The sequence below is a fragment of the Thermanaerosceptrum fracticalcis genome, assembly GCF_000746025.2.
GTDB lineage: Bacteria > Bacillota > Peptococcia > DRI-13 > DRI-13 > Thermanaerosceptrum > Thermanaerosceptrum fracticalcis.
In genome coordinates this window covers 3,070,515-3,127,947 of record NZ_CP045798.1, presented here as the reverse complement: position 1 = coordinate 3,127,947, position 57,433 = coordinate 3,070,515, and the positions used below count along the sequence as shown (strand labels likewise).

At 45.7% G+C, this 57,433-nt stretch carries 59 protein-coding genes and 3 pseudogenes (2 of these 62 only partly in view); 15 read left to right on the top strand and 47 right to left on the bottom strand.

What is annotated here, in order from left to right:
• The 5 genes from BR63_RS15930 to BR63_RS15910 all read right to left on the bottom strand — a co-directional run.
• Positions 1–787, bottom strand: partial view of an SLC13 family permease gene (locus BR63_RS15930; RefSeq protein ID WP_034421825.1) — the 5' portion only. It extends 620 nt beyond the left edge of the window; only the first 787 of its 1,407 coding nucleotides appear in the window; its start codon is at positions 785–787; its stop codon lies off the left edge, out of view.
• 206 nt (positions 788–993) lie between these two features.
• Positions 994–2,409, bottom strand: coding sequence for an MmgE/PrpD family protein (locus tag BR63_RS15925; protein ID WP_051965675.1), 1,416 nt, complete (start codon positions 2,407–2,409; stop codon positions 994–996).
• Complete coding sequence (locus BR63_RS15920; protein WP_034421826.1) at positions 2,378–3,697, bottom strand: MmgE/PrpD family protein; 1,320 nt, start codon at positions 3,695–3,697, stop codon at positions 2,378–2,380. Before BR63_RS15920 ends, BR63_RS15925 begins: the two co-directional genes overlap by 32 nt.
• A 173-nt stretch (positions 3,698–3,870) precedes the next feature.
• A complete protein-coding gene (locus tag BR63_RS15915; protein WP_034421827.1) occupies positions 3,871–4,863 on the bottom strand; it encodes an ornithine cyclodeaminase family protein in 993 nt (330 codons plus the stop codon).
• 13 nt (positions 4,864–4,876) lie between these two features.
• A complete protein-coding gene (locus BR63_RS15910; protein ID WP_034421828.1) occupies positions 4,877–5,986 on the bottom strand; it encodes a D-TA family PLP-dependent enzyme in 1,110 nt (369 codons plus the stop codon).
• A gap of 90 nt (positions 5,987–6,076) precedes the next feature.
• Between BR63_RS15910 and BR63_RS15905 the strand changes: the two genes are divergently transcribed.
• The 3 genes from BR63_RS15905 (at position 6,077) to BR63_RS15895 (ending at position 8,206) form a co-directional block, all read left to right on the top strand.
• Positions 6,077–6,937: an SLC13 family permease gene (locus BR63_RS15905; RefSeq protein ID WP_034421829.1), complete on the top strand. Its 861-nt coding sequence runs from the start codon at positions 6,077–6,079 to the stop codon at positions 6,935–6,937.
• A gap of 94 nt (positions 6,938–7,031) precedes the next feature.
• The gene (locus BR63_RS15900) at positions 7,032–7,916 is read left to right on the top strand and encodes a M20/M25/M40 family metallo-hydrolase (RefSeq protein WP_034421830.1); all 885 of its coding nucleotides are present in this window, start codon (positions 7,032–7,034) and stop codon (positions 7,914–7,916) included.
• Positions 7,877–8,206, top strand: a complete 330-nt coding sequence (locus BR63_RS15895; protein ID WP_161781872.1) for a M20/M25/M40 family metallo-hydrolase — start codon at positions 7,877–7,879, stop codon at positions 8,204–8,206. Before BR63_RS15900 ends, BR63_RS15895 begins: the two co-directional genes overlap by 40 nt.
• Here the strand turns inward: BR63_RS15895 and BR63_RS20030 are convergent.
• Entirely contained in the window at positions 8,181–8,261 is an 81-nt protein-coding gene (locus tag BR63_RS20030; protein ID WP_420825506.1) for a hypothetical protein, read from the bottom strand. The genes BR63_RS15895 and BR63_RS20030 overlap by 26 nt on opposite strands.
• Here BR63_RS20030 and BR63_RS15890 point away from each other — a divergent pair.
• Together BR63_RS15890 and BR63_RS20025 are read left to right on the top strand one after the other, a co-directional pair.
• A complete protein-coding gene (locus tag BR63_RS15890; RefSeq protein ID WP_051965677.1) occupies positions 8,227–9,072 on the top strand; it encodes a carbon-nitrogen hydrolase family protein in 846 nt (281 codons plus the stop codon). The two genes, BR63_RS20030 and BR63_RS15890, sit on opposite strands and share 35 nt — an antisense overlap.
• 3 nt (positions 9,073–9,075) lie before the next feature.
• Positions 9,076–9,525, top strand: coding sequence for an LUD domain-containing protein (locus BR63_RS20025; RefSeq protein ID WP_081908124.1), 450 nt, complete (start codon positions 9,076–9,078; stop codon positions 9,523–9,525).
• A gap of 80 nt (positions 9,526–9,605) precedes the next feature.
• On the opposite strand, the gene BR63_RS15880 is transcribed toward BR63_RS20025, so the two are convergent.
• From BR63_RS15880 to BR63_RS15850, 7 genes are all read right to left on the bottom strand, one after another.
• Positions 9,606–9,893: a DUF503 domain-containing protein gene (locus BR63_RS15880; RefSeq protein WP_034421833.1), complete on the bottom strand. Its 288-nt coding sequence runs from the start codon at positions 9,891–9,893 to the stop codon at positions 9,606–9,608.
• Between the two features lie 7 nt (positions 9,894–9,900).
• Positions 9,901–10,995, bottom strand: coding sequence for a 6-phosphofructokinase (locus BR63_RS15875; protein ID WP_034421835.1), 1,095 nt, complete (start codon positions 10,993–10,995; stop codon positions 9,901–9,903).
• 19 nt (positions 10,996–11,014) lie between these two features.
• Positions 11,015–12,133: an MGDG synthase family glycosyltransferase gene (locus tag BR63_RS15870; RefSeq protein ID WP_034421836.1), complete on the bottom strand. Its 1,119-nt coding sequence runs from the start codon at positions 12,131–12,133 to the stop codon at positions 11,015–11,017.
• A gap of 2 nt (positions 12,134–12,135) precedes the next feature.
• Positions 12,136–12,798: an endonuclease III gene (gene nth / locus BR63_RS15865; protein WP_034421838.1), complete on the bottom strand. Its 663-nt coding sequence runs from the start codon at positions 12,796–12,798 to the stop codon at positions 12,136–12,138.
• Positions 12,776–13,357 (bottom strand): nucleotidyltransferase family protein, encoded by a 582-nt coding sequence (locus BR63_RS15860; protein ID WP_034421839.1) that lies wholly within the window; start codon positions 13,355–13,357, stop codon positions 12,776–12,778. The genes nth and BR63_RS15860 overlap by 23 nt, the downstream gene beginning before the upstream one ends.
• A gap of 123 nt (positions 13,358–13,480) precedes the next feature.
• Positions 13,481–14,089 carry an adaptor protein MecA gene (locus BR63_RS15855; protein WP_034421841.1) on the bottom strand — a complete coding sequence of 203 codons (609 nt, stop codon included), beginning with the start codon at positions 14,087–14,089 and terminating at the stop codon, positions 13,481–13,483.
• Positions 14,090–14,223: 134 nt separating this feature from the next.
• Positions 14,224–14,742, bottom strand: coding sequence for a transcription repressor NadR (locus BR63_RS15850; RefSeq protein WP_034421843.1), 519 nt, complete (start codon positions 14,740–14,742; stop codon positions 14,224–14,226).
• A gap of 572 nt (positions 14,743–15,314) precedes the next feature.
• Here BR63_RS15850 and BR63_RS15845 point away from each other — a divergent pair.
• The 4 genes from BR63_RS15845 to BR63_RS15830 all read left to right on the top strand — a co-directional run bounded on the left by BR63_RS15845 (position 15,315) and on the right by BR63_RS15830 (position 19,875).
• Entirely contained in the window at positions 15,315–17,216 is a 1,902-nt protein-coding gene (locus BR63_RS15845; RefSeq protein ID WP_034421845.1) for a sigma 54-interacting transcriptional regulator, read from the top strand.
• A gap of 156 nt (positions 17,217–17,372) precedes the next feature.
• On the top strand, positions 17,373–17,663 hold the full coding sequence (locus tag BR63_RS15840) for a UxaA family hydrolase (protein WP_034421847.1): 291 nt from the start codon (positions 17,373–17,375) through the stop codon (positions 17,661–17,663).
• 42 nt (positions 17,664–17,705) lie between these two features.
• Positions 17,706–18,863 carry a UxaA family hydrolase gene (locus BR63_RS15835; RefSeq protein ID WP_034421849.1) on the top strand — a complete coding sequence of 386 codons (1,158 nt, stop codon included), beginning with the start codon at positions 17,706–17,708 and terminating at the stop codon, positions 18,861–18,863.
• A gap of 55 nt (positions 18,864–18,918) precedes the next feature.
• Positions 18,919–19,875 carry a 2-keto-3-deoxygluconate permease gene (locus BR63_RS15830; RefSeq protein WP_034421851.1) on the top strand — a complete coding sequence of 319 codons (957 nt, stop codon included), beginning with the start codon at positions 18,919–18,921 and terminating at the stop codon, positions 19,873–19,875.
• 72 nt (positions 19,876–19,947) lie between these two features.
• On the opposite strand, the gene BR63_RS15825 is transcribed toward BR63_RS15830, so the two are convergent.
• The 7 genes from BR63_RS15825 to BR63_RS15795 all read right to left on the bottom strand — a co-directional run bounded on the left by BR63_RS15825 (position 19,948) and on the right by BR63_RS15795 (position 30,157).
• Complete coding sequence (locus tag BR63_RS15825) at positions 19,948–20,136, bottom strand: ferredoxin (protein ID WP_034421915.1); 189 nt, start codon at positions 20,134–20,136, stop codon at positions 19,948–19,950.
• A 91-nt stretch (positions 20,137–20,227) separates the two neighbouring features.
• Positions 20,228–21,634, bottom strand: coding sequence for an RtcB family protein (locus BR63_RS15820; protein ID WP_187142713.1), 1,407 nt, complete (start codon positions 21,632–21,634; stop codon positions 20,228–20,230).
• 13 nt (positions 21,635–21,647) lie between these two features.
• On the bottom strand, positions 21,648–22,910 hold the full coding sequence (locus BR63_RS15815; RefSeq protein ID WP_034421853.1) for a Wadjet anti-phage system protein JetD domain-containing protein: 1,263 nt from the start codon (positions 22,908–22,910) through the stop codon (positions 21,648–21,650).
• 3 nt (positions 22,911–22,913) lie between these two features.
• Positions 22,914–26,267 carry an ATP-binding protein gene (locus tag BR63_RS15810; RefSeq protein ID WP_034421855.1) on the bottom strand — a complete coding sequence of 1,118 codons (3,354 nt, stop codon included), beginning with the start codon at positions 26,265–26,267 and terminating at the stop codon, positions 22,914–22,916.
• Complete coding sequence (locus BR63_RS15805) at positions 26,236–26,892, bottom strand: DUF4194 domain-containing protein (protein WP_034421857.1); 657 nt, start codon at positions 26,890–26,892, stop codon at positions 26,236–26,238. The genes BR63_RS15810 and BR63_RS15805 overlap by 32 nt, the downstream gene beginning before the upstream one ends.
• Positions 26,879–28,303, bottom strand: a complete 1,425-nt coding sequence (locus BR63_RS15800; RefSeq protein ID WP_034421859.1) for a Wadjet anti-phage system protein JetA family protein — start codon at positions 28,301–28,303, stop codon at positions 26,879–26,881. The genes BR63_RS15805 and BR63_RS15800 overlap by 14 nt, the downstream gene beginning before the upstream one ends.
• Before the next feature lie 174 nt (positions 28,304–28,477).
• On the bottom strand, positions 28,478–30,157 hold the full coding sequence (locus tag BR63_RS15795) for a glycosyl hydrolase family 18 protein (protein WP_051965681.1): 1,680 nt from the start codon (positions 30,155–30,157) through the stop codon (positions 28,478–28,480).
• 169 nt (positions 30,158–30,326) lie between these two features.
• Between BR63_RS15795 and BR63_RS15790 the strand changes: the two genes are divergently transcribed.
• Positions 30,327–30,569 carry a CPF_0552 family protein gene (locus BR63_RS15790; protein ID WP_034421861.1) on the top strand — a complete coding sequence of 81 codons (243 nt, stop codon included), beginning with the start codon at positions 30,327–30,329 and terminating at the stop codon, positions 30,567–30,569.
• A gap of 60 nt (positions 30,570–30,629) precedes the next feature.
• Here BR63_RS15790 and BR63_RS19810 read toward each other — a convergent pair.
• A pseudogene (locus BR63_RS19810) lies at positions 30,630–30,848 on the bottom strand (redoxin domain-containing protein); the annotation flags it as partial.
• A 135-nt stretch (positions 30,849–30,983) separates the two neighbouring features.
• Here BR63_RS19810 and BR63_RS15780 point away from each other — a divergent pair.
• Positions 30,984–31,472, top strand: coding sequence for a rubrerythrin family protein (locus BR63_RS15780; RefSeq protein ID WP_034421862.1), 489 nt, complete (start codon positions 30,984–30,986; stop codon positions 31,470–31,472).
• Between the two features lie 123 nt (positions 31,473–31,595).
• Here BR63_RS15780 and BR63_RS15775 read toward each other — a convergent pair whose 3' ends face one another.
• Positions 31,596–32,087 (bottom strand): hypothetical protein, encoded by a 492-nt coding sequence (locus BR63_RS15775; protein ID WP_034421864.1) that lies wholly within the window; start codon positions 32,085–32,087, stop codon positions 31,596–31,598.
• Between the two features lie 357 nt (positions 32,088–32,444).
• On the opposite strand from BR63_RS15775, the gene BR63_RS15770 reads away from it, so the two are divergent.
• A complete protein-coding gene (locus BR63_RS15770; RefSeq protein WP_034421866.1) occupies positions 32,445–33,449 on the top strand; it encodes a sodium:calcium antiporter in 1,005 nt (334 codons plus the stop codon).
• Positions 33,450–33,608: 159 nt separating this feature from the next.
• Here BR63_RS15770 and BR63_RS15765 read toward each other — a convergent pair whose 3' ends face one another.
• The 4 genes from BR63_RS15765 to BR63_RS15750 all read right to left on the bottom strand — a co-directional run bounded on the left by BR63_RS15765 (position 33,609) and on the right by BR63_RS15750 (position 37,996).
• Entirely contained in the window at positions 33,609–35,075 is a 1,467-nt protein-coding gene (locus BR63_RS15765) for a PLP-dependent transferase (protein WP_034421867.1), read from the bottom strand.
• A 77-nt stretch (positions 35,076–35,152) separates the two neighbouring features.
• Positions 35,153–36,967: a cobalamin B12-binding domain-containing protein gene (locus BR63_RS15760; RefSeq protein ID WP_034421868.1), complete on the bottom strand. Its 1,815-nt coding sequence runs from the start codon at positions 36,965–36,967 to the stop codon at positions 35,153–35,155.
• Positions 36,960–37,199 (bottom strand): hypothetical protein, encoded by a 240-nt coding sequence (locus BR63_RS15755; RefSeq protein WP_034421870.1) that lies wholly within the window; start codon positions 37,197–37,199, stop codon positions 36,960–36,962. Before BR63_RS15755 ends, BR63_RS15760 begins: the two co-directional genes overlap by 8 nt.
• A 65-nt stretch (positions 37,200–37,264) precedes the next feature.
• On the bottom strand, positions 37,265–37,996 hold the full coding sequence (locus BR63_RS15750) for an FCD domain-containing protein (protein ID WP_034421872.1): 732 nt from the start codon (positions 37,994–37,996) through the stop codon (positions 37,265–37,267).
• A gap of 407 nt (positions 37,997–38,403) precedes the next feature.
• Here BR63_RS15750 and BR63_RS15745 point away from each other — a divergent pair, with 407 nt between their 5' ends.
• Positions 38,404–40,587: a hypothetical protein gene (locus tag BR63_RS15745; protein WP_034421874.1), complete on the top strand. Its 2,184-nt coding sequence runs from the start codon at positions 38,404–38,406 to the stop codon at positions 40,585–40,587.
• A 4-nt stretch (positions 40,588–40,591) separates the two neighbouring features.
• A complete protein-coding gene (locus tag BR63_RS15740) occupies positions 40,592–40,918 on the top strand; it encodes a hypothetical protein (protein WP_034421876.1) in 327 nt (108 codons plus the stop codon).
• On the opposite strand, the gene rodA is transcribed toward BR63_RS15740, so the two are convergent.
• The 19 genes and pseudogenes from rodA to BR63_RS20020 all read right to left on the bottom strand — a co-directional run.
• Positions 40,915–42,045 carry a rod shape-determining protein RodA gene (gene rodA, locus BR63_RS15735; protein ID WP_034421878.1) on the bottom strand — a complete coding sequence of 377 codons (1,131 nt, stop codon included), beginning with the start codon at positions 42,043–42,045 and terminating at the stop codon, positions 40,915–40,917. The genes BR63_RS15740 and rodA overlap by 4 nt on opposite strands.
• 106 nt (positions 42,046–42,151) lie before the next feature.
• Complete coding sequence (gene minE / locus BR63_RS15730; protein ID WP_034421881.1) at positions 42,152–42,436, bottom strand: cell division topological specificity factor MinE; 285 nt, start codon at positions 42,434–42,436, stop codon at positions 42,152–42,154.
• Between the two features lie 14 nt (positions 42,437–42,450).
• Positions 42,451–43,248 (bottom strand): septum site-determining protein MinD, encoded by a 798-nt coding sequence (gene minD / locus BR63_RS15725; RefSeq protein WP_034421883.1) that lies wholly within the window; start codon positions 43,246–43,248, stop codon positions 42,451–42,453.
• Between the two features lie 19 nt (positions 43,249–43,267).
• Positions 43,268–43,942, bottom strand: a complete 675-nt coding sequence (minC, locus tag BR63_RS15720; protein ID WP_034421885.1) for a septum site-determining protein MinC — start codon at positions 43,940–43,942, stop codon at positions 43,268–43,270.
• 152 nt (positions 43,943–44,094) lie between these two features.
• Positions 44,095–46,278 carry a penicillin-binding transpeptidase domain-containing protein gene (locus BR63_RS15715; RefSeq protein WP_051965683.1) on the bottom strand — a complete coding sequence of 728 codons (2,184 nt, stop codon included), beginning with the start codon at positions 46,276–46,278 and terminating at the stop codon, positions 44,095–44,097.
• Positions 46,279–46,296: 18 nt separating this feature from the next.
• Positions 46,297–46,791, bottom strand: coding sequence for a rod shape-determining protein MreD (mreD, locus tag BR63_RS15710; RefSeq protein WP_034421887.1), 495 nt, complete (start codon positions 46,789–46,791; stop codon positions 46,297–46,299).
• Complete coding sequence (gene mreC / locus BR63_RS15705) at positions 46,791–47,675, bottom strand: rod shape-determining protein MreC (protein ID WP_034421889.1); 885 nt, start codon at positions 47,673–47,675, stop codon at positions 46,791–46,793. The genes mreD and mreC overlap by 1 nt, the downstream gene beginning before the upstream one ends.
• Before the next feature lie 10 nt (positions 47,676–47,685).
• Positions 47,686–48,711 carry a rod shape-determining protein gene (locus BR63_RS15700; protein WP_034421891.1) on the bottom strand — a complete coding sequence of 342 codons (1,026 nt, stop codon included), beginning with the start codon at positions 48,709–48,711 and terminating at the stop codon, positions 47,686–47,688.
• A 47-nt stretch (positions 48,712–48,758) separates the two neighbouring features.
• Entirely contained in the window at positions 48,759–49,457 is a 699-nt protein-coding gene (radC, locus tag BR63_RS15695) for a RadC family protein (protein WP_034421893.1), read from the bottom strand.
• Complete coding sequence (locus BR63_RS15690) at positions 49,408–50,034, bottom strand: Maf family protein (protein WP_051965685.1); 627 nt, start codon at positions 50,032–50,034, stop codon at positions 49,408–49,410. The genes radC and BR63_RS15690 overlap by 50 nt, the downstream gene beginning before the upstream one ends.
• Before the next feature lie 24 nt (positions 50,035–50,058).
• Positions 50,059–50,316 (bottom strand): DUF4321 domain-containing protein, encoded by a 258-nt coding sequence (locus tag BR63_RS15685; protein ID WP_051965686.1) that lies wholly within the window; start codon positions 50,314–50,316, stop codon positions 50,059–50,061.
• A gap of 89 nt (positions 50,317–50,405) precedes the next feature.
• Positions 50,406–50,951: an ATP-binding protein gene (locus BR63_RS15680; RefSeq protein ID WP_034421896.1), complete on the bottom strand. Its 546-nt coding sequence runs from the start codon at positions 50,949–50,951 to the stop codon at positions 50,406–50,408.
• 8 nt (positions 50,952–50,959) lie between these two features.
• A complete protein-coding gene (locus tag BR63_RS15675; RefSeq protein ID WP_034421897.1) occupies positions 50,960–51,703 on the bottom strand; it encodes a PHP domain-containing protein in 744 nt (247 codons plus the stop codon).
• A 5-nt stretch (positions 51,704–51,708) separates the two neighbouring features.
• Positions 51,709–52,050, bottom strand: a complete 342-nt coding sequence (locus tag BR63_RS15670; RefSeq protein ID WP_034421899.1) for a hypothetical protein — start codon at positions 52,048–52,050, stop codon at positions 51,709–51,711.
• A 9-nt stretch (positions 52,051–52,059) separates the two neighbouring features.
• Complete coding sequence (locus tag BR63_RS19805) at positions 52,060–52,920, bottom strand: CBS domain-containing protein (RefSeq protein WP_034421901.1); 861 nt, start codon at positions 52,918–52,920, stop codon at positions 52,060–52,062.
• Positions 52,913–53,263 (bottom strand): DRTGG domain-containing protein, encoded by a 351-nt coding sequence (locus tag BR63_RS15660; RefSeq protein ID WP_034421903.1) that lies wholly within the window; start codon positions 53,261–53,263, stop codon positions 52,913–52,915. Before BR63_RS15660 ends, BR63_RS19805 begins: the two co-directional genes overlap by 8 nt.
• A 212-nt stretch (positions 53,264–53,475) precedes the next feature.
• A complete protein-coding gene (locus BR63_RS15655; RefSeq protein WP_034421905.1) occupies positions 53,476–53,772 on the bottom strand; it encodes a hypothetical protein in 297 nt (98 codons plus the stop codon).
• Positions 53,765–54,094: a type II toxin-antitoxin system Phd/YefM family antitoxin gene (locus BR63_RS15650; RefSeq protein WP_081908128.1), complete on the bottom strand. Its 330-nt coding sequence runs from the start codon at positions 54,092–54,094 to the stop codon at positions 53,765–53,767. The genes BR63_RS15655 and BR63_RS15650 overlap by 8 nt, the downstream gene beginning before the upstream one ends.
• A gap of 22 nt (positions 54,095–54,116) precedes the next feature.
• Positions 54,117–54,308: pseudogene (locus BR63_RS20020) on the bottom strand (TIGR03943 family putative permease subunit); the annotation flags it as partial.
• Positions 54,309–55,029: 721 nt separating this feature from the next.
• On the opposite strand from BR63_RS20020, the pseudogene BR63_RS15640 reads away from it, so the two are divergent.
• Positions 55,030–56,267: pseudogene (locus tag BR63_RS15640) on the top strand (IS110 family RNA-guided transposase).
• 200 nt (positions 56,268–56,467) lie between these two features.
• Here BR63_RS15640 and BR63_RS15635 read toward each other — a convergent pair.
• A complete protein-coding gene (locus tag BR63_RS15635) occupies positions 56,468–57,100 on the bottom strand; it encodes a redox-sensing transcriptional repressor Rex (RefSeq protein WP_034425327.1) in 633 nt (210 codons plus the stop codon).
• Positions 57,101–57,177: 77 nt separating this feature from the next.
• Positions 57,178–57,433, bottom strand: partial view of an SPOR domain-containing protein gene (locus BR63_RS15630; RefSeq protein WP_034425325.1) — the end only. Its footprint extends 563 nt past the window's final position; the window shows 256 of its 819 coding nt (coding positions 564–819); its start codon lies off the right edge, out of view; the stop codon is at positions 57,178–57,180.

Genomic DNA, 57,433 nt, shown 5'->3' with positions numbered 1-57,433 from the left:
TCTGCTCCCTGTCAAGAGGGCCAGTATTACATGGTTCCGTTTCCCTTATCTCAACTTTTTCCGACTCAGGACTGTTTGAAAGAAACAGCTTTTTAAGGATTATCCACAAAAAGAGAGTATTCAGGATGGCAATTGGCGCAAAAGTGATCAACCAGTGAAGATAATCCCAGTGGTAATCCAGTACCGATGCGAACAAACCAACTGCGAAAACGACTGAGAGGGAACCTGTCATAGTGATACTACTGGCAATTAAAGTTTCGTACGCCACCCCAATATAGACCGCTTTGTTAAAACCCCCTTTATCATTTACTTTGAGCGCCCGCACCAGCCCGTTACAGATAGGTACAATGAGGGCCGACCTTCCTGCGGCAGAAGGTATAATCAAGACAAAAACAAGAGCAGTTAATATTGTGGTGAGCAAAAGGTATTTCGCCCTCTTCCCTCCTAACCTGATTAAAAACAAAGCCAGTCTTTTATCCAGGCCTGTTGAGGCTAAAGCTTCAGAGATAACGAAAGTAGAAGTCAAAAGCCAAGTTGTAGAACTGGCAAAACTCTGAAAAGCTCGGTCAAAGGGGATAATTTTCATCAGCGGAAGCAAAGTTAAAGTGATAATGGAAGTAAACATCTGATGTTGTGGAAATATATTCCAGATAATAATAGCGAAAACAAGTATTCCCAAGGTCATTACGCCCTTGTGGCTTAAACCTGGCACTTCTATTACTAAACCTATGAATAGGAACAAAACAGGAATAATCCCTTTTTTCAGACTTGTGCCACTACTTACCATTTTTCACCAACCCTATTTGTTCTCACAGCCATTCCAGTCCAAGACTGCCTGTCGCACATAAAGGGCATACCTTTAGCAGGTATGCCCTTTGAATTGCTAGCATCATGAACATGAAATTGTAGTAATAAAAATTTGCATAAACAGAGCAAAAATGGATCGAAATCTAGTAGAATAGCTGAATGGAATATCATTCAAAGAGCTGCCAATTATATAATTATTTGGATTAGCTCCCTAACATTCTCCATTTCTTCAAGATTCTCTACCACTTTTAATAATTTGGGAACATCAATTCTTGTGTTCTTCAACAGATTGTGGAATTTTGCGTAATGCTGTTCTTTAGAAAGTGGGTTCATGGGATCACCCTTGGCGGCATCAGTATAACCGAAATATTGTCTGCCATCTTTTGCCGTTACTTCCATTCTGCATTTCCATTTGGCCGGGTAATCCTTTTCAATTTCCTCATCTAAAAGAACCTTAACTTTTTCTGCAAGGGCTAAAATCTTTTCATCCCTGTAATACCGCTCTTCAAAATGCTGCATCCCAATGGGCCCTTCAAACAAGGCAGCGGCTACTATAAAAGGAAGGTTAAACTGCGCTATCATTCCATTCTGGGGAGGAAGAGGCAAGTCATTTTGTACTTTTGCCACTTTGTAGGTATATACCTTAATCTCCTCTATATCATCGGGATTAAGACCCTGTTCTCTGACCTGCAGGGCTGCATCAATAGAAGGATGAATCGTCCTACAGCAAGGGTAAGGTTTATAACTAACATCCGTGATCTGGAAGGTACTCCCTAAATCCTTAGTCACCCGCTCATAATTATACTCATCAGAAACTGCCCTGAAGAGACCACCATCTTCAGCTTCAATAATTTGCGAGGGTCCCGTAAAATCCTTTTTGGCCAGAAGAGCTGACGTTAATCCGCTCTGAGCTGCTTTACCGGCATGTAATTTTTTACTGGATGACCCATCGGCAGAAAAGGCCCATAAACCTGAAGACTGGGTTCCCGCATTACCAAATGCATAAATGAACTGCTGCGGGGTTAATCCTAAAAGTTTGCCGGCGACAGCAGCAGCACCAAAAGTACCACACGTACCAGTATTATGCCAGCCCTTTAAGCGATGGGAAGAGGATCCAATTCCTATAGCTATCCGGAGCATAACCTCATAGGCACCTACAACAGCAGTAATAAGCTGTTTTCCTGTAATTGGTATTATTTCCGCTAAAGCCAGAGCAACAGGTATTATGACCGCACCCGCATGGACTTTCCCCATTTTATGGGCATCATCAAAATCAAAAGTATGAACCATACTGCTATTGATAAACACAGCTGTTCCCAAGGAAGTCTTTTTGTTCATTCCCCAAACTGAACTGTTAGAGGCATTATCATAATTAAGTAAGGCTTCAGCCATTTTCTTAATATCCGGGTGCTCCACTGCTCCCAGGCCACACCCCAGAGCATCTAATAAACAATACTTTGTCTGAGCTGTTACCTTCTCCGGCAAGTCTTCAAACTGTAGTTTATCCAAATATTCTGCTAATTTTCCAGTAACTGTAGTCATAAATTCATCACCATCCTTGATTCTGCAGTTATGTACTACTACACAAGGCAGTAATCTCATTTACCTTTGCTACTTCCTCAAACTTAAACATTAGCTGTATTAACTTGTGAATATTCTCCTCGGGAAGTATGCCCTTGGTTAAATCATAGAATTTTTCCTGCAAATCCCCGTCAGTCATGGGATTTATCATACTTCCTACCGCATGCTCCACATGTTCCGTAAGAATCGTGCCGTTGTTTAACTTTATGTTTATAATGGCTTCATCCTTATTTATTTCCGGTTTGACGATCAAGCGGACTTTTTTTCTCAAAGCCACAGCATCTTCAGCTTGAGCCCGCTCATCAGAAAACTGCTCCTCTCCAGCCTTACCATCCAAAAGAGCCACAGCAGCGCAATGATATGTACTAAATTTTGTTTCTAAGCCAGTCCTGGGATTTTCCTTACCCATTAAAATGGGAACCAGTCTGTTCACATATGCTTCAATTTCCACGACTTCCTCTACCCTAATCTGATGCTGCTTCCTTAATTTTATTACAGCATCTATAGTTGGATGAGCCACAATACCACAGGCAAAAGGTTTATAGCTATTTTTCAGCAGCTCCCAGTGTTCTCCGAGCTTCCCCGTAATTTGGGTATAATCCTGTTTCGTTGATAGCACATTAGCAAAGCCAGTTTTAGCTTCGATACCCTGCTCAGAACTGGTAAAGCCTTTCGCTGCCAGCATCGCTGCCATTATACCATTCATGGCGGCTTTACCGGGGTGATAAGGCTTGGTCATGGTACCAAACATCTCTTTTAATCCCGATGCTTGGCTGGCAGCAATTCCAAAAGCATAGGTCATCTGCTTAATATCGAGACCTAAAATTTTACCTGCCGCAGCCGCTGCCCCAAAATTTCCAGCTGTACTGGTGATATGCCAGCCTACTTCATAATGGTCCGGATAAACAGCCTGGCTGATTCTGCATTCGGCCTCTGCTCCTAAAATAAATGCCGTTAAAACATCTTTACAGCTGAGATTATAACGTTCTCCCAGTGCAAATACTACCGGAGCAACAGGAGAACTTGGATGTAGTACGGTTTCCAGATGTGTATCATCGAAATCAAACATGTGCGAAGTCATACCATTTACAAGCGCGGCAAATAAGATATTTAGTTTTTCCTTCCTACCGAGTAAGGATGCCTGCTCTTTACCCCCAACCTCTTCTACCATAGAGAGGACAATATCCACCGCAGGATGATAGGCGGCTCCCACTGCAACTCCTAGCCAGTTTAATAGAGATCGCTTCCCTTCTTTTTTGACAACTTCGGGGATATCCTCATAACCCGTTTCCACAATCCATTTGGCCAAATCATAAGTTACCCCATTTTTACCGACCTCCTTTTACTAAAGATCCCATCTGTTTGCTATGTTGTACTTACATCATGATTTTATTACGTGTTATATTCTTCAAGTTTTGGTATATCCCTCTTGTTTCTAATCAAGATTTACAAAAAATTTTATTTGTATATTTCAGTAAGTGGTTATTTTCCCAAAAAGTTTACCCGCACTCCTACTCCCTTTTCTTTAGCCCTGTTTACGGCCAAACCCGCCGTGGCCAAATCCTGCAGAGCCACACCGGTTGTATCAAAAATCGTAATTTCTAAAGGATTCTCCCGGCCAGGTTTCCTGCCGGTAATCAGCTCTCCAATTTCTCCATGAATGGAATCACGGCTGATAATCCCCTGGTCATAGGCGTGCTGGCATTCACCAAGATAAAGACACTGGTCCATACTATCAACTACGACTTTGGCCATCGCAAAAATCTGAGGGTCTAACTCCTGTTTTCCGCGGGTGTCTGTACCGATGGCATTGATATGGGTGCCAGGTTTAATCCAGGGAGCCATCACGATGGCCTGGTAGCTGGAAGCTGCTGTAATAATTACATTGGCAGCCCGGCAAGCCTCCTCCGGATGGGTGACAACTTTTATTTCCTGGGGGTAATGGCTTAAGTCCTGGGCGAGTTTCAAGGCACCGGCATGGTAAATATCATAAAGATAAATTTCCCGGACACCCGGCAGAATTTTTAGAGCCGCTTCCAGCTGGTTCCTCCCCTGGAGACCTGCACCGATGACAGCTAAAACTCTACTGTCAGGCCGGGCCAGGTATTTTAAGCCGAGAGCACCCAGGGCTGCTGTTCGGATCTTGGTGACAAAGTTGGCAGCCACTAAAGCCTGGGGCTGTCCGGTTGCGGGGTCGAACAATACCATGGTCGATTGATGATTGGTAAGACCCTTATCTTTGTTATTAACCCAAAAGCCCCCTGCTTTAAAACCCAGGGCCTCCTGTTCTTCCAGGTAACCGCTCTTTATGCCGAAAATCCCCTGATGTTTTTTTATTTCTTCCCGGACTACGGGGAAAATGTGGCTTTTACTAAGGGTCCAATCGGCAAAAGCCTTCTCTACTACTTCCATGGTTTCTTCAAAAGTAACGAGGTTCTCCACGTCCTGGTCAGTTAGCACAATGACTTCCGTCATTTGTATCTCCTCCTTACTGAGATTTACCGCGGCAAAGGATAGGCCATTCATCAACTACCCTTTCATTTTCAATGACGTAAATTTTGTCATAAAGATTACAGGTAGGGCAGGCATGGTTAGGAATGATTTCTATTTTATCGCCAATTTTTAATTTACTGCTGGCCTCAGCACTAATCATAATCCCGTGTTCATCGTACAGTTTTTTCAATCTTAAGTCATTAAACCCTTTCACCAAACCGTAGCCAGGGGTATGACAGATGCCCTGGGCCCGGGTGAAGGCAGTTAAGGCTTTGACACCTGCATCCACTACCACCCTTTCCGCTGTGGGTTTGGAGATAACAGTAGCCAGAATGGTCAGGGCGCAACGGCTGTAATCACCAATGGCATTGCCCTGGGCCGCATCCATATAAATATAGGTCCCAGGTCTTATTTCAGTAATACCCGGTAAAATCTGGCCATGCATTAAAGAGGGGGTGGCTCCTATGCTCACTTCTTCTACGGGAATACCGTTTTTCCTTAAAAATTCGGCTATGGTCAGGGTATCTTCCTGGCTTTTCCTAAACAGTTCAGCACACATCTCGGGCGAGGAGGCCCCATAAGTGTGTCCTTCATGAGAAAAAATTCCTCTCAAGCGTAAGCCCGGAGACTCAGTGACTAACCTGGCCAAAGAGAGAGCATCTTCCCCTGTAAGCACACCTGTTCTTTCTTCACCTGTTTCGATTTCAATCAATACATCCAGGGGTTTGTTTTCCCCTGCAAAAACACGGGAAAGGGCTTCTACTTGTTCCCGGTTATCAACACCTACAGCTATTCTCACTTGCCGGTTAAGGTCACGCAACCGTAAAAATTTGCTCTCACCGTAAATCTCATTGGCAATAAATATATCTTGAAGTCCCTCGCCAGCCATAACCTCCGCCTCACCCACTTTGGCTACAGTAATACCCTGGGCTCCCGCCTCTACCTGTAATTTAGCAGCTTTAGGCGTACGGTGGGTCTTGGTGTGGGGACGTAATTTAACCCCGGCCTCTCTGGCCTTTTCCATCATCATTCGGATGTTCTGCTCCATGACAGGTTTATTAACTATAAGCGCAGGGGTTTCCAACTCAAGGTAATTCTTAGACAACTCTCTTACCTCCTTAAAACAGCTACCTTAATATTACTGCATTTTATACCATGACAAAATGGAAAAAAGAGAATAAACGGTACCCACAGCATGTTTACCCTGGGATTTTTGAGTAAAGAATTTGGTAAAGAAGTTTTCTTCAGCACCTATACCCTCCATATGTTACCAATTACTTTAGCCATTATGATCACCAGTGGCTTGGTATGGTACTTGTTCTATAAAGTCGAAATTAACTCTCTACCGAAGGCTAAAGAATTTTTTGACCAGGAATTAGAAAAATTAGGCCCCATGTCCATGGGTGAAAAACTAAATCTCTCACTTTTTATCTTAACTTTCACTATTGCCATGTTTAGACCGGCTTTTGCTAAGCTGCTCCCTTGGTTTGATACTACAGCCATTTTTGTCACTATGGCCTTTTTCAGTTGGATCATTCCGGTAAAAACGGAAAATGGACACTGGGAGACCATTAATAACTGGAATACCACCGTTAAAAATATGACCTGGGATGTAGTCTTCGTCACCGGCGCCGGCATTGCCCTGGCCAGTATAATAGAACAGACAAAGGCCTATGTACTGCTAGTTAATCTGCTTACACCTTTAATCCAAATGGGTGGTTTAGCCACTACCTTTGGCTTTGGTTTAGCCGCCAATATTATGACCCAATTTATGAACAATACTACTACAGATGCTATTCTACTACCCATTGCAGCCAAAACTCTCAAACAATTCGGTTTGAACCCCATCCCTCTTATCTATTTAACATCTGCCAGCGCCGCCCTTGGCTATGCTTTACCGGCCGCCTCAGGTGGTATTACTGTGGCTATTGGTATGGGGGCTGACCCCAAGGTGATGTTGAAATGGGGAACAATATTGTCTGTAGTTGGTCTGATAACGATAATAATCTTCGGAATGTTCTTAACATCCGTCTGGCCTTATTTCGCTACAACTTAAAAAGTATATTAGGGGGAGAAATTATTCTCCCCCTTTGTTAAAAACATTCCAAACTCAGAACATCAAAGACACTAATTAGATAAGGAGGTCGGTTATGTCTAAGAACCTCAATTCATATATTGATGCTAACATGGAAAAGTATATTGACCGGTTAAAAGAATTGTGTGATCAACCTAGTGTAGCAGCTCAGAATAAAGGGATGGATGAGTGCGCTTTTTTAGTAGAAAAGCAGCTAAAGGAAGTTGGGTTGGACACTAAGGTTTTTTATCCTCAAGGTGGTTATCCCATTATTTATGGAGAAATAAAGGGTAAATCTCCTTTAACCCTTATGTTATACAATCATTACGACGTCCAACCTGCCGAACCTCTCCATGAATGGAAAACCGAACCTTTTAAAACTACTATTGTCGGAGACAAAATTTATGCCCGGGGGACATCAGATAATAAAGGTAATATTACAGCACGACTGGCGGCAATCGAGGCCATCTTAAAAACAAGCGGGGAACTTCCTATTACCATTAAATACGTTATTGAAGGAGAAGAAGAAATCGGCAGCCCGAGTTTGCCAAAATTTATTGAAGAAAATAAAGACTTATTAAAGGCTGATGCCTGTATCTGGGAAAGCGGTTTTAAAGATGACCAGGATCGCCCCATTATTCGCTTGGGGAATAAAGGACTTTGCTATGTGGAGTTATGGACAGATACCGCCAAGGTAGACCTACACGATATGTACGCCCCCCTTATTGAAAATGCTGCCTGGCGTTTAATTTTAGCCTTAAGCACTTTAAAAACCACTAATGATCAAATACTTATTAATGGTTTTTTTAGTCAAGTGGAAGAATGGCACCCTTCAGAACTAGAGCGGGTAGATAAGTTATTGACTTTCTCCTTGTTCCTAAGCAAACCCCTCAAGAAATATATCAAAAACTGCGAAAGCATTTGGATATCCATGGTTTCACTGACATCCAAACAAAATTAGTCGCCGAACTAGAGCCCTCTCGTACCCCTGTATCCGCTTCTATCTCCCAATTAGCCATTAATACAGCTCGTGAGGTCTATCAAATGAAACCGGTGATATATCCGACCAGTCCCGGTTGGGGTCCTTCTTATCTTTTCCGCAACAATCTGGGTATACCGACAGTATCCATTGGAATTGGATATGCCGGTTCGCAAAACCATGCATCCAATGAAAATATCCGGATTAAAGACTATAATGAAGGAATTAAACATATCGCCGCTATTATCAATCAATTTGCCGAAATGAAATAACAAAGAGGAGGTAATTTATCTTGGCGAGAAGAGTAACTGTTGCTGCCGTCCAAATGTCTCCGACAATTGGGGCGGTAGAGACAAATATCTCTAGAGGACTTGCCTACGTTGACGAAGCAGTAGCTAAAGGTGCCCATATAGTTTGTTTCCCCGAGCTTTTTAATACAGGTTATTTTTGTCATTATAGCCATTTAGATCAGAGATACTTCGAACTCGCTGAAACCATCCCGGGGCCCACCACTGAAAAATTCGCCCATAAATCAAAAGAGTATGGGATCTATATCATTACTCCTATTTTTGAAAAGGCAAAAGCCGGTTACTATTATAATTCTTCAGCACTCATTGGTCCTGAGGGGGAAATAATAGGAAGATTTCGTAAAGCCCACATGCCCTGGTCAGGCACCGGCTGGGAAAAATATTATTTTAGACCTGGATACTATTTTCCCGTCTTTAAGACAAACTTGGCCAAGATCGGGATTATGATTTGTTACGATAGATTTTTCCCGGAATCAGCACGTCTTTTGGCCCTCCAAGGAGCTGAGATTATTTTTAATCCTGCCGGTGCCCCCTTGGCTTTAGGCGACTCCTGGGAATACGTACTGCGTACAAGAGCCAATGAAAATCAGCTATTTGTAGTTGGCGTAGGATTAACTGGAAAAACTGATGAGGAGCACTACGAAGTTACAGGACGAAGCGTGATTATTAATCCTAAAGGAGAAATTTTAGCCCAAATGGGCCGTGAAGAAGGTGTACTTGTCACTACCATAGACCTGGATGAAATTGATTCAGCCAGGACTGTTCGTTTCAATCACCGGGATCGCAGACCAGAGATATATAGTCTTTTAACTGATACTTCCCAGGATTGAGGAATTCCCTGCCAAAATGGTCATACTGTCTATGACCACTGGAATCAAGAACTTAGTGAATCAGAAAGACTACAGATTTATCATAAGCACAAAAACAGTGATGTGTTTTTATGCAGCACCAATGCGCTAACTTTAGACGGCCAGTTGATAAACCTGGATGGTAGTGGTAATCGCGTAAGTTCGCTGATCTTTGGGCCGAAAAAGATAATTGTCATAGCAGGGGTCAATAAAATAGTTGATAATGTAGAAAGCGGTATTGCCAGAGTGAAAAATGTGGTTGCTCCCGAGCTTTACCGACATAAAAATGCACCTGCTCCTTGTGCTAAGACTGGCTACTGCATTAATTGCCATCCACCCGTGAAACAATGCCGTGCATTAGTGATTCTTGAAGCCCGACCTAGAATAAATACTGATTTTCACATCATCCTTGTTGGAGAAAACTTAGGAATATAAATTAATGGCAGCCTTATTAGGCTGCCATTAACTATTAAAATTCCAGTACTTCGCCACCCTTAATCCTTTTTTGCCCCTCCTCAATAACCCCAGATTTCGTGAACAACAGAGACGATTTCCACTTCTCCCCCGGCTTCCAGGAAATCCAGAATCTTATTCATCTCTCTTTCCAAAAGACTTCTGCTGTTCCCTACCAGAGCTAACCCTAACTGGGCTGCCTGCCAGACATCATGTTCCCCTATTTCGGCAATGGAGACAGTAAATTTATGTTTAGTTTTCTCAATTAAACTCTTGACGATACTCCGTTTTTCCTTGAGAGAACTAACGGCAAAGAGCCGCAAGTCTATTTTGATTACACAAACCAGCATAGTTCACCTAAACACCGAAGCTGATGCCCACAGCCCGGGCAGCTGCCACCATTTCGCCCCGGGGATCTACCTTTTTCAACTGTTTCACCGCTTCATCCAGGGGCACGGCGGTAATCTCACTTCCCCGGAGGGCTACCATCTGGCCCCAGGGACCCTGGGCAGCCAGCTCTGCCGCCTTGACGCCGAAACGGGTAGCCAGGATCCGGTCATAAGCGCTTGGGCTTCCTCCCCGCTGGAGATGCCCCAGCACGGTAACCCTGGTTTCCAGACCTGTTAATTCCCCTAAGCGGTCAGCTACCACCTGACCTACTCCCCCCAGGCGAACAGGGTCGGTACTTCCCTCCACCAGTTTGGCCACTACCATGTCACCGCCCTGCTCTACAGCTCCTTCCGCTACCACAATAATACTGAACAGTTTTCCGTGCTTACGCCTCTCCTCAATCTTCTCCCTAACTTTCCTCAGGTCATAGGGTATCTCGGGGATTAAAATAACATCAGCGCCTCCCGCCATCCCCGCATGGAGAGCGATCCAGCCCGCATAACGTCCCATTACCTCTAAAATCATGATGCGATGGTGGGACTCTGCTGTGGTATGGAGTTTATCCAGGGCCTCTGTAGCCGTCGTTACGGCCGTATCGAAACCAAAGGTTACATCCGTAGCCCACAAATCGTTGTCAATGGTCTTGGGGACACCAATCACTTTGAGACCCAGCTTATGAAACTCCTGCCCAATACTAAGACTACCGTCACCGCCGATGGCAATCAATACTTCCACACCTAAGGCCCGTAAATTTTCCAGGGCCTGCCGGGATACATCCTGGTAGGTCACCTTTTCGTTTACCACAACAGGGAAACGAAAAGGATTGTCGCGGTTGCTGGTACCTAAAATCGTCCCGCCCCGGTGCAAGATACCCGAAACTCGCTCCAGGTTAAGGGAAACATAGTTGTTTCTTACCAAGCCTGCAAAACCGTCGCGAAAACCGATTACTTCCTCAATACCATAGCGATATTTGACCGTTTTTACAATGGCTCTGATCACACCATTGAGCCCCGGCGCATCACCACCGCCTGTTAAAAGAGCAATTTTCCCGAGAATACCCATAGTCCAACACCTGCCTTGCTTATTCTCCCAAAAGAGGTAAAAGATTGTCCCACACCAGTTTACTGGAGAAAGGGGAGCCCAGTTGTTCAGCCATTTCTTTCATATGTTTTAGCCTTAAGGGGTTATGCCAGAGACTGACGATTTCCGGAATCAACATATCAAGTTTTCTCACTTTGATAGCCACGCCTTTGTTTAGCAAATAGTCGGTATTACGGTCCTCTTGTCCGGGCAAAGAAGAGTAGATTACCAGAGGTTTGCCTAAGGCCAGGATTTCCGCCGTAGTTACCCCTCCAGGTTTAGAAATGATCATATCACAGGCTCCCATGACCTGGGCCATATTTTCCACAAAACCAAACACTTTTAAACGGGGATTATGTAATTGATTTAAATTATCGTGGAGAAGCTTATTTTTGCCGGCTACCACCACCACCTGGAAGTTGCTGTCATCCAGGAGCTCCCGGGTAATCACTTCTATTCGTCCTAACCCCAGGCCGCCGCCCATTACCAGAACAGTAGGAAGCAGGGCCAAACCCAGTTCATACTTGGCCCTGCCAGGGTCAATCTTCTCCCGGAACTGGCTGCGAATGGGTATGCCCACAGGTTTAATCCGATCCTGGGATATCCCGTTTTGCAAAAGGGGATAGGCTAAGTCCGGAGCCGGGATGAAGTACAGATCAGGTCCCTGGTGAATCCAAAAACTATGGACATGAAAATCAGTTACCGTTGCCGCCAGGGGTATGTTCATTTGCCCTCTTCGTTTTAACACGGCCAGCATTCCGGTGGGAAAGGCATGGGTAGTCAGGATCACATCGGGATTAAATTCCTTTAAAAGGAGTTCCAGTTTAGGCGAAAGAACTTTGGAAAGAATCTGGCCCAAGTCCACCAGCCGGTCTCCGTCTTCCGCCTGGTCATAAAGGTAACCCCATACCTTAGGGGTAAACCTTAGTGTTTCCATATAACTTTCTACCACAACTTTATTCAAAACCCGGTTGATATACTGAAAAGTATTAACAATTCTTACCTCAGACCCTGGCCGTTCTTCCTGCAGGGCTTGAGCAAGGGCCTTGGCTACGGAATCGTGTCCCGCACCAATGGAAACCGAAAATATCAGTGCTTTAATAGGTTTATTGGCAACCATGCTTATCCCCCCTGTCTCCCACTTCTTTTCTCTTTTTTCTCTTCTGTTTTGCTTGGACAGAGTTGATTTACCGGACAACGTGAACACTGAGGATTTTGCGCTTTACAAATTTTCCGTCCATGCCAGATAAGCCAGTGGTGGGCATCTCCCCATTTTTCCCGGGGGATGGCTCGCATCAACTGTTGTTCCACCTGTTCGGGGGTCCGCCCCTGGGCCAGGTTTAAACGGTTGGCTACCCGGAAAACATGGGTATCAACACCGATAGCCGGGATGCCGAATGCATTAGCCAGGACCACATTAGCTGTTTTCCGGCCTACTCCCGGCAGTTCCATCAGAGCTTCCCTGTCCCGGGGAACCTGTCCATCATATTTCTCCAGTAATATTTTCGCCGTGGCCAGAATATTGCGGGCCTTATTTTTATACAATCCAACCCCTTTTATTTCATCAGCCAGCTCTTCTTCACTGAGTTGTACCAGCGCCTTAGCATCAGGGTATTGGGCAAATAATTTTCTTGTCAGTTTATTAACCTGGTTGTCCGTAGTTTGAGCGGAAAGGATTGTAGCAATAAGAAGTTGAAAAGAATTAGCAAATTCCAGGGCTGTGGTAGAACCCTGATAACAACTTTCCAAAATCTCCAAAATTCTATGCTTGTCTGTTTCCGGCATAAGCAAGTACCTCTTCTCGCAAATTCTTTATTAAGTCAACGGGCACTCCCCTGGCCAGCCAGTACCCCTCCAATTCCGTCCAGGGTAAGCCTTCCCGGCGGGCCACACCCAACCAGTCCTTGTACGATTTTTTCCCAACCAAATAATTGAACAAAATCTGTTCAGCCACGGGTATTATATTAATCTTTACACCGCAACCCTGCCAAACTCTCCGCTTGGCCCATACTACCTCCCGGGGGGAAAGCACATAGGTGTAGTTTCCTTTCCTGATGGTTAAATCGCCATAGATTTCTATTTTTATGCCCCGGAGTTTCAATTCCGCGCGCCAGTTTTCATAAGGCCAACAAGGATCCCACCGCCAGGGCGAAGTAAGTGCGTCCTGCAGTACCTCACTTAAAGCAGCACCGGTAGCAACGTCTGTAAAAACATCAATATCCCCGGGTTCTCCGGTGCCCGATAAGAGCTTCAAGGACGTACTGCCGCCCAACAGCCAGGGACCTGAAACCGGCTCCGTTTTATGTATGAAATCCACTAAAACCTGGAGAAGTTCCACCTTCATCGATGTTTCTCCTAAAACACATAATCCCTTTTATTATAACCTAAGTTGGACGCAAGATAAAATGCTGGGGGCATAACAAAAAGAGTGTCGACAGTACGTTGTCAACACTCTGATTTGGTATTGTTACTTAACCAGACTGGCTAAATTGGGAACAGCTGCATGAGCAATAATCACGGTACCGTGCTCCCGGAGGAAAACCTCGTCAGTGGGTACCCATTCGCCGTATTCGCCCAATAAAACTTCTACCTCTACATCACTTTCCGGAATAAGACCAACCGCCAGGTAGTATACGGCGTTATACTTATAGAGAGCACTAAACTCCACATAGTCAGGTACAATCCGGGAGCAGGCTAAACAACAGGTCTCCAAATCAGAAAATCGCCAAACCTGGTTTAGTCCCCTTTCCACCTGACCATCGGTATCCTGCTCATCTGTCTCCTGCTGTTGAGGGGTAAACAGGCTAAAATGTTCCACCGCATGGTGTGTGCGGACTTTTGTCATAACAACCACAAAACTGTCAACTGACAGGGGATAAGCTTCTACCATCAGCTGTGTATCATCTTCCACTTCAAAACCACATTCATGGTAAGCCATATCTAAAAGGTCCTGGAACAATTCCTGAACCTTGGGATTTGTAGGCATCAAATCCCACTTTTTCACATCCCTCTCCTCTAGGTCCTGGTTTGTGATGATAATCTGCACCTTGTCCTCATTGATCTTTTTGATCTTCATGGAAACACCTCCTCTATATCCTTATGCTGGAGGTAATGTATTCTTAATTATAGTGTATCAAGGTTCAATGTCAAGTAACGTTCCTGCGATTTTTGTACGTTAATTATTCCCATTATACGTTGACCTTAGCCATTTCAGACCTCATCAAGGAGAAAACCTTTTTCTTTGAGTTCCTGACATATCCTATCCAGTTGTTCTAATTTTTCAGCCTCTACCGTATGCAGGTGAACTCCTTTGGTCAAAGCGGAAAGAGGTTCAGCTTGGCTGGCCTTATATTTGTGCATGTATTCCTTTACTTCTTCCCGAGAAGAAAGCATTAAAAGTCCCTTGAGTTCACCGTAAAGAGGATGTTCAACGATCACATCAACTACTTTTCCACCAAGGTTGACGATGGTACTGAGTTCCTCCTCGATACCCTCAACTCCATGCTGGCAGGCAAAAACCCTGCGGGGCCTTCCCGTTAAGCTTTTCATCAGGATGTAACCCTGGGGCGTGGCCAGTATATCCTCACCACTGGCTCTTAAGAGGGCAATATCCTGCACGATCACCTGACGGCTTACCCCCAACTCCTCGGAGAGCCGGCTTCCCGATACTGGCGCAGAAGCATTTAACAGTATTTTTAGAAGAATTTCCCGTCTTTTTTCCCCATCCATAAATAAAGAATCCCATCCCGTTTTTCTTTGTACCAATCAAGAAAGTATAACTTTTCAACCGGCATAAGTGCAACTAAGGCATCCGCTTTCGCCAAGGCCCGGCGCTTGCCAAGTTTTCTTTAATTATACCCGTTATATCCAAGAGTAGACAAGAGCCCTTTTAGGAAGAGCTTCAGCTTAATGGCCTATTAGAGCACTTTCTTTATACCAGCATATGCTAAAACAAAAATCATTGCTGTACTATGTTTATAAAATAAGGCTTTCATGTCCCTAAAAATTTATACTTGTATATTAAACCTAAGGTGAAAAAGTAAGTGATTGCTTAGTATGTAACCTTGGGTTATTATTTTTTCTCGGATAGTAGGGATTGCTGACAGTTTATACTTAGGAGTTCATGACTGCCTATTCAGATGTAGATATCTACCATAGCTTCTCTCGAGTCTAGCCAATCTCGTTATTGTCGACAGTGAACGTATTTTGAAAATATGTAACTTTAACAGATGTGATAAAATGTAGATGTTTATACTAGGGTATATGCCTTGAAATTATGATCAAAATGGGCGGGAGACTGGATGAAACGAATCTGTTTAATTGCTCCTTACAAAGAGCTGGCTGAATTGGCCTGGCAAGCCAAGCAAGAATTGAATTTAGCCATTGATATTAAGGAGGGCAATTTAGAAGAAGGAATTGCTCCGGCTCTCGAAGCGCAGCGGCGAGGGGCTCAGGTTATAATCAGCAGGGGGGGCACTGCCTCCATTATCAGAAAGCAAGTGGATGTTCCGGTGGTGGAAATCAATGTCACTGGCTACGACATCTTAAAGACGCTGCACCAGTACAGAGATAGCACCACCACGATCGGGATAGTGGGATACCAAAATGTTGTATACGGCTGCCAGACCATAGCTAGTATATTGAATATCCCGATTCAAGAAATAATCATACCCAATGATGACGGCAATATAAATTGGTCCGAAATTAAAGAGCAGATGACAGAATTAGTGGAGCGAAACGGAATCAAAGTGATCGTTGGGGATACCACTGCCGCAAGTAAACTGGGGGGCCTTAATGTAGATGTGCACCTAATCACCTCTGGAAAAGAGGCTATTATCCAGGCCATCGAAGAATCATGCCACATCATACGGGTAAGGGAGCAAGAAGAAGAAAAGGCCAAAAAATTTCAAATAGTGTTGGATTTTGTCCGGGACGCCGTGATTGCCACCGATGAGAAAGGGCTTATTACAGTGGTCAACCCAATGGCTGAGAAAATATTTAATATCAAAAGGGAGAATGCCTATGGTCAACCGATTCAAGAGATTGTGAAAAACACAGGCATCAACAGGGTGCTGGAATCGGGTATTGCTGAAATTGAACAGTTGCAAGAAGTGCCTGTAGGCCACATTCTAACTAACCGGATTCCAATTAAGGTGAGTGGCCAGATCAAAGGAGTGGTTGCTACCTTTCAGGAAATATCAAAAATCCAAGATGCGGAGCAAAAAATTAGGCAAAACCTTTATGCAAAAGGCTGGATCACTAAATATAAATTCAATGACATTCTTTCCAGGGATTTACGCATGAAGCGCTTAATCGAAATTGCCAGGGTTTATGCTAAAACAGATGCCACGATATTAATTGAAGGGGAAAGCGGTACCGGTAAAGAAATGCTGGCCCAAAGCATTCATGCTGAGAGCTTACGCTCCGACGGGCCCTTTGTGGCCGTTAATTGCGCCGCTTTGCCACCTCAATTGCTGGAGAGTGAACTCTTTGGCTATGAGGAAGGGGCATTTACAGGGGCCAAGAAGGGGGGTAAAATTGGCCTTTTTGAACTGGCCCACAACGGTACTATTTTTCTCGATGAAATCGGCGAAATGGATAAAGGTTTACAAGCCAGGTTATTGCGGATTCTGGAGGAAAAGCAGGTAATGCGCCTGGGGTCTGATAAGATTATCCCAGTGAATATTCGGGTAATCGCAGCCACCAATGTTAGCCTTAAGAACGAAATAAGCCAGGGAAATTTCAGAATGGATTTATACTACCGGTTAAATGTCCTTAACTTACGCACTATCCCCCTTAGGGAGAGACACGGTGATATTGAGTTATTGGCCCATTATTTCTTGCGCCAAGGGAACCAGAAGTACGGGCGTACGGTGAAAAAGTTGGCGCCTGAGGTAATTGAGTTTTTGAGCAATTATCGCTGGCCGGGAAACCTCCGGGAACTGAAAAATGTTATCGAGAGAATAGTCCTGTCCGCAGAGAAAGAATATGTAACCCTGGCAGACATTGAGTTGATTGTCGAAGAACTGCAGAATATTGATAAAAATACACAGGAGTACCAATGGGGCCATTTGCTGGATGGTACGTTACAGGAAATTAAACGAAAAATAATCCTTAAAGTATTGGAAGATGAAGGTTACAATAAAAGCAGGGCTGCAAGACGTTTAGGAATAGACCGGTCCACCATTGAACGATTTTTATGATTGATGTTTTTTACCCCATAAATGTGGCAAAATACCACACTTAGGGGGTCTTTTTTTGGCTTGAAGCGAAGAAATATACATTTTCCTGCTTGGCACAAATTTTGCAATATTAGCTAAAGAGTAAAATCTTAACCAAACAAAAGGAGGAAGGTATTCATGACAAAACAGGCAGTCGTTATCGATGAAAAGGATAATGTTGCCACTGCTACCGTAGACCTGAAGGGAGGGACGAAAGTAAGCATGTTTGTTGCTGACAATGTATTTGATGTTGTGGTTAACAGCGATATTCCCTTCGGACACAAATTTGCCATCAAGGACATCAATTTACACCAACATGTTATAAAATATGGTGAATCCATAGGCAGGGCTATCCAACCCATTAAGGTTGGAGATCACGTGCACGTTCACAATGTTGAAAGTGAACGGGGCCGCGGAGATTGGCAATAAAACCAAAGTAACCAAATATTTAATTTTTTGGAGGTTGGTAAGATGAAAATAAAAGGATATCGTCGTCCAGATGGAAAGTTTGGCATTCGTAACTATGTACTTCTGCTGCCCACCAGTGTATGTTCCACCCAGGTGGCCACTGAAATAGCCAACAAAGTGAAAGGGTGTACTGTGGCAAATAACTCCTTTGGGTGCTGTCAGGTGGCCGGTGATGCCAAATTAACCTATAAAACCGTTGTAAACCTTGGCAAACACCCCAACGCCGGAGCAGTGATCGTGGTTGGTCTTGGTTGTGAAGGAGTAGAACCTCATAAAGTGGCTGCGGATTTGGCAGGATTAGGCAAGCCGGTGGCATGTGTGGTTATCCAGGAAGAAGGGGGTACCTTGAATGCTTTGGCTAAAGGTTGCCAAATAGCCCGCGAATTTGCCCAGCAGTTATCCCTTCAGGAGAAGGAAGAAGGCGATATCAGTGAGCTTATCCTTGGGATCGAATGTGGAGGATCGGACACCACTTCAGGATTGGCTTCCAATCCGGCGTGCGGTGTTGCTTCGGACATGCTGGTGGAGTTAGGGGGCACATCCATTCTTTCTGAAACCACGGAACTGATTGGAGCTGAGCATGTCTTGGCCCGCAGGGCAGTGAGCGAAGAAGTGGCCAAAAAGTTAATCACTCTGGTTAGAGATTGTGAAGAACGGGCCAAGGCCTTAGGCGAAGACATTCGCGGCGGTCAACCTACCCCAGGCAACATTGCGGGCGGACTCACCACCATCGAGGAAAAATCCCTGGGCTGCATTCACAAAGCAGGTAATGCACCTGTACAAGATGTACTGGAGTACGCAGATATTCCTGTAAAAAAAGGTTTACATGTTATGGATACCCCCGGTCAGGACATTGAATCCGTCTCTGGTATGGTTGCAGGGGGTGCTCAAGTTATTATCTTTACCACCGGCAGAGGTACCCCCACCGGTAACCCACTGGCGCCGGTAATTAAGATCACCGGTAACGGCAAAACCTTTGAAAGAATGAAGGATAACATTGACATCAATGTGGCTGGGGTCGTGGCAGGAACTCAAACCATTAAAGAGGCAGGACAAGTAATATTTGACGAGATCGTGCAAGTGGCCAACGGAAAAACCACCAAAGCAGAACAACTAGGGCACATTGAATTTTCCATCTACAAAATTGCTCCAACATTCTAAAATTAGAAATTCTGGGAAAGAAACAATATAAAAAAACATACGAGGAGTGTTATGGATGAAAATCAAAAAGACTTTGGAAAAAATCCCCGGGGGCATGATGGTTGTTCCTCTGCTTATGGCAGCCCTGCTGAATACCTTTTTTCCGAAAGCTTTAATGATTGGTGGCTTTACCACTGCTTTGTTCAAAAATAGTGCTTTAGCCCTGATTGCGCTGTTCCTTTTATGTAATGGTGCTCAGATGCGTTTTAGTGCAGCACCTAAAGCTCTGAAAAAAGGTGTTATCTTAACTTTGACGAAATATGCCATAGGGGTGGCCATCGGTTTAGGTGTCGGAAAACTATTTGGTCCTGCCGGAATACTGGGACTAACACCTTTGGCTATCATCGCAGCCATGACTAATTCCAACGGCGGTCTTTTCGTTGCTTTAACAGCTGAATATGGGGATGAAACAGATGTCGGCGCCATTTCTGTTCTCTCGTTAAATGATGGTCCTTTCTTTACCATGATGGCTTTGGGTGCATCAGGTTTGGCTTCCATCCCCTTCATGGCCTTTATAGCGGTCTTGGTTCCCATCGCTGTTGGTATGATTCTTGGCAATCTTGATGAGGATATGAGAGAATTTTTAGCCCAAGGCGAGCGCTTGCTTATTCCCTTCTTCGCCTTTGCCCTTGGCGCCGGACTAGACCTTACAACCGTTTTTAAAGCAGGTGCATCCGGAATTATTCTTGGTCTATTGACTGTCTTTTTAACAGGTTTTGGCGGATATTTTGCCCTGAAGGCTTCCGGTGAGAAAAATGGTATTGCTGGTCTGGCTGAAGGTTCCACGGCCGGAAATGCAGTTGGAACTCCAGCCGCAATTGCCGCTGTTGATCCAAGTTATCAACCTCTGGTGGCCGCAGCCACTGCTCAGGTAGCAGCCGCCTGTATCATTTCAGCCATTCTCTGCCCCGCCCTGGTAGTAGCTATGGATAAATACCAAAAGAAAAAGGCTTTGGCAGTAGCCGACGCCTGATGAAAACTTGCTGGTTATGAGGCAATATTAGGTTAATAAAAGGTTCTGCCTGGGCAGAACCTTTTCGATCTTTTAGACCTCTTTGATTGCTTCTGTGGGGCAGCTTTCCAGTGCCTCTTTGGCGGCATCCTCTTCACCGCTGGGTACTGTATCCACAATGGATTTAGCCTTGCCATCATCACCCCAGTCATAAACTTCAGGGGCAATACTGATACATGCACCACAAGCAATACAGAGTTCCGGATCAACTTTCACTTTCATCTTGTATCCCACCTTTCCGATTTTTACCTTTTTTCTTACCTTTTTAAGATTGCCTATATGAACCGAGTTTATACTCCAGTTGCCAGTAATTTCATTCTTCACCTTTAATAACAGCCAGGGGTTTCAACTGGACAACCTTACGGGTAAGGCCGGCCACCACTAAGGTATCGATGACCTCTTCCACATCTTTATAGGCTTGAGGCGCTTCGTCCAGTATTTTCCCCAGCCTGTCCACATTTACTAAGGTATCTCCGATTTGGGCCTTCAACTCATCAGGTGAAATATTCCTCCTGGCCGCTGTGCGGGAAAGGATACGTCCTGCCCCATGGTTTACAGAGTAAAAGGTATCTCTAGCTTTCTCTGTTCCCACCACCACATAGGAGGGGTTACCCATACTGCCCGGTACCAGGACCGGGTTTCCTGTTCCCAGAAAACGGGGGGACAGGCCGGGATGTCCCGGCGGCAGGGCTTTCACCGCCCCCTTTCGGTGGACCAGGAGTTGCCGTCCATCATACTGTTCAAACTTGGCTATATTATGGCAGACATCATACACCAGTTTAAGCCCCAGCTCTTCCAGATTACTGTTAAAGACCTGGCAAAAAGCTTCCCGTACATCATAAGTAATCAACTGGCGGTTGGCAAAAGCGAAATTGGTAGCACTTGCCATAGCTTCATAATAATCCTGCCCTTCCGGCGAGTCAATAGGCACAGCCGCCAAACCTTTACTGGGCAGGCTAATCCCATACCTTTTGGCAGCTTTATACATAATCTCGGTATAATCGGTACAGACCTGGTGCCCCAATCCCCGGCTGCCGGTATGAATCAACACGGCAATGTTACCTTGACGCAATCCAAAATTGCGTGCTGTATGTTCATCATAAACCTGGGCCACATAAACAATCTCCATAAAGTGGTTCCCGCCGCCCAAAGTGGAAAGCTGGTCTCCCCGCTCTTTAGCCCTGGAACTTACTTTGTCGGGATTGGCCCCGGGCATACATCCCTCTTCTTCACAGCACATCAGGTCATCGGGGAGGCCATACCCTTTCTTCGCCAGGAAGGAAGCCCCTCCTTTAAGAACATCTTCCAGTTTAAACCCGGAATGCCGGCTTTTCTTTCCTACCCCTACAGGTATCCTTTTTTCTATTTCTTTTAGCAGGGTAGTTAAGTGCTTCTTATTTATCTCCGTATGGGGAATTTCTGTCATCAATAACCTGACGCCGCAATTGATATCCATTCCCACAGCCCCTGCCGAAATCACACCATCCTTTTCTGTGGCCATGATACCGCCAATGGGCAGACCAAATCCCGTATGGATATCAGGCATACCCACTACCCGCCGGTAAACACCGGGCAGGGAGGCCGCATCAGTTAACTGTTTGATGGCTTCATCCTCCAGATAAGGAAGAAGTTTTTCACTTAAATAAATATAGGCATCTACTTGCATAGGTTCTTTTCTGGAAATTAGATAACAATTTATTCCCGTTTTTCTAAGCTCCATCCTACCAACTCCTTCATAATTCCAGCCGGAAATTATCGTCAATGAGCAGGGCTTCCTGCTCTAATTTTATGTTCAGCTCCAGCATTAGAGAAATCAGGCTGTGGAAAACAGCATACTTGGGAGATTGACCAAGTTTCTCCAGCCTCTTTCTGTAGACGGGGTGCAAAGTTTCACCATAATCCTGGTAAGCCAGCAGGGTCTTCTCATCCATATAAAGGGGCTGTAAACCTGGGAGGACTTTTTCCTGTAACAGCTGGAAAATCCTTAAACCCCCCCAGTCCAGATCGCCCCAGTGATAAAACCTACCGGTCTTTTCTTCCTGGCGGAAAAAATCAGCAAGCATCGTCAAAAACTTACGCTTCCTGGGTCCGGGAAATCCTCCCAGGTAGATAAGCAGTAAGTCTGGAGGTAACCCTTTACGCACCAGGTGATGAAAATTTGTTTTATTCTCCACCAGCAGGACTTTCCCGGCAAGGACTTGTTGAATTTCCACATCGTTAAGCATCTGGGTATCGATGACCGCCCCAAAAGCCAGGGGAGTAAGATCTATCCTTTGCCCCCGTAAGTTTATAACCAGTGGGCCTGCAAGGAGGATTTCTTCAGAGGTTTTGACAATTCCCAACTCATAAAGGACATCTTCGTCACTAAGGTCAGGATCCCGCAGGTAATGGCTCCGGGCTATATTGACCAGATAGGAACGAACCTTCTGGCTAAAAAGCTTACTGTCCCCCAGGTACTTAAGACTGAAGACTCTTTCCAGCAGTTCTTCTTCACCTTTTTTCTCCAGGCCTTTAAGGGCTTTCAGGAGCAGTACCAAATCGGCCTTTTCCGCCGGAAGGGCAGGAGGAAAGACTAATCTTTCCCGTATTACCCCCTGGCAGTGATTTAAGAAATCCTGAAGCCAGGGCGCAACCATCTGTTCTTTATAGACCTGGATGCATTCATCTATTTCTGCCAGTTGGGCTCGTTTGGGAGTGCGCCCAATGAGCCGGTAGGCTTCTTCCACTTTCTCCAGGTTAAGGCTGACCCGCTTTAAAAGGTTATTCTTTTCTCCCCGCACCCACTCCACTTCCAGGATGCCTTTTTGCCGTAAGTCTTCTATTACCTGGTGGACAGCCTCTTTTACCTGGGGCTCTTCACCGGCAGCATAGGCGGGGAGAGAGTTTTTATCAAAGGTAAAGGTAAGACGGCGGTTGATTTTGGCTGTCCTCTGAAAATGGGCACTGTTTTCATATTTCGTCAGGAGCTGGCCTAAAATCATTTCCCGGTAATTCATTGCTTAAGCCCCCATTTCCATGATTTCTCTGGGGTCAAAGGCCTTGACAATGGTCTGGCGTTTCACCCTGGTTACGCAGAGATTGCGGTCCACCAGGGGAGCAATATCACCGATTTTTTCCGTAGGAGCGGAAAGAATCACCTGCAATCCCATGTCCCGGATAAGCCTGATGCTTTCCTGGATGCGCTGGTGATCCATCTTGCTGTAGGCTTCATCAAAGACAATGAGGCGCAGGGTATTGGACTCCTCATCCTTGACACGGTACAACTGCATAAAGGAAGCCAGCACAGCAATATAAAAGGGGGTCTGGGTTTCTCCCCCCGACTTTTTGGTAATGACCCGGGAGAGACGGGATTCCCTGCCTTCATCGTCAATGTTGACCAGGTCAAAATCCAGGTATGTCCGGTAATCCGTGAACTTCTCCAGGTTTTTGGCCAGTTCCTGCCGCTGGTCGGCCGTCAGCACCCCTTCACCCGTATCTACAATCTGCCGGAACAGTTCTTCCACCGTGTCCTTGTACTTTTCCTGAAAAGCATTGGAAAAGAGGGTAAAACCTTCTACCAGCATGTCGTCCATAATCATATCGTAAAAATGGCGGTATTCTGCCCGGGGCATAACCGTAAACTTGTATTTGTCCCGGCCGAAAAAGGTGTCCTTAATGGCTTTGTTCAGGTCCCCTATCTGCTCCCGGGCATTTTCAATATTGGCCCGGAGTTTGCTGACAAAATCCTCCTGGAACTGGGTCTGAGCCCTTTCCTTGGCCTCTCGGATTTTTTCCTTATAATCCAGTAAGAAAGTCTCCTTAAGACGCGTCAGTTCTTCCTCATAAGGGAAGTTTTCCCTTAAGGTTACGCTGAAAGAACCCTTGAAGTCCCTGTTATAATTAGTCCTTAGTTCCACAAGCCTGTCCCAGTGACCGTTACGCTTAGTTTCCGTTCCTTTCACCACAGGGGCGAAGGCCGCCAGGATGCTGGCAGGGTTTTTCCGGTTTTTCAGTTCCTGGTGAAAACGGGGTTCCCCCACCTCTTCCAGCCACTGGCTTTCATAATGTTGTTCCAGGTAGGCGTTTTGCTCTTCTAGTTCACTGGCTAATTCCGGGAGTTTTGCTTCCTTCATTTTTAGCTCAGCTTGGGTGGTACTCATCTCTCTAAAGCACAGCTTCTGGCTTTCCCGGAGTTTCTGAATCTGGGTTTCGCAGGCTTTGAACTTTTCCTCAAGTTTCACCAGATAAGAGAGGTCCAGAGCCCCCAGTTTTCGGATAACTTCTTCTAGTTTTTCTTCAACCTCGGGGCGTGAGGCCGCCTTTGCCTTAAGATTTAACAGGGTGGTAATGTCATTTTCCGTTAACAGGGGAGTATTTCTGACCTTATTGAGTTCTCTTACCCTGGGTTCCAGGCCCTTCGCCAGTTCCTTCACTTCCAGCAATTTTTGTTCTTTTTGCCGGATCAGTTCGGCAATAGCCTGCTTGCCGATATAAGGGGTTTCGAAACGCTGGGGATGCAGCTGACGGGCCACAAAATTATGATAGAGCATACAACTGGGCGTAATGGCGGTGCGGTGCTTCCGTAAATCCTCCAGTTTTTCGCATTTCATTACCCGACCTAAGAGAAAATCGGCATACGCCCGGGCCAGGGGATCGGCTGTCTCCACTTCCTCGGCCAGGCTTCCCGGTAAAGCTTTAGCCTTTTCTCCCATCACCTTCTCTATATCAACAAGGCCCAGGTCGTAAAAATGCCTGGTAAATTTGAGACTGTCGTAAATCTCCAGGGCTTCCTGAAAATACAGGGGTTCAATGAGCAGGTAAAATTTCTGAGTATGCAGGTAGCCCTCTACAGCCTTCTGCCATTTGGGGTCCCGGATTTCCAGCAAATCCGCGAAAATCCTTGGTTTGATGATCCTGTTGTGCCTGGTCGCCAACTCTTCCCCAATGGTATCACGGAGTTCCAGCAGGGAAGCGGGGTAGGGCTTGATGCCTTCTTTCAGGCCGTCAATTTCCCGGCTAAGTCTCTCCATCTCTTCCCGATATCCTTTTAGCTCTGTTTCTAAGCCCCAGTAGGCCTCATTGAGCCCATCTGCATATTGAACCAGGGCAGTTTTGAGCTCGTTAAGCTTAGCGAGATTCAGCAGCTGATAGGACTGACTGGAAGCTCTGTTCAGTAATTCCAGGGAACTCTTGAGGTCAGGAGGTGTTGGCCGCTCCGCACCATCGCTTGCGCGCAAATGGGTTTCACTCCAGCGGATGACCTCCCGCCAGCTGCGATAATGGCCTTCCAGGATGGCCGAAAGCTGCCCTTCCGCCCCTTTGAGTTCTTCCAGCAAGCGGGTACAATGCTCTTTTTCTTTAGAAAGCTCCTGCTGCTTCCGGTAAACATCGGATTGAATTTTTTCGGCATAAAGCCCGTCCCGCTCCGCCACCAGACTGGCTAAGGCTTTTTCCTGCCTCTCCAGTTCTTCCGAAAGGGAAGCTGTTTTAGCGCCCAGTTCTCTAATTTCTTGCTCAAGGTCGCGGATCTCCTGGAATTTTTTCTCCACCAGAGCCCGGTCCAGGAGGTATTTCTGAACCCGCAGGCGCTCTTCCTCTTCCCGGTAAGTTTGATACTGGACGGCTATACCCTCCAGGGCGTTAATGCGTTTCTCCACTTCGGCCAGTTCTTCTTCCAACTGCTTGTACTGGCGGATATTCTCCTGCATATCCGTAATGTCCACGGTATTTTGCACATCACAGACAAATTCGGTAATAAAACCTTTGATATCCATGATGGGTGAGAAGGGAACGGCTTTGCGGAAAAGCCGGTAAAATTTCTCGTTCAGGTGGCCGAGAATCCCCCGCATCACCTCCTGGTAATCCTTATTGCTTTCAAAGAATTGGTACTGTTTGGGGTAACTGTTGGAAAAATAAGCTTTCAGGCTTTTAATATTCATAGGGAGCTGCCCCTGGTAAAAGTGATGTTCCGGCAGGGGGCTTTTCAGGTGAAAAAATTGATGTTTATAGTCACCATCCTGGTAGGAATCAAAAACCACGCCCAGGCAGAAGGTCTTTCCTTCCCCAGTGTCCTTAAATTCCAGCACAAGATAACTGGAGAAATCTCCCTGGCGCAGGTAGATGGTATTGGTCTCTTCATCCTCGGCAATCTCTCCCCGCAGGTAACCCCGTAGGGTACGGGAAGACTTGTCATTGGCTGCTTTATTGAAATAATAACCTGAGGTATCCCCCAGCAAAACCAGTTGGAGAGCATCAATGATGGTGGATTTGCCGGCGCCGTTTTTTCCTGTCAAGAAGTTAATTTGTTTAAAATCAATGATTTCGTGGCGCAGGTAATGCCAGTTAATCAAGAGCATCTTCTGTAAGATCTTCATCGGCTTCCTCCTCCCCGGCCTCATCCCCGGATCCATCCTGCTTTAACCACTGGTAAAGGGCCGTGATCTTTTCATTGGTCACCAGTAAAAGAATAGAGGGATAAATGACCAGCCGGGTTTCGGGACTGGTCCAGCTCCCTTCGATCCTCTCGATAATGTTAAAGTTTCGCAACACAGACAAACTCTCTCTTAAAACAGTATCGGCAGGCTTTTTCTCAATGAGGCCTAAATGAAACATCTTTTCCACGATTTCCCCGATAGTAGTCAGGGCCTCTTTGCGCATGGAGAGTTTTTCCCGCTGTTCTTCGTAAATAAGGCGTAAAATATAAAGAAAATAAGTAACATGCTTGTTTAAACGGTGCCGGCTATAACCATAGCGGTTATAAAGGGCAATAACCCCCAGGTAGTTGTCCAGCTGTAATTCCCAGCCCGATACTTTGAGATAGTTTTTAAAGAGGGTATAATACCTTTCAATAAAACGGAAATCCTTATTAATGACAACTGTTTTGCTCTTTTGGTCTATTTCCTCTCTGACAATGAAAGTACACTGAAACAAGCGGTTCAGTACCTTCATAAACTGCTCTCTGTCCTTTTCACTGAGTTGTTCCCATTCATTTTGCCACATTGCGCAGATACTCCTTCTCTCTGGCGATGACTAGGTCGGGCAGCCGGTAACCGTTGACCCAAAGATAGCCCTCTTTAAACTCAATTCTGTAAGGCAGCCCTTTCTCATCGTGTTTGATAACGGCCAGCAGCAATTTCACAAAATCCTCGTCACCGGTCAATTCCAGCTCTCCGGCCGTAATTTTCAGCCTGTCTTCAAGCTGAGCCATGATAAACTCCAAAACCTTATGATGGGAATAGACCTGCTGCAGGCGTTTCCTGAATTCCCGGAATTCTGCTTCAATTTCCTGGGGCGATGCCTCCGAGACCTCTGGATCAGCCAGGGGCTGGTGCTCCCTTTGCCTGCGCGGTTCTGTATAGAGGGAGACATCATCGACAAATCCCCGGGAAAAGAGAGGTAACCCCCTGGTTAATTCTGCCGTAAAGCGTACATTTTCCTTTTTCAAAGCAGGGACGGCCCGAAGAATCTCCACCAGCTTGCCCCGCACATCCTGATCAGTATTTAAGTAATACTGCATCCTCTCCACGGAAGCCCTAGTGTAGGTAGCATTCTTCTTATCGATCTGGGCCAGGATCCCGTCCAGTCTTTCATATGTATCCATAACCTCCCCAATCATCCGGATCACCTGAGAACGGGCCTCAGCAACCTCAGGGTATTCTCCCCGTCTCACCGCCGTCTTGGCCAGCTCCTGGAGCAGCTGGGGATCCCGTAACCACTCCCGCAGGATACCCAGGATGCGCTGCTTAAAACGGGGTACGCTGTCGAAGGTCTTGAGGGGATGGTAAATCTTATCGGAAATGAGCAGACGGAACTTATCAAAGTGTTCAGCCAGGATTTCTTTAATTTCCACCTGTTCCTGGAGCCTTTGATGATACAGGCGGATGTTATCCAAAAGCTCCCGAAGGCTGGCCCACAAGAGCTGGGTAGCCTGGCAGGCATGCTTTAAAGCGTCATACATATACTCATCCCGTTCCTGCTGGGCCGTGCGCAGGCTGGAGTAAGTAGAATAGACAAAGCCGTTGTATTCCACGGTTTTGCCATGAAGGATATCGTAAAAAAGATTCAGGAGTTTGCTGGCATAACCGGGTATCACATAGAGTTCTTCAAAGGAGGAGGCATCGGGTTCAGCTTCCAACCAGCCCGTCTCCAGGAATTTGCGCAGCAAAAAATGGGCCCGGCCCGAAAGGTTAACCTCCTCCCCCAGGCTGTAGACATCCCCTTCTTCTTCTTGTAGTTCCAGCATCCTGTTCTCCATATTGGCCACTAAACGGGAGACCAGGTCCTGTTTCTTTAACCGCGTCTCCTGCCGGTAGTGACGGTGGAGTACCAATAAAGCCTCTACATAGATTTCCCTGTTGGGTGAAGCAAAGAGGGAAAAGAAATTATGGGGAAAAACTTCAAAAAATTTCATAACTGCGTCCTTTCGGATATTACTTAACTATATTCTACAGTTTTAATGGATTATTCGCAAAATCTTTCGTTTTTCTTTTAAGAAAACAGAAAACACCACAGTAATTTAATACTGGTGGCGTTTTGTTTGTTCTGTAAGCGGGGTACGGGCGGCGGGAAGGGGAAATCGCCAGTACTACCATCGCTTATTTAAGAGTTCCGTCATCACCGGCCATAATTCCTCTTTTTCAAAACCCCGGCGCCAGGCGGCAATCCCTGCCAAACGGTACTTTTTCATGAGCTCAATTCGCTTCTTTATGGAATGACTGTCTTCCAGCCACATTTTATAGGTGGCCTCTCCTTCTTTCACTTCCACGTAATTTTGACCGGAAGCTTCATCAAGGACGATTTGGCCCTTGTGTTCCTTAATCCATTTTTCCGCCTGCTCCATGGAAAGGGCCTGGGAGGACAGGTTTATTTTTCCCGTTTCATCTTTCTCCACTTTCCAGAGCCGGGTATAAAAGGGTACACCCAGTAAAACTTTGTCATTGGGTACTTCTTGCAAGAGTTCCTGCAAGCCTCTTTCCACCCAGGGGAGGGAAGCAACCGAACCCGCTACAGGACTGGAGCGGCCATGTTCATCGTAGGCCATTACCATCACATAATCCACTATTTCACCCAGGGCTTTACGGTCATAAAACAGGGACCAGTTCTCGCTCTTGGACTTAAATGTCACATCAATAGAAACTGTCCGTTCTTTTTCATGTAAAAGTGGGGTAAGTTCCCGCACAAACTGGACCAAGGCTTCCTTATCCTTGAGATACACGTTCTCAAAATCAAGATTGATGCCGTCCAGTTGGTACAGGTCTACGTAACTTAGCAGCTGTTTAATCACTTTAATTCTCAGATCGGTATCGTTAAGCATTTTATGGGTCAGTTCCGGATTAAAACTATTATCAAAAAGCCCCCAGACCTGCCGGCCATTCTGGTGAGCCCAGTCTACGAATTTCTTATCTCCGTTATTTCTGACCAGGCCCTCTTCCTGTAAATGAAACCAGGTGGGAGAGATAACCTGTAAGCCCGGTAATTTACCGATTTTATCGGGATTTACCGTCGTAGTATTGACAAATTCCCAGGCTAAAAAGATGGGCCTTCCCAAGGGATTCCACGGTTGATATATTTCTTTTTTTATTTCCCGGTTCACGATTTCCGTAAGTTTAACCTTTCTTTTCTCCAGGTAACCCATGAGTCCCTTTTCTGTTTCCAGCCAGTACCAACCATTATCCTCTTTAAGAATTGCGGCCTGGGTATCCCGGGTTATCTCCCCGGTCCACACAGACCTTTTGTCAGGTCTTGCCCTTAGTTTGGCTGTTTCTAAGACAACTCCCTGCTGGACAGGTTTTTTCAAATCATGGATGCTAACAATCTTTTCGTCTTCCCAGTTTTTAATCTCCAGGTCGTAATAATTTTGTATGGGGTCGGCGGGTAAGTAGATCTCGCCGTTAACGTTGATGACCGGATAAGTAAAGGAGTAGGGTTCCAGGTTTAACATCCCTTCCAGCTTACCCAGGGGAAAATGGTAGACGTTTTTGTTAGTTGTGATGATTACGTATTTTCTCTTTTCATCCCACTGAAGGGAAGGGTCAATATGCTCTTTAAAGAAAGTAAAGGGTAAATAGACTTGTCCCTCCCTGTATAAGGCATTCTCTTTAAATAGATTTCCCCGATAGTAAATTTGTGGTTGGCTGCCTGGATTTAAATTTCCCCGGAAAAATCCCGGCGAGAAGTACAGGAGGACTAATAAGGCCAAAACCAGTATGGCCACAAGGGGCCCCTTATCTTGAGTCTTAGGAACTCTCCGTAGTGGTGTACTCATTCATTAATTCCCCTTATCTTATACTCCTTTTTATCTTAGCAGTATTTTGGGGAATAGGGGACAACAAAATGATGGAAACGTTGTAAACCATGAAGAGAGGCGTATATTGCTTGACAAATTATGGTATACTTTCTTTAAGTAAGCAAAGCAAAGCAAAGGAGGTCATCCGGTGAAAAGCAGTGTCATTTCTTTAGTATTGGATAAACGCACAGAAGACGCCCCTGATGTCCAGGAGGTTTTAACCCGAAACGGCTGCCTCATCAGAGTACGTCTGGGGGTTCATGATGTCAAGGGTTGCTCCGATAATGGTCTTATCATCCTGGTGGTGGAAGGAGACGAAACAGAGATACAATCCTTCATTGACGATTTAAAGCAATTCCCCCGGGTGAGGGTTAATCATATGGACCTGTAGTTAAGTTAGTTGGTAGTTGATAGTTGGTAGAGAACAGTAAAATAACCTGCCGGGGGCAGGTTATTTTACATAGGGTAAGCGCTCCAGGACACCGATAATCTCCTCGGTGGCAGGGTTACCCTCCATGGCATATTGAATATTGCTTTCTTTGTCCACGATATAGACTGTCCTTTGAATGCTTGACCCGTTTGCGTTCAGAACATCATAGGCTTTGGCAGCCTCGCGGTCGGCATCCACCAAAAGAGGGAAGTTGAATTCATACTTATTGGCAAAATTAGTATGGGAGTTTAAACTACTTCATTCTATATATGATGAAAAAAATCCTTTTTATCCCTTGACAGTAATTTGAATATAGTTTAATATGTTATTAATAATTATTACTAATAACTAAAATATACCAAGGAGGTTATCTTTATGTCAAGTGAAAAAAACCTGAAAGCAGCCTTTGCAGGAGAATCTCAAGCTAACCGCAAGTACCTGGCCTTTGCCCAGAAAGCAGAAGAAGAAGGCCATAAGAGTATCGCTAAATTATTTAGGGCTACGGCAGAAGCTGAAACCCTCCATGCTTTAAGTCATCTGAAGGTGTTGGGAGAAATAAAAAGCACCAAGGAAAACCTGGAAGCAGCCAAGGCCGGTGAAACTTATGAATTTGAAGTCATGTACCCGGAGTTTTTAGAGGAAGCTAAAAAAGAAGGCCACCAGGCTGCCATCAGAACCTTCCATTTGGCCAATGAAGCAGAAAAAGTCCATGCCAAACTCTATGATAAGGCTCTCCAAGAATTAGACAAAGGCATTGAGCATGATTATTACTTATGCCCTGTCTGTGGCAATATTGAAGAAGATGAGGCACCTGAAAAGTGCAGCATCTGCGGCGTTCCCGCCAGCAAGTTCATTAAATATTAATCCATTACTGAATTTCAAATTAATAAAAGCCAGATCTCCTTAATTTAGGGGCTTTGGCTTTTATTTGTGCTCTATTAAATTATTCAGTTCCTGAAAATAGCTTTATAATATCAAGCAATAATTTCATGTTTTTCTTCGAATATGTATGTTTTTTATTAATTTATCTTTCTGTATTAAATAATACCCTAAAGGGATATGAATAAAAAGGGCCAGAAAAAAAGTAAGGAGCGCCTGCCAGCGTAAAAATATAATTAAATTCTTTTTATTAAAAAACCATTCCACCAGAGTACTGCCTAGAGAAAAAGCTAAAATAAAAAGAAAAGCCATTATAATACTATTGCGGGGAAGTAAATGGGCAAAAAGGATTTCAGCCACTCCCCAAGAAAGGATAATGAAGGTAGGCAGGTTAAAAAAGTCCCAAAGAGGTACTAAGTAATTAAAATACCATAGCTTTAAGATATGAACTGCTATAATCTGGATAACAACGGCAAGTAAAACTCCTGCTGTTAAACCAAAAAAAGTTAATGCGTAAATTCTCTCCCTTGGCACCAATATTAACATGCTCAAGGTAAGCAGGATAAAAAAGATTGGTCTTATTAAACTCTCAGCGGCCATTACCATTTATCCCCTTTCCCGTATCTACCTTGTTTTTACCACTACAATCTGTTGCGATAAACTATCACCTGCACGGTTGGTATAATTTAAGTATTCCCAGAGATAAAATTGTTATTGACTCTTTAAAGCATTTTATATAACATACATTGTGTGTGAAAAAATTAGATTGCTTTTAAAAGGGGAGTAGCTGGCGGTTTAACCCGCTGGTAAAGTCGTCATTACGGTCCGCGTGACCCGGCTTTACCTATGCAGAAGCAGAAGCAAGACCTTTATCTCTGACAATGCTTTAGAGATAGAGGTCTTTTTTAACACAATCCTCAATTTATCTCCATACTAAAAACTAAAGGAGGTTACAAAATGGTCTACATTCTTCTATTAGTAAGTTTAGCAATTATTCTTTTCAGCGCCGAAGTATTCACCAATGGCATCGAATGGCTGGGAAAAAAACTAAACCTTTCCGAAGGATGCGTGGGCAGCCTTTTGGCGGCGGTAGGTACGGCTCTCCCAGAGACAATGATTCCCGTTATCGCTATCCTCTTCGGCACCGGAGCAGAAGCCTCCCATATCGGTATTGGTGCTATCCTGGGAGCGCCTTTCATGCTATCAACTATTGCCATGGGATTAGCTGGGTTTGCTGCAATATGCTTTAAATGTCAGGGTAAGAAAAGAACTCATATGATGATTAATGAAGGCATTATGAGACGGGATTTATCCTTCTTCCTAATCGTTTACGCTGTGGCCCTGGCAGCGGCTTTCCTGCCCGGCGGCTTCATCAGAATAATTGTAGCTTTAGGACTGGTAGGCGCATACGTTTACTATGCCATGGAAACGCTGAAAGCCGGGGAATGCCAGGCTGACGCTGATTTACACCCTTTGATCATCGCTAAGAAAAACCCCAATCCGTCCCTGTCCTTAGTTCTCCTCCAGATCGGCCTCGCCCTGGGAGGTATTGTATACGGCGCTCATCTTTTTGTTGATGGGATCACTCACCTGGCTGTTGTTCTGGGTATTCCTGCTTTTGTTCTCTCCCTCATTATCGCTCCCATTGCTACCGAACTCCCTGAGAAATTTAACAGTATTATCTGGATCCGGCAGGGTAAAGATACTCTGGCTTTGGGCAACATCACCGGAGCCATGGTCTTTCAGAGCTCCATTGTCCCCGCCCTGGGAATTGCCTTGACTCCCTGGAAACTTTCTTTCCTGGCTTTAACCAGCGGTGTTCTGGCTCTGACAGCTGCCGGCATCGTCTATTATCTCCTGCGCAGCCAGGGTAAGATCAAACCAACCACTCTGGTCACCGTAGGTTCCCTGTACCTTGTGTTTATTGCTGCAGTAATCTACACAGGGGGCGGAACACACTAATTACGACTTTCCGTTTACCGACGTCCGATTTCCGACCTAGCAAGACATCGATGCCACTATAGGTGGCTCCATCAGATAACGCAACTAGAATAGGTATGACTAGAAACTAATAACTAGTAACTAGTAACTAAAAAAGCCGCCTCATGGGCGGCTTTTTTACTATTCAAGAATACCGGCGTATTTGCAGGTGATTTCGATGAGTTTAACCAGAGCCTTAACGGCGTAGCGGGCTCTTTCCTCAATGAGCTGGCCGTTGTCATCGCAAGTACCGAGGCCGGGTGAAATGTAGATGTTGGCGTCATAAGCAATAGTAGGAATAACACCCATTTGAGCCATACCGGTCTGGAAGATGTTGCTGCCGGCATACATATCTTCGATGGAGAAGATGGGAATACCCAAGCGTTCATTCTTCCAGGTTCCTTCATAGTTAACTTCCACAGCGGTGGAGTTGTAGGATTTGCTAATGATGATGCCTTCTTTGAGTTGGGGATCGATCTGGGCAAATTCTTCCACAACAACCTTGTAAAGATCATCAACAGGCTTGGTAAGAACTTCGGGCTTATCCTTGAGTACGCGGAGAGCAGCCAGGGCACCAACCAGAGCTTCCTTACCGGGGTCATTGGTAACGTAAGCGGCTTTACCGTAGGAAGCAGTCGTACCGTAACGATCACCATGCATACCCATAGCGCGGCGGATGGGTACCATAAACTCTTCTTTACCGATAATCAAACCGCAGAGAGGTGAACCAGTGGCTTTGTCCATACTGTAGATGATCACATCAGCACCGTTTTTCACGGGGTTAGTTCCTACGAAAGGTAAGCCCCAGGCGTTGTCGATAACATAAGGAACATTGTACTTATGAGCAACCTCTGCTACCATTTTCTGCAGCACGGGAGTACCGTTTTCGTCTTTTACCCCGTAACCATAGCCAGGTGTTTCATAGCCTAGGCTGGTGAAACCGGTGAGCATAGTGGCATGGCGCTCAGCCAGTTCTTCTAATTTAGCTTTGGAAGCCACAGGATCAACTTCTGTGAGAAGGGGTACAGGATGATACTTAATGCCGTGCACATCGTACTTTGCGCCAGCCAGAGGAGCTATAATAGTATCCAGATTGTTTTGACGCTTACCATAGAAACCTAATTCACCTGCTGTGGAACCTCTGTCAGCAAAGATATCCTTATAACGGGGCGGGAAGGGACGTCCATAGCCGCCCTGGTGGTGCAAGTGCTTTTCGTAGAGAGCTATGTAACGGGCTCTGTAGTTATCGCCACGACCCATAGCAGGAGGTGTAAAGAGGGTATCGAAGGTTACCCAGAGGCCAGCTTCACAGGTGTTTACAGGTGCTACATCATAGTCGTCGCCATAGACCTCTTTCACAAGACCTCTCATTTCCTCTACATAGGTGGCCAGGGGAACAACTTTCTTGGCTTCCACCTCGCCGGCATGAAGAATATCATCCCTGAGAGGAGCAGGACAGCCGGAAATGGCTCCAGTCAAACCGAACTTCCCTTTGAGTTCCGCAGGGATACCGATTTCTTCTGCGGCCTTTTTGGCTTCCGCATAAATATTGGGAATGTTGGCCTGCAGATGTTTGTACATTTGATACTTGAACTTAAATTTTGCCATGAAAAACAACTCCTTTTCTTGGTAATCTTTATTTATGTTAAATCAGAAAGGATAACTTTCTGATTTTTATCACCTACTTACTCCTCAAGGAGAGAACCGCGTCCGGCCCGTCCTGGGTATGCCCCTTCGGCTACACTGCCCAAAAGACCGTCATATAAGGCACCTACAAAATCGCCTTTGGCTGCTACTGCCTCTAATACTTCTTCAATGCCTTTTTCCATCCGTTCTGCCCAAATTTGTGCTTTTTCCGTTGGCTGGATACCTGCACGGCCAAAGAAACGGAAGGCTTCTTTGAGGGCCCGTAAAGTATCAATCCGGGAAGGAGCCGAGATGGGACCGCCGGAATAAGCCTCATCAGAGGAGGCTATAGAGATGGCTTCCACACCTAAGGAGGAGGCCAGGGCTCCGTGCAGGGCTGTGGTTACTGAGGATTGTACCCTGTCTTCCGTCTGGGTCAAAAAGCCGATGGGTGCGCCGGGCCAGATAGGTGCATCCACGATATTACGCAAAGCCATAATCTTGGCAGCATTGAAGTCAATATAGTTATCACTCATCTCACCAGAAACCATGACCTCCGGCGAGTAGCAGAAAAGTGGCTGCAGGATAGGTTTACCACCGAGACGGCGTCCCAGGTGGGCCGTGATCAGCATTCCGGCAAAGGCTTTATGGGCGGGAACACCGCACAATTCTTCATTAGTGACCACATCAAAGGGCAAATTATACTGTACGGCATAGCGTATGGCCTGGATGGCATCAACGGTCAAGCGAGCAGGATCGGTACCGGCCCCCAAAGAACCATAAGCAATATTAATTTTGGTGAGATCTGCTCCCATAGCCCCTGCCAGGAGGACTGTTTCAGGAGAATTTAGCCCACGGTGAGCTCTCACCTGCCAGAGGGTATGTTGGCATAAAGACCCTTTAATCCGCATAAGGTTTTCCGGGGTAATGATGGAACCGTCTTCCTCATGGGTCAGGTAGCCTTCCAGGAAACCTTCTGTACGGGCTCCCCAGGAGGGGTCAAAATGGACAACACCATCGGCACCCCAGGCTTCCCCTGTTTTAATATGGGCAATATCCATAAAAGGACAGCCCGTACCGTACTGGATGAAGACTACCGGTTTGGCCTTACTGTGCTGGAGTTTCTGTACCGTCATACGCTTTTGCGTTTCAGACACGTAACTGTCCAGGCGCGCTAATTCTTCGGAAGTTAACGGCCTGGTTTTGGGAGGCATCGTGCCTTTTTCGTAAAAGTCCTTTACCTTAGGGTCACACCATTTTAAATATTCCTGCAACAACTCGGAACGGTCAGCCCCCGCAGGCAATTTTAAAAGCTTTTCCCTGATTTGCGCCCGTTTAATGGCCGGTGATGTTTTATGCTGAGCCCAGACCAGGATGGAATCTACGATAGTATCCAGAAGCTCTTCTATCTGTTTATTCTTGTATACATAAGTAAAGCCTTGGGCAAGAGCAGCTTTTTCTTTGGTATTGGCGCTTAAATCTGGCTGGTATTCCACACCTTCCAGGAAGGCCAGCACTTCTTCCGGCTTGGTTCCGGGGCCAAAACCGGCATCATAGCCCAGCTCCTGGGCCAGTTCAGGCCGGATACACATTCCCCCAATAGCCAATTTCACCTTTTCCCTAAGGCCCGCTGCTTCTGTTAAATCGGCAAACCTGGCCAGGAGTTCGGCGACGCCATAACCTAAAGTGCGGCTGATCAGAATAGCGGCAACATCGTTTTCCAGGGCTACTTTGATAATCTCTTCAGCCTGGTAATCAGGAGGAAGCAGTATGGTTTTAAACCCTGCCTCATCCATGGCTCTCTTCATAATCTTTAAACCGATGTCATGGACCGGATCAAGGGGCGCCAGCAAGATGGGTCTCTCTTTATTCATTAGCCATCCCTCCTTCAAGCCATCCATAATGGTCACCAGGACGGTAAACATATCCCCGGGCTCTTACTCTTGCCCCCGGGCCTGTAAACTCGATAAAGACAATGTCAATGTCCTTAAGGCCGAACTTCTCCAAGAGATTTAAAGCCAGGGCCCTTCCCTCCGCCTCATCCTTGCAAGCGAAATAGGTTTCAATGTCCACGGCATCAAGAATCTTTTTGAAACAATCTTCCATGATTTCTCCTCCCACCTCATCAATGATGAGTAGTATTGGGTAAAAAAATATTTCCCCCCATTACTTTAACGGTTTTCCACTTCATCCCAGTATTTGTTCACGTCTTTAATCAAGTTTTCAATATGCTCCTGCATGTATTGCTCCGCCAAGTCTGGATTATGAGCTTCAATAGCTGTAACAATTTTGGCATGGTCAGCCGAAACCACACTGTGTACTTCTTTGCGGATATATTCCAGTACAGGTGCCAGCTGTCCGTCCTGCCTGATGAGCTCCATCGCTCCCTGCAGCACTTTATTACGGGAGGCCCGGGCAATGATGCGGTGAAAGGCTACGTCCTGTTCGGCAGCGCCACCTTTCCAATGGGCTACTCTCTCTTTCTGCAGGCGCTGGATATGCCAGAGTTCCTTGATCTCTTCGTCCGTGGCATGAATGGCCGCTAAGCGGGCAAGTTCCCGCTCGATGGCACGACGGGCTACGAGAATATCGATAAGTTCTTCCTTGGTCCGACTTTCCAGCACACGGAAAAATTCCAAGCCCTGATCAGCCCGGAGCTTTTTATCTTCCAGTTCTTTTAGCTTGGCATGTCCCAATGCTGTTAAGGTTCTGCCCTGGTAACCGACTTTTGTTGTGTAACCGAGATTGTCTAGCTGGGCAAGGATCCTTCCCGCCGTAGCTTCGCTAACATCCCAGCCGTAGGTTTTTAATTCACGGCTTAGATAACCTGAGCCTACAGGAGATTCACTTTGTCCTATGATAAAGAGCGTTAGATAATCCTGCCTATCCTTTTCCGCCAGCATCAGGTTTCATCCTTTTCTAGTCTTATTTTAGTATAGTCCTATTGAGAATGTTTTTCAATAGTTAAATATTCGCGATAGCTAAAAATATTCCTGCTGAATATTATTTTATCTTATTTAAATGAGGTATACCAGTATTTTTTGTAAAGCAAAATAATACTACCCCGAAATTAGAATGAAGGTTTTGCCACAAACGTTCCCTATCGGAGCATAGCTAAACAGACTTAGCGAAGTGAGGTAGAAAAAGCAGAGGGGCTGACACGAGGTCATACCCAACCCGAAGCCAGTCCACGGATGGACTGTTGAGGGTGGTCTGCTTTTTCCCGAAACGAGTCTTAGTCTGTTCTATGCGAAGATCGGGATACGTGGTGGCAAACCTTAATTAACAAATGCAAATGAGGAGGAGTATATTGCATCTTCTTCGTTCTCTAATTCCCGTCATACTCTCTTTTCTTTTATTGTTCAGCCCCTCGCAGGCCTACGGGCAGGGTAGTACTGCCTCCCTCTTCATCGTATTAATACCGGGCCTGAACCTGGAAGATCTAAAAGCCCCACAACTGAATCATCTCCAGGGAATGGCGGCTAAAGGTTCCTTAGGTTTGATGAATACATTAAGCGGGAGCAGCAAGCATCTGCCTAGTGCTTACCTGACTTTAGGCTCAGGTTTTCGAGCAATAGCACCCAAAGAGGGGATCTTAGGTCTGGAAAAAACCGAGGAATTCCATGACTTAAAAGCTGTGGATCTCTATACAAGATATACCGGTAACCTGCCGGGTGATGCCAGTATTGTTCACCCCTACTATTATGCTGTGGCTGCCGCTAATCTCCCGGATTTACAACCCGGTGCCTTAGGCACCATCCTTGAGAAAAATGCCGTTCCTGTTGCCCTTTTAGGCAACCATGACCTGCCAGGCATACTTTCCCGCCCTGGTGTCCTCTTTGCCATGGACAAAACGGGAAAGGTGGCAGAAGGGGCCATAGACCAGCGCTGCAATAAAATAAGTACTTTTTCACCTACATATTACACAACCAATTATGCATACCTGCTTAAAAAAACTAAAGAAATTCTACAAGGTAAAAAGGGATTAATCATTCTTGATCTTGGCGACCTGGCCAGGTTAGAAAACCTGAGGGAAGAAATGGCTCCGGATGTTTACCAAAAAACCAGGGAGAGCATGTTAGCAGAAATCGATGTTTTTATGGGACAGTTAAGAAAGCTATCCCAGGAACATGGTGCTGGCCTGCTCTTTATTACACCCTATCCATCGAAAACTCAGGCACTTAAAGGTAATACCCTGGCTCCCGTCATTTATTATCCAAACCGGAGTACATCAGGCCTTTTAAGCTCCGCCAGTACGAAAAGAACTGGAATAATAACGAATCTGGATGTTGCCCCCACAGTCCTCAACTTCTTTAACATTGATTATGCCGGTGTTTTTATCGGCAGCCCTCTGCAGGTTATTCCCCGGGAAAATAGCCTGGATTTTCTTTTTGACCTGCAGGAAAAACTGCTGGCCAATCACCAACAAAGGCCTCAAATCTTAAAACCCTATGTTTTTTTGCAAATTGTCGTCGTCCTTTCTACCATCTGCCTCTTATGGCTCCGTCACCCCTGGATTAAATACTGTCGCTCTTTTCTTTTGTTACTGACCCTTGTTCCCCTCCTTTTGCTCTTACTCCCCCTTTTTCCCGGAATTGGTTTAATTCCCCGCATCCTGTTTATCCTCTCCGGCCTCATCTTAAGTACAGCTGTGCTGGAGAAGAAGTGTGACCTTCTCAAACGGCTGGCTTATCCTTATCTATTGACAGCCTTTCTTATTGTTGTTGACCTTCTCCAGGGAGCCCCGCTCATGAAAAATTCCCTCCTTGGCTATGATCCTATCAGCGGCGCCCGTTATTACGGGATTGGCAACGAATACATGGGCGTCTTGCTTGGATCCAGCCTCATGGGTTTATCACTCTTGACAGAAGCATTTAAATTCTATCTTCCTAAAGTAGCCGCTTACCTGATGCTTCCTTTGCTTGCCGGTTTTTTGACCTGTTTAGTGTCTGCTCCCCAGTGGGGCACAAATGTAGGAGGCGGTATTACCTTTTTACTAAGTTTTGCCATATTTCTCCTTACTTTCTTCCAAAGAAAAATTAATACAAAGTCCCTTATTACTCTAGGCTTATGTACCATGCTGGCTCTTACCGCTTTGTTTTATTTCGACCTGAAAAGGCCCCTGGAAGCCCAGTCCCATATCGGCCTGGCGGCGAGAATAATCCAGGAACAGGGACTTGCCTCCTTCTTTCCCATCGCCAGCCGCAAAATTGCCATGAACATAAAACTGATACGCTATACCATCTGGAGCCGGGTATTTATGACCTTCCTTGGCACTTTTGCCCTTTTGTTTTACCGCCCGCCCGGTTTGGTCAAAAGGCTAATGGAAAGATACCCGGGACTGAAAGCGGGTTTTGGGGCAGGGATCACAGGCAGCCTTGTAGCTTTAATTATGAATGATTCGGGAATTGTGGCGGCAGCCACTTCTATGATTTTCGTGGCCCCCACACTCCTTTACCTGGCAGTGGAAAGCATAGCGAAAGATGAGGGATAGCACGATGGGGGCAACGAACAATAAAAAGCAAAAGAGAGGCCAAAGCCTCTCCTTAGCAGCAACCACTGACGTCTACTTCTTTGCTCCTTTTTTTCATGACATCCTTGCAGGCAGCTTCATTAAATTCGGCAGAGCCAGAGCAGTCGTTCGTGAGAAACTTTTTGCATTGTTGGCATTGGCTGCAGACCATACAGTTTCCCCCTTTTTCTTTAATGTTGCGCGTTACTTTTATATTGTCTCCAGCATCTTTGCTTTTATGAAGAAAAATTCGCTAAAAGATGTACTTTTAGCGAATCGCAAAATGCCCTTCTGTACTTCATTTTATTTTTAAAAAAGAATCCGATCATGATGAACGGTAACATTCATTAACAGCCCTAAAGCAATCATATTGGCTAAAAGGGAACTGCCCCCATAACTGACAAAAGGTAAAGGTATGCCTGTAATGGGCATAATGCCAATGGACATGCCCACGTTCTGCAAAATATGGAAGGCAAACATGGAGCAAACACCGATAGCAACCAGAGAACCGTAGGCATCTTTGGCTTTACCGGCAATCTTGATGCCACGGTAAATCACCACGAAGAAAAGGCATAACAGCAGGACGGAACCCACAAAGCCAAACTCTTCCGCCAGTACGGGGAAGATAAAATCAGTCCACTGCTCAGGCAAAAAGTCACCTATATTTTGCGAACCTTGACCCCAGCCTTTGCCGAAAAGCCCGCCTGAGCCTACGGCAATCTGGGATTGAATCACATTCCAACCCCAGCCGCGGGGATCAATCATGGGATTAATAAAAACAATTAAGCGCATTAACTGGTAATCCTTGAGAGGAAGCCACCAGCCCCAGGTATAGTGACCATAAATGGCAAAAACGACAGCACCCAGTCCCGTTGCCACCAGCAGAAAAAGCAGGAAAGGCGGAGCACCGGCGGCTAAAAGCATGCCAAACATAATGGCCACATAAACTAAACCTGTCCCTAAATCCGGCTGCTTGAGAATCAATAAGAGAGGAATGCCCACATAAATAAAGACAGGAAAAAGATCTTTCAAGGTATTGAGCTTACCAATCCTAGGCACTAAAAACTGGGCTAAGCCTAAAATCAATAAGGCCTTCACTACCTCTGCAGGCTGGAATTTAAAGGGACCGATGGGAATCCAGGCCTGGGCTCCTTTCGCCTCCTTACCCAGCACTAAAACGGCCACCAACATCAGGATGTTCAGGGCGTAGATCCAAACACCGTATTTGGCCAGTTTGCTGTAGTCAATAAACAAGACCACGAAAAAGGCCACAGTGCCGATAAGAATCCAGGCAATCTGACGGTATACGAAGTTGATCCTATGAATTTCACTGGCATTCACCGTAGCGCTTTTCAAAACAAATAAGCTCATCACAAGGATGAGCCCTACTGCGCCTAATAAGGTATAATCAAGGCTTTTTAGTACTTTCCTCAGCTGCATTGCTAACCACCCCGTTCTCTTACCATTATAACCGGAAAGTGAGGTCTTCTTAAAGAACCTTTATAAAAATTCGGGGTAATTTTGCACCGCAAATTTTACCATCCCCTTAAGCACGGGATTGTTCATAGCCCCGTTTGATTTTAAGCACTGGGATGTTGGCTACCAGGGCAACAGACTTCTCATCGGAATTCAGCGTGATTTCTGTACCTTTCCGGTCAATCTCCATATAGCCGTTAATCACCTGGATAAGATCTTCTTTTAAACTATCCAGGAGCTGGGGAGAGATTGTTGCCCGGTCGTGTACCAGCACGAGACGCAGTCTTTCTTTTGCCACATTCTTGCTGCTAAGAGAAGCCTCTTTACCTATTACTTTACTAAAAAAATCCATCATCCGGCCCCCTTTTCTTAGCTTTTAAAACCAAAGATCTTTTTCAATTTTCCTAACACACCCTCTTCAACTTCCAGGGAAATGAGGGGAACTTCTTCGCCCGTAATCCTTTTGGCAATATTGCGGTAAGCTTGTCCGGCCCAGGAATTCATATCCAATACGGCAGGTTCCCCTTTATTGGTGGAAATCACGATGGCCTCATCCTCTGGAACCACGCCAATAAGGTCAATGGCCAGGATATCGATCATGTCATTGATATCCATCATGTCACCCTTTTTCACCATCTTGGGGCGAATCCGGTTAATGATGAGTTTGGGATTGCGTAATTCCGCCGCTTCCAATAAACCGATGATCCTGTCGGCATCACGGACTGCGGCAACCTCCGGTGTTGTTACCACAATGGCCTTTTCCGCTCCCGCTATGGCGTTTTTAAACCCTTGCTCAATCCCAGCAGGACAGTCAATAATGACATAATCAAAGTCTTCTTTTAATTGCTGACACAAAACTTCCATTTGTTCAGGCTTTACGGCTGTTTTATCCTTGGTCTGGGCCGCCGGCAAAAGAGCCAGATTATCGAAGCGTTTATCTTTGATTAAGGCTTGTTTGAGGCGGCAGTGACCGTTGGCCACATCTACCAGGTCATAAACAATCCTGTTTTCCAGGCCGAGGACGACGTCAAGGTTTCTTAATCCGATATCGGTATCGACTAAGACTACCTTTTTGCCCATTGCCGCCAAACCTGTTCCGATATTGGCCGTGGTCGTCGTTTTGCCCACACCGCCTTTACCGGAAGTAATCACAATAACTTCACCCATCAGCCTATTCCTCCCATATCTAAAGTGATTTGCGAATCTTTTCAATTCCTTCACAAATAATCATACCATTCACTACCTGGGCTACCTCAGGTTCACTGGGTTCTTCCTCAGGAGCGCGGGTTATAAAGCCGGCTATCCTTAACTGCGTGGGTTTAAGCCGCAGAGAAGTAACCAGCACATCCTCATCCCCTTCAACTCCCGCATGGGCTATGCCCCGCAAAGTTCCCATGACCACAATGGAGCCTTTGGCCATAACCTCAGCGCCGGGATTAACGTCGCCCAGGATAATGACATTGCCTGGAAAGGTAATCTTTTGACCTGAGCGTACATTTCTTTTAACAATAAGTGAGGGGAGTTTACTTACGAGTTCCTGTTCCGGGCCGGTCCTTTCCCTGGACTTTCTCCCCTCAGTTCCTTCTTTGCACTCACTTACCACTTTATTAGTCTCTGATTTAATGCTTTTCACTTTTAAGCCATTCTCTTCGAAGGTATTCCAAATTTCCGCCACCTCTTCGGAAGTCAGGGTACGAGCACCGGTATCAATCACCACACTTGCCCCCTCAAAAAAACTACCCTCTTTACCTTGTAAACGACTTTTTAACCGTTCGATAATCTCATCCCATAAGGCCTTATCGCTGAGAATCACCAGTAAACCTTCCCTGTTGCCTTTAAAAGTAACGATTTCTTGTTTCATCCGCCTAACGAATTCCCCCTAGTTTGTCCCGAGTATGTTTCTTGGATAAAAGGCCTTCCACTATGTTCTATATGTAAAGAGAAAATCCCTGCCAAAAGATAGGAAAAAACGGGGTTTTTTTCCCCGTTTTTTTTGGGATTTTGGACAGTTTTTTACCCGGAGAGCCGTGGAGATACCGTATTTTGCCCTCCCTGGGGCTCAGTTGTCGAAGGTTCACCGATATTGTTGGAAATATTTGGTGTTTGGTCACTGCTTGGTGTCTCCCTTGCTCCCTGTCGGTTATCACCCTGGGGAGTTTCAGCAGGGACCTGATTAGGTTTAAGTTCCTGGGGAAGGATACCGAAATATTCCTCAAAGACCGCCTTAGCGATGAGACCTGCTGATCCCCCGCCGCTAAAGCCGTGTTCCACCACCCCGGCAAAAGCAATCTGGGGATCATCGGCCGGAGCAAAAGCGATAAAAAGACCGTCGTAGTCCTTATTCTTAATATATCCTGCCCGTCCCGGCTGGGCTGTCCCCGTTTTAGCCGCCACTTTAATATGGGCAGGGAAATGCTTAAAGAGGAAATAAGCCGTACCACCGGGAGCGGTAACCGCCAGCATAGCTTTATGGGTTTCAAGAATAGTATTTTGGGAAACGGAAACGGTATTTAACAATTCCGGCTGAAACTCCTTTACAATACTCCCATCGGGCGCCAGTATCTTGTCAGCCACATAAGGCTTATAATGTTTGCCTCCGTTGGCGATAGTGGCCACATAATTAGCCAGCTGGATAACCGTATACTGGTTGTAACCCTGTCCAATCCCGGTGTTATAGGTATCATATTCGTGCCACTCGGCATAGTGGGCCAGCTGGCTTTTTCTTTCCTGTTCCCAGGCTCTGATTTTTGAGTTTAATTCCTGCTGCAGCCGCTTTTTCTCCCGGTCATCGGAAGCCCCGTTAATCTTTGCTTCATATTCCGTCTGCAGGCTGGCGATCTTATCGTCAATCTTCTTGTTTATGTTGGCTGTACGGGCTTCAAATTCTTTTTTCTGCCAGTCCAAATGGGGTAAGAGCCCGGAACTTTCGTAAGGCAGGTCAATCCCTGTAGGCTGCCCTAAGCCAAATTCCTGACCAATCTTACCGATCTGAGCGATGCCGGCCCGCCGGGCCATCTCCTGAAAATACACGTTACAGGAACCGGCCATGGCCGAATAGTAGTTCACCCGCCCATGGACAGACCAGCATTTGATGAAGGGGGGATTCCAGTAACGGCCTGTACACACTACGGTATCCAGGGGAGAAGCTTTACCCGCTTCCAGTACGGCCATACCCGTCACAGGCTTAAAAGTGGACCCCGGTACATAGTTGCCCTGGATTGCCCTGTTCCTCAGGGCGGTAGGGGTATTGCGGAAGTAGTAATCCACCAGTTCCTGTTTCAGGGGTTTACCGTTAAAATCATCAGGATTTAAAGTGGGACGGCTGGCCATGGCCAGTACCTTTCCCGTTTTTACATCAAGTAATACTGCAGCCCCTGCCTTGGCTTTGGGATATTGCTTCTGTAAGTTGGCCAGTGTTTCATCAAAGGCTTTTTCCATGGCCTGCTGTAGTTTTAAGTCAATGGTCAAAACCAGCTTGTTCCCCGGTTCGGGCGGAATATGGCGAACCTCCCGGACAGGCTTGTTTTTGGCCGTCACCTCTACCTGGCGGAAGCCGTTTTTGCCACGCAGATATTTCTCGTAGGTTTTTTCTATGCCGGTTTTACCTACCAGGGCACCCAGGCTGTAATCTTCAAAGCCGGGCTGGTCCAATTCTTCTTTAATGGCATGAACATAACCCAGCACATGGCCGGCCAAGGTACCATAGGGATAAGAACGCTGGGGTTGAATATCGATATTTACCCCGGGGAGGTCCCGGCGTCTTTCCTCAATGGCTGTTACCAGTTCAATAGAAATATCCCGTTTAATGATAATGGGCTCAAAGAGACGCTTGCGCTGGGCTTTGATCATCTCTTTGATACTCTCGTAAGTGATTTCAGGATCTTGCAGGATTTCCACCAGGTTTTTAATGGCTTCATCGATATCTGCGTCCTTCAAACGCAAATAATCCAGGGACAAGTTAAAGACGGGCCGGCTGGTGGCAATAACCTGGCCGTTTTTATCCAGCACTTCGCCGCGGGGGGCCACGACGGGGACCCAGCGCATGGTGTTGGATTCCGCCCTGGTCCTGTATAGATCCGAATTAATTAACTGCAGCCAGGCCAGCCGCAGGAAAATGACAGCAAAGATAATAATGACAGCTGTTAGATACACCCGGAGGGTGCGGTCCAGTATTTTTTTGGTTTTTGCTCCCCCCATAGAGTACCTCCTTTTTCTTTAGCCAGCCTGGGTTTCATCATTTTGGGTGGCCCAGTTATAAAAACGGGCGTAAATAAAGGGCACCAGGCAGCTATTATAAATTGCCAGCGGTATCCCCTTCCATAACCAGAGATTCCATGACCAGGTTAGTCCCATGATTTTACCAAGGGAAAGAAAGATGAGTTCATTAAACAAAGTCCCCACAAAAAGTGTTAAAAAGGGTACTAAAAGATTTTCACGAAAAGCCCCTGTGGCAATCCAGCCGAAGACAAAGGAAGTTAGCCCTTTGGTTAAGGCATTCATGCCAATAAATCTTCCCAAAAAAATATCCTCCAGAAGCCCCAGAAAAAAACCGAAAACCCCTCCCCGGCCAGGCCCCTGAAAAATACTGTAAAAAAGAGCCAGTATTAAAATGATATCAGGTTTAACCCCCGCAATAATCAAGTGATTAAAAAGGGTTGATTGCAGTACCAACCCAATGATAGCCAGGAAAAATAAGACCGGGTAACTCATCAGAGGCCTCCTTTCCCTTCCCTATCCAAAACTTGGGGTACAGTATCGGTTTCAGGCTTTTTTACATTTAAAATCACAAAGACCTCTTCTAAACGGCTGAAATCTACGAAGGGTTCAATGACAGCGGATTTCATCAGTCCGTTGGCATCGGGTTTTACTTCTACTACCGCGCCGATACGGATTCCTTTGGGGAAAACACCGCCTAAACCCGAGGTTACCACTGTCTGCCCGGGTTCGATGGGCGTGTCATGGGGCAGGTGAATCATCTGGAGATATTCAGAATTATCCAGACCTTGCACCACACCCGGGGTGATCCTGGTTTCAAAAATTCTGCCGCCAACGGCCCCTTCCCGGTCTAAAATCAAGAGGATCTCAGCCGTATTGGCCGTAACATTCACAATTCTCCCCACCAAACCCTGGTGAGTCACTACAGCCATATTGGGTTTAATCCCGTGGTTTGCTCCTTTATTAATCACGATGGTCTCATACCAGTTGCCGGGGTCCCGTCCTATTACCTTGGCCAGTTCCAATTGATAATTATTGGTCTTCTCTTCTTTATAATTCAAAAGCTTTTTCAACCGCTCATTCTCCATCTCCTGTTCCTTGAGGCGATGGATCTCCGCTTCCTGGGCGGCGATTTTTTTGCTCAGTTCCTCGTTTTGTTCCCGAAGAGTCTTGTTATCACTGAAATAAGCGAAAAAATTACTGATGCTTTTAGTAACAGCCGTAACCCCGGATTGCACCGGGGCTACTACTTCCCTTACCACACGTTCCACAGGTGACAGGGTTGTCCTGTCAAACCCGGTGATATGCATAGACTTAAAGACACCAATCAGTAAAACGGCAACAACAATACCTGCCAGGGCCCATTTTTTCCTGGTCACCAAAGACCACCTAACCTATTCTTTTATTGGGTATTAACACTCGCTTTAAGATATCAATGTTTTCCAGGACTTTCCCCGAACCCCTGGCTACAGCGTAAAGGGGCTCTTCGGCAATATGCACAGGCATGCCGGTTTCCTGGGAAATCAGTTTATCCAGCCCCCGCAGTAAAGAACCTCCGCCCGCCATCATAATCCCCCGGTCCATAATATCGGCAGCCAGTTCGGGAGGGGTTTTTTCGAGGCAAACCTTAATGGCTTCTACAATGGCCGTAACAGGTTCGGCTAAGGCGTCCTTGATTTCTTTGGCACTAACCATCACCAGTTTGGGCAAACCGCTAACCATGTCCCGACCCCGTACCTGGTAATTTTCGCCGTTTGGTGGTTCAATGGCCGAACCTATACTGATCTTAATTTCTTCTGCCGTTCTTTCCCCGATCATCAGATTATAGGCGCGCTTAATATACTGGACGATGGCTTCATCCATTTCGTCACCGCCCACACGAATGGTGCGACTGGTCACAATTCCGCCCAGAGAAATAATGGCCACGTCTGTGGTTCCCCCGCCGATATCCACAATCATATTACCCGTTGGTTCATGAACGGGTAGTCCGGCGCCAATGGCGGCAGCCATGGGTTCCTCAATTAAATAAGCCTCCTTGGCTCCTGCCTGAATGGCAGCCTCCCTCACGGCCCTTTCTTCCACTGTGGTTACACCGGCAGGAACACAAATAACCACCCGGGGGCGATTAAAGTAGTTGATATTGGCGTTAAGGGCCTTCCTGATAAAATAACGGAGCATGGTATGGGTAACCTCAAAATCGGCAATAACCCCATCCTTCATGGGGCGAATAGCAATAATATTTCCAGGGGTTCTCCCAATCATCTGCTTGGCTTCATCACCTACAGCCAGGACATTGTTGGTATCTCTCTGAATAGCCACAACGGAGGGTTCGGTAAGCACGATTCCTTTCCCTTTCATAAACACTGAAGTATTTGCTGTACCCAAATCTATGCCTAAATCTTTCGTAAATAACATCACCCGGTTTTCCCCTTCCTAAATTTGGAATATACTAATAGTTTATCCTAAAAATACTCTTTTTCTTTCATACTCAGAAAATTATTATGACCGATGATGATATGGTCCAGGATGTTGATACCCAAGAGGCGGCCTGCCTCCGCTAACCTTTTAGTAACCTCTATATCCTCCCGGCTGGGCGAAGTGTCACCGCTGGGATGATTGTGTATTAAAATCAGGCTTGCCGCACTTCTTTTAATAGGCAGTTTGAATACCTCCCGGGGATGGACCAGAGAAGCATCCAGGCTGCCTATGGAAACGGTATCAACGGCCAAAATCTGGTTTTTCGTATTCAAGTTAATGACCCGGAAATGTTCCCTGTCTAAATACATCATCTCATTCATCACGAACTGAGCGGCTTCCTGTGGACTCTTTATAGCAGGCTTTGGTCCCAAGCGCTGTTTCGCCAGCCGTTTACCCAGTTCTACCGCTGCTTTGAGCTGGGCGGCTTTAGCTAGACCAATACCTTTCCGTAAGCCCAGTTCTTCCAAGGTAAGCTGAGTCAGGGTCGCTAATCCTCCCGTACTCAGGATATCCTGGGCCAAATCCAGGGCTGATTTATTTTTTGTACCCGTGCGCAGTAAGATGGCCAGTAATTCCTGGTCGGACAAAGCCTCTGCCCCTAAGACAAGCATCTTTTCCCGGGGCCTTACCTCTTCAGGGAAGTTCTTGATCGATACATGACCGGTCTGGGATATTTTTTTCATATCCACCCTCTCCCAGAATATCTAATCCGCATTGACGTAAAAGATGCATGGTTTTTACCAACGGTAACCCCACTACATTAAAATAACAGCCTTCAATTCCGGCTACCAGCAAAGCGCCTAAACCCTGGATTCCATATGCGCCTGCCTTGTCCATGGGTTCACCGCTTGCCACATAAGTATTAATTTCCCCTGCTGATAACTTCCGGAAATGAACTTTCGTAACTTCGTAGTCCTGGTAAATCTTGTTCCGGTAATTGTCCACCACGCAGACACCGGTCATCACTTCATGAACACTGCCCGATAAAAAGGCTAACATGGCTTTAGCTTCTTCTGTATTGCGGGGCTTGCCCAAAACCCGGTTTTTGTGGACCACAATGGTATCAGCTCCCAGGACGATCCCTCGCGAATGAGCCGCTACAGCCAGAGCTTTGGCTTTTGCCAGTTCCTGCACCCAAAGACTAAAAGGTTCACGGGCTTCTCCTTCTTCTACCTGGCTAACCACAATACAAAAATTTACACCGATCTGCCTTAACAGTTCAGCCCGCCGGGGGGAGCCTGAGGCCAGGGCTACATCCATTTTCATTCCTCCGGAAAATCAGGGTTACATTCTAAAGTAAATAAACAAAGCTACCAGAAAGCCAACAATACTGGCCACATTTAGTTTCAAGACAACACCGAAGGTTATGGTAATGACCATCAGGTTAATGGTGGTAGGAGCAAGGCCAATAGTCTGGAAATTATGATTTAAAATAGGCAGATAATTGCCAAAGGCTGTCCCTAAAAGGCTCCCAATCAGTCCGCCTACGACTAATAGAATTAAGAGGAGCCAGGGACTTTTTCCCCCACTATATCCTTTCAATAATAAAACCTCCTCCACTTTGTCTTATCTCAGTTTATCACCCGCCATACCTGGAAAACAAGCAAGATGGGTGTAAAAAATACTGGTATTTATTGACTGGCCAGCACTCTCTCTTTTTCCCGGAGGTAATCTTTTAGCCAGGTTATGACCTCGGGACTGTTGATAGGCACATCCTCCAGTATCTCTTTCACCTGGGCAGTATCAAAACAGTATTCCTTGCCGTCTACACTGTGGCAATAGACAAAACGTACCTGGGGAGCGCCTGTGATCAGGGCCACAAGGGTAGAAACCATATCACCCAGGGGAGGCCTGTCAATATGACTGTGTTTAAATAACGCCTTCACCACCGTACCCTGGCCGGGGGAGGACACGATTTCTACATCTCCCCCGCAGGCCTGGCAATTGGCCTGTAACAGGGACAATCCTAAACCCACCTTGCGGGTTGTTCGTGTAGTATAAAAAGGATCCAGCGCCTTTTTTACCTGGTCCTCAGACATACCGCATCCGTCATCGGCTATTTCGATGAAGAGCAGGTCTTTTTCTCGCTCTTCCTTTACCAGGATCTTAATGGTGCCCGCCTGGGCCGCCAGAGAGTTCTGGACAATATCCAGGATGTGTAAACTTAATTCACGCATAAGTCCTCCTAACGCAAAGTGCGGACATAGCGGCCTTCCTGCCTGGCTAAGGCCCTTTTCAACTCGGTTACAGTACATTCCTCTAAATAGGCGAAACACTGGGGAGGCTGAATAGCTTCCAGCCGGTGGGCATCAGAGGATACCACATAGCTAATCCCTTCCCTTTCCAAAGAAGAGAGCTGTTCCGTACACCGGGGCAAATGGGGCGTTAACTCCACACCATGTAAGAGCAAATCCCCGGGTATGAATCCCAGGTGTCCCCAAAGGCTGAAAGCCTGGCGGTCAATATGGGCAGCCAGGCAGAGGCCGCCCATTTCCTGCACCTTTTTTACCACCTCGTCCACGGAAAGGTATGTCCCCACCAGGAGCAGTTTTTCCACCTCATATAACTTGTTGCCCTCAGCGTCCACAACCCACTGTTCGCCTAAGCTTTTCTTTTTATTTTCAAGGGGGGGCAGGTGGTCATAGACAACCCTTTGCCAGGCGAAAACCCGCTCTACTGTATCAAAAAAACATAGCAGATGAATATCCTCACTGGTCTGCACTTCCATACCGGGAATCACTTTTATCCCCAATTCCTGCCCCTTTTTCACAAAGGCCGGAACATTTTCAGCAGAATTATGGTCAGTCACGGCAATAACCTCGATCCCCAAGTTCCGTACCCTTTGCAACACCCTGGGAGGGGTCATTTCTTCATCACCACAGGGGGAAAGACAGGTATGGAGATGAAGGTCCATGGTCCATTCCCTCACGACTATCACCTGCCCAAACCAAGCATGTACATTTGACCGGCCAAATGATAGGAGGTATGTTCAGAGCTCAAAAGGACTATCCCTTCCTCTTTTGCTTTGGCCAGGGTCTCAGGTTGGGGCTGGTGACCCTCCACCAGGATAATGGCCGGAAGATTTAAGAGGGAAGCCACGGCCACAATATTAGGATGTATTTGCACCGTAAGCCATACATTGCCCGCCTGGGCATGGGCCATGACATTGCTCAACAAATCACCTATATAGCAGCCCCTTACCTCCGCGGCAAGATTGCCTTCTCCGGAAGTAAGGCGCTCAAGCTTCAACTTCTCAATAATTTCCCCCAGTTTCATCTTTATCCCTCATTCAATGTATATTTTGATGTGCAGGTGGGTACCTTGGGGAGATGATTCAATAAAAAATTCATCAGCCGATTTTTTGATATTGGGAAGACCCATGCCTGCCCCAAAGCCCATCTTTCTTACCCTGTCCGGGGCCGTGGAATATCCGGGTTTCAAAGCCAGAGAGATATCTTTAATCCCAGGTCCCGTGTCATCTACCGTAATCGTTATTTCCTTGGGTGTCACCCGTGCGGTCATCTTACCCTCGTAAGCATGAATGACCACATTCATCTCCGCTTCATAAGCGACAATAGCACAGCGTCTCACTACAGACCCCTTGATTCCCAAATCGTTAAGGATTTTCTTTAAGGTGCTGGCCCCCTCCCCTGCCCGGTCAAAATCCATACCCTGAATATGATACTCGAAGATGTACGATTCAAAGTCCTCTGACAAATGGGTTTCCTTACTCTCATCCACCTTATCAATTTCCAGTATTTGTACCAGGCGGGACACAATATCACTTTGGGTGAGGACTCCCAACACATGCCGCCGGTCGTCTATGACGGGAAGTCTCCCGTACCCGTACTGGCGGAAAACTTTCAAAGCCTGTCCTACGGTATCATGTTCACAGAGGGAAACAACCTGTCTCGTCATGACCTTGTCCACAGGGGCATCTAAATTGCCTTCCTCCATGGCTTTGATGATATCGGCTATACTGATGATTCCTATCATGGTATTATCCCTGTCTACCACAGGCATCCCGGAGATACTCTTAATGCGCATGATCTCCTTGGCCTGGCGCACAGTAGCGTACTTTGGAACACTGATAACTTCCCTGGTCATGACATCGGCAACTTTAGGCAAGTGATGTTTTTCAGTCAAGGGGTGCTCCTCCTAAACCGGCTTTGTAGAGGATGCCGCAGGACTCATACATAGGATACGCGGTACACAGTACAGGAATGTCCTTAGCCTGGGCCAAATCTATGATCTCCCGGGAGGGCTCCTTCCCTCTTACAAAAACAACTCCCACCAGGTCCAGCATTTCCGCGGTCCTGATGACCTGGGGATGAATAAGTCCAGTTAAGAGGACAGTTTTCTCTTTAGTAAAAACCAGAACATCGCTTAAAAGGTCGGCACCACAGGCCGTTTCCGCATTCCTTTCGTCTAAGTTATGATCAGTGAGAGGATTCGCTTTCAATAATCTTCTTATCTCTGAAAGGGTCATCTCCATTCCCCTCCTAGAAGTTTCTTAATACTTTATTATAAACCGATTAGGCTGAGCTGCTCAAGAGAAAGGAAATAAAAAGAAAAATGGTTAGGCTTGCCAGTTGAATAAAGTACCTTATCTTAGCCGATGGACCTGTCAATAAGTGTAGCAAAGATAAGGTTATGTGTTCTATATGAAAGCAAAAAAGTGCTGTAAGACAGCACTGCGAGTTAAATATATTCAGATATGGCTTTTCTAGTGTTGAAGAAGTAATGGACGATTACTTGTTTGTTAAGCTCATCAACTTCAAAAACCAGTTTAAACCGCTTTTGTATTAAGTAGTAATAAAGGTTAGCTGTCTTGGCTTTCATTGCACCAAAGCCGGGGTTATATTTTAAAGTTTGAGTTAAATGAAAATCGATTTCTACTGCAACTTTTTCAGTAAAAGATTCGTTCTTTTGTGACCAAAAATCAAGTTCTGTGATAATTTCAAGGCTTACTTTTGAGGGAACAATAACATTATACATGGTTCGGCTCTTCTTTTTTTAAATAAGTCTCTTTAAGCTCATTTATTAAGTTGGTATTATCATTTTTAATATATTTACTTAACTGTTTTGAAAACTCTGATCCAGATTGGTAATGACCTTTTGCAATATCCATTTTGTTTTCCGCAAGTCTTTTATATAGCTGTAATTCAGTTTCTTTTTCTTCGAATAACTCAATACTCATAACAATTAAGTCCCCTTCTCCGTTTTTAGTTAAAATAACAGGCTCATGATTTTGTTTAGCAAACTCTGCAATTTGGGAGTATTTATTTCTTAAGTCTGCACTTGGAATGATTTTATACATTTTACATCACCTTCAGTAGTTTTTATATCGTTATTATATCATAATTATATCGACCATTCACTATTTCACCGGTCATTTCATACCAGTCGTTTGTTTTAAACTCCTTGCCTTCGTGATTAAGACATAATATACCCATAGGAAGAACATCGGCTGCACAACAGGAAATTACGTAGCGTACGATCGCGAATTCCTTATCTTTTGCGCCGTCAGGCTTAAAAACAAATCCCTAAGCTTAATATTCGTGCCAATCATCTCCTGAGGTTTATTGTAAATATCATCCATTTTCGCTACAAAATTATTGTTTGTTAATTCAACTATCTTTCCTTTATCCACTAACCGTATGTTTTTGGCCAAAACCCTGTAAGAAATGAAAATTATTTATAAGACGTTCTCATTAATAGCAAAAATAAAAAGGCCCCGTTGGTCCCGAAACATGCGCATCATGGGTATTTTTCTTCATAGAGGGTATATTATTCTTTAAACATGGGTCTGGAAGGTGAGTAGATGCACCCTAAAAAATATCTTTCTTATACTGGGGGCCGGTATCATCATACTTATATTAAAGATATATTCCTGCCCATTAGAGTCAATTTGCAACTCTACCAGCCTATGAGTAACGGGAAGGGGTTCTGCAGCTTCAAAAGCATTGTCAATCAGATTTCCTAAAAACCACCCATGCCTAGAAGGCACAACCAATTATGAAAATATGTAGAAGTGATTACAATGGTCTAATTTTCTGCTACATTGGAATTATCAGGGACAAAGGTTGATTGTATTTTGATGGTATAACCTCGACTAAAAACCTAACCTGATTGCCTTTGAGCACGGCCAATTGTCGCCCCTTGTTTTTAAGGACTTGGGAACAGCACGGGTACTAAACTCCATATTTTCTCGGGCAATCATCCCTGAAATCCATTGGAGCAGGAGTGAGTCGTATGCAAGACATTCTGGAAATTTGTTGTGGTCTTGATGTCCACAAGGAAACTGTTGTCGCCTGCTTATTAAAAGGCAATGTTGACGGGGAACCAGTTAAAACCATCCGCACTTTTTCCACCCTTCTTGCTGGACTTGATGAACTAAAAGCCTGGCTGGAAGAGGAAAACTGCCGGAATGTGGCTATGGAAAGTACTGGTGTTTATTGGCAGCCTGTATATAACGTACTGGAAGAAGCCTTTGACGGCAGTATGGTTTTGATTGTTACCAACGCCCGGCACATGAAGAATGTTCCTGGCAAAAAGACCGACATGAAGGACGCTGAATGGATAGCCACTCTCTTGCGTGCCGGATTGTTAGAAGGAAGTTTTATCCCCTCGAAACCTATCCGGGAACTCCGTAATCTGACCCGGTACCGTAAAAGCATCGTCGAGGAAATTACTTCCCAGAAAAATCGGATTGAAAAGCACTTACAAAGCTGCGGCTTTAAGCTGTCAACATTTCTCACCGATATATTCGGCGTATCAGGCCGAGCAATTATAGATCACCTTTGCTGCTACGGGAAGATATCTGCCCGCGAAGTAGAAACATTTGTAAAGGGGCGCGCTAAGAGCAAGCTCCATGAGATCAAACAGGCTGTCAATGGTAAAATGGATGTTCACCAAAGGGAGTTCCTCAAGCTTTTGCTAGGGTGGCTGGATCAGCACTACGAGCATCTTCACCAGGTAGAGCAAAAGCTTGAGGAAAAACTCAAGCAATATCAAAGACAACTGGAGCAACTGGACGGCATCCCGGGGATTGACAAAACCGCCGCTGCTGCAATCTTGGCGGAAATCGGCATTGATATGAGCCGATTCAAAACCGCGGAACATATCTGTTCCTGGGCGGGCTTAAGTCCTGGTAATAATGAAAGTGCAGGAAAAAAAAGTCCACCCGTACCACCCATGGCAACACCTATCTAAAACGAATCCTTTGCGAAATTGCCTGGTGCATCACCCGAATACGCGATAGCTATTTATCGTCTTGGTACTGGAAGATAAAACAACGCCGCGGGGCCAAGAAAGCTCTCATTGCATTAGCCAGAAAGCTCCTCGTGATCATTTACAACTTATTGAAGAAAGATGTTGACTACGACGAGACATCCTTTGAAAAAGCTAAACAAAAACAGGAAAAATTCCGTGTAAAAAGAATTATTGCCGAAGCTAAAAAACTCGGTCTGGAGGTGAGAGAAGTCCAGTAAGCTGTCTAACAGTTATATCCTCCAGAAGGATTAATCCGTCAGATGCATGAACTTGCATCTGCTAGTTCGTTATTGTCTTTTTTGCCTTACAAGCATATTGATTATTTGATAGGGTTATTTTCGTACTACACTTACTAAAATAACACACTAACGCAAGCCTGTTTTAGGCAGCAAAAAAGACGCCTATTCAAGCGTCTTTCTTATTTCTTATTCATTCCTAAGTTAAAGGTCAATATTTCCAGGTTTACGGCCAAATCCACGTTACGCAGCTCTATATCGTCAGGCACGGAGATGACACGAGGTGCAAAGTTAAGAATGGCTTTGACACCTGCTTGGACCAGGGTATCGGCTACCTCCTGAGCGTAAGGAGCAGGCACGGCAATAATGCCAATCTGCACCCTTTCCTGCTTAACAATCTCCTCTGCACGGGCAATGGGATAAATGGGAATACCCGATAATCTTAAGCCCACTTTATTAATATCGTTATCAAAGACGGCCACCACATTAAAACCTCTCTCCAGGAAGCCCTTGTACTGGGTAAGGGCGGAGCCCAGGTTACCGGCACCGACAATGACTACGTTCCACTTGTTGGAGAGCCCGAGAATCTTAATTATCTGTTCGTTTAAATCCCTTACATTGTACCCTACACCCCGGGTGCCAAACTCACCAAAATAGGCCAGGTCTTTTCGGACTTGGGCGGGAGTACCCCCAACACCGTCAGCAATTTCACCCGAGGAAATAGTAGTTATCCCGTTCTTATCCAGTTGGGTCAGATATCTTGAATATACGGATAATCTAATAATGGTTGCTTCAGGAATCTTCAAGGTTTTCAAGGCCACTCCTCCTTTGTGAGTAATTATAACATAGGCCCAAAGAGTAGTACAAGATTCCTATTTAAATATTCTTTCTATTAGTTAGAATTACCTAAAAACCTGTAATAGTCTTCCACAAGAGCCAGGGCTTGCTGCTGGCTGAGGATAAGGTTTTTTTCCTGCCACTGGCCATTTAACACTTCTAAACTTTTGGCCCAATCCCGACACCTTTCCGTTAAAATCAGTATTCCTTTGGTTGTCTCACGGGCTTTCTCCTGGCGGGCAATATTTAAGCCCATGGTGGATACTTCATACAGTTCCCCGACCAGGAGGGAAAATTTTCCTTTAAAATCA

Excerpts from the sequence above, each read along its gene's own strand:
- BR63_RS15660 (WP_034421903.1), bottom strand. The coding sequence starts at position 53,263 with ATGACCCTTTCAGAGATAAGAAGATTATTGAAAGCGAATCCTCTCACT.
- BR63_RS15800 (WP_034421859.1), bottom strand. The coding sequence starts at position 28,303 with ATGAAATTTTTTGAAGTTTTTCCCCATAATTTCTTTTCCCTCTTTGCT.
- BR63_RS15820 (WP_187142713.1), bottom strand. The coding sequence starts at position 21,634 with ATGGAGCTTAGAAAAACGGGAATAAATTGTTATCTAATTTCCAGAAAA.
- BR63_RS15715 (WP_051965683.1), bottom strand. The coding sequence starts at position 46,278 with ATGGGGGGAGCAAAAACCAAAAAAATACTGGACCGCACCCTCCGGGTG.
- BR63_RS15875 (WP_034421835.1), bottom strand. The coding sequence starts at position 10,995 with ATGGGTATTCTCGGGAAAATTGCTCTTTTAACAGGCGGTGGTGATGCG.
- BR63_RS15740 (WP_034421876.1), top strand. The coding sequence starts at position 40,592 with ATGGGGGCAACGAACAATAAAAAGCAAAAGAGAGGCCAAAGCCTCTCC.
- BR63_RS15680 (WP_034421896.1), bottom strand. The coding sequence starts at position 50,951 with ATGCGTGAATTAAGTTTACACATCCTGGATATTGTCCAGAACTCTCTG.
- BR63_RS15650 (WP_081908128.1), bottom strand. The coding sequence starts at position 54,094 with ATGTATAAAATCATTCCAAGTGCAGACTTAAGAAATAAATACTCCCAA.
- BR63_RS15835 (WP_034421849.1), top strand. The coding sequence starts at position 17,706 with ATGAAAATAAAAGGATATCGTCGTCCAGATGGAAAGTTTGGCATTCGT.
- BR63_RS15850 (WP_034421843.1), bottom strand. The coding sequence starts at position 14,742 with ATGGATGGGGAAAAAAGACGGGAAATTCTTCTAAAAATACTGTTAAAT.
- minE (WP_034421881.1), bottom strand. The coding sequence starts at position 42,436 with ATGATGGATTTTTTTAGTAAAGTAATAGGTAAAGAGGCTTCTCTTAGC.
- BR63_RS15840 (WP_034421847.1), top strand. The coding sequence starts at position 17,373 with ATGACAAAACAGGCAGTCGTTATCGATGAAAAGGATAATGTTGCCACT.
- minC (WP_034421885.1), bottom strand. The coding sequence starts at position 43,942 with ATGAAACAAGAAATCGTTACTTTTAAAGGCAACAGGGAAGGTTTACTG.
- mreD (WP_034421887.1), bottom strand. The coding sequence starts at position 46,791 with ATGAGTTACCCGGTCTTATTTTTCCTGGCTATCATTGGGTTGGTACTG.
- BR63_RS15805 (WP_034421857.1), bottom strand. The coding sequence starts at position 26,892 with ATGTGGCAAAATGAATGGGAACAACTCAGTGAAAAGGACAGAGAGCAG.
- BR63_RS15760 (WP_034421868.1), bottom strand. The coding sequence starts at position 36,967 with ATGAATAAAGAGAGACCCATCTTGCTGGCGCCCCTTGATCCGGTCCAT.
- BR63_RS15845 (WP_034421845.1), top strand. The coding sequence starts at position 15,315 with ATGAAACGAATCTGTTTAATTGCTCCTTACAAAGAGCTGGCTGAATTG.
- BR63_RS15755 (WP_034421870.1), bottom strand. The coding sequence starts at position 37,199 with ATGGAAGATTGTTTCAAAAAGATTCTTGATGCCGTGGACATTGAAACC.
- BR63_RS15780 (WP_034421862.1), top strand. The coding sequence starts at position 30,984 with ATGTCAAGTGAAAAAAACCTGAAAGCAGCCTTTGCAGGAGAATCTCAA.
- BR63_RS15900 (WP_034421830.1), top strand. The coding sequence starts at position 7,032 with ATGTCTAAGAACCTCAATTCATATATTGATGCTAACATGGAAAAGTAT.
- BR63_RS15915 (WP_034421827.1), bottom strand. The coding sequence starts at position 4,863 with ATGACGGAAGTCATTGTGCTAACTGACCAGGACGTGGAGAACCTCGTT.
- BR63_RS15825 (WP_034421915.1), bottom strand. The coding sequence starts at position 20,136 with ATGAAAGTGAAAGTTGATCCGGAACTCTGTATTGCTTGTGGTGCATGT.
- BR63_RS15905 (WP_034421829.1), top strand. The coding sequence starts at position 6,077 with ATGTTTACCCTGGGATTTTTGAGTAAAGAATTTGGTAAAGAAGTTTTC.
- nth (WP_034421838.1), bottom strand. The coding sequence starts at position 12,798 with ATGCCGGAAACAGACAAGCATAGAATTTTGGAGATTTTGGAAAGTTGT.
- BR63_RS15880 (WP_034421833.1), bottom strand. The coding sequence starts at position 9,893 with ATGCTGGTTTGTGTAATCAAAATAGACTTGCGGCTCTTTGCCGTTAGT.
- minD (WP_034421883.1), bottom strand. The coding sequence starts at position 43,248 with ATGGGTGAAGTTATTGTGATTACTTCCGGTAAAGGCGGTGTGGGCAAA.
- BR63_RS15925 (WP_051965675.1), bottom strand. The coding sequence starts at position 2,409 with ATGAGATTACTGCCTTGTGTAGTAGTACATAACTGCAGAATCAAGGAT.
- BR63_RS15775 (WP_034421864.1), bottom strand. The coding sequence starts at position 32,087 with ATGGCCGCTGAGAGTTTAATAAGACCAATCTTTTTTATCCTGCTTACC.
- BR63_RS15870 (WP_034421836.1), bottom strand. The coding sequence starts at position 12,133 with ATGGTTGCCAATAAACCTATTAAAGCACTGATATTTTCGGTTTCCATT.
- radC (WP_034421893.1), bottom strand. The coding sequence starts at position 49,457 with ATGAAAAAAATATCCCAGACCGGTCATGTATCGATCAAGAACTTCCCT.
- BR63_RS15815 (WP_034421853.1), bottom strand. The coding sequence starts at position 22,910 with ATGAATTACCGGGAAATGATTTTAGGCCAGCTCCTGACGAAATATGAA.
- BR63_RS15860 (WP_034421839.1), bottom strand. The coding sequence starts at position 13,357 with ATGAAGGTGGAACTTCTCCAGGTTTTAGTGGATTTCATACATAAAACG.
- BR63_RS15655 (WP_034421905.1), bottom strand. The coding sequence starts at position 53,772 with ATGTATAATGTTATTGTTCCCTCAAAAGTAAGCCTTGAAATTATCACA.
- BR63_RS15750 (WP_034421872.1), bottom strand. The coding sequence starts at position 37,996 with ATGCTGGCGGAAAAGGATAGGCAGGATTATCTAACGCTCTTTATCATA.
- BR63_RS15765 (WP_034421867.1), bottom strand. The coding sequence starts at position 35,075 with ATGGCAAAATTTAAGTTCAAGTATCAAATGTACAAACATCTGCAGGCC.
- BR63_RS15855 (WP_034421841.1), bottom strand. The coding sequence starts at position 14,089 with ATGAAGATCAAAAAGATCAATGAGGACAAGGTGCAGATTATCATCACA.
- BR63_RS15795 (WP_051965681.1), bottom strand. The coding sequence starts at position 30,157 with ATGAGTACACCACTACGGAGAGTTCCTAAGACTCAAGATAAGGGGCCC.
- BR63_RS15830 (WP_034421851.1), top strand. The coding sequence starts at position 18,919 with ATGAAAATCAAAAAGACTTTGGAAAAAATCCCCGGGGGCATGATGGTT.
- rodA (WP_034421878.1), bottom strand. The coding sequence starts at position 42,045 with ATGCAGCTGAGGAAAGTACTAAAAAGCCTTGATTATACCTTATTAGGC.
- BR63_RS15670 (WP_034421899.1), bottom strand. The coding sequence starts at position 52,050 with ATGAAACTGGGGGAAATTATTGAGAAGTTGAAGCTTGAGCGCCTTACT.
- BR63_RS15700 (WP_034421891.1), bottom strand. The coding sequence starts at position 48,711 with ATGTTATTTACGAAAGATTTAGGCATAGATTTGGGTACAGCAAATACT.
- BR63_RS15810 (WP_034421855.1), bottom strand. The coding sequence starts at position 26,267 with ATGAAGATCTTACAGAAGATGCTCTTGATTAACTGGCATTACCTGCGC.
- BR63_RS15690 (WP_051965685.1), bottom strand. The coding sequence starts at position 50,034 with ATGGATGTAGCCCTGGCCTCAGGCTCCCCCCGGCGGGCTGAACTGTTA.
- BR63_RS15770 (WP_034421866.1), top strand. The coding sequence starts at position 32,445 with ATGGTCTACATTCTTCTATTAGTAAGTTTAGCAATTATTCTTTTCAGC.